The following is a 54779-nucleotide window of genomic DNA, read 5'->3' as shown; positions in this document are numbered from 1 at the left end:
AAAATTGATGCTATAAATTAAGATAGAAGGCTTTCTTATTCTGATAATTTGTAGCATCTATAAACAACACAAGAGAATTAAATTACTTTGTATTTATAGTATTTAAAGCTATAATGAAGATGAAATTTAATATTTCTAAACTACTTATTTATAAAGGAGATTATAAACATGCCAATTATTACAGATGTTTACGCTCGCGAAGTCTTAGACTCACGCGGTAACCCAACAGTTGAAGTAGAAGTATTAACTGAGAGTGGCGCTTTTGGTCGCGCATTAGTTCCATCAGGTGCCTCTACTGGTGAACACGAAGCAGTAGAATTACGTGACGGTGATAAAGACCGTTACTTAGGTAAAGGTGTTATTAAAGCAGTTGAAAATGTAAACGAAATTATTGCACCAGAATTAGTTGAAGGTGAATTTTCAGTTCTAGAACAAGTATCTATCGACAAAATGATGATCCAATTAGATGGTACTGAAAACAAAGGTAAATTAGGTGCTAACGCTATTCTTGGTGTATCACTAGCAGTAGCTCGTGCAGCAGCTGATTTATTAGGCCAACCACTTTACAAATATTTAGGTGGATTCAACGGTACACAATTACCAGTACCAATGATGAACATTGTTAATGGTGGTTCTCACTCTGATGCACCAATCGCATTCCAAGAGTTCATGGTATTACCAGTTGGAGCAGAAACATTTAAAGAATCATTACGTTGGGGCGCAGAAATTTTCCACAACTTAAAATCAATCCTTAAAAACCGTGGTTTAGAAACATCAGTTGGTGACGAAGGTGGATTCGCTCCTAAATTCGAAGGCACTGAAGACGCAGTAGAAACTATTTTAGAAGCAATTAAAGCAGTTGGTTTAGAACCAGGTAAAGATGTATTTTTAGGCTTTGACTGTGCATCTTCTGAGTTCTTTGAAGATGGCGTTTATAACTACGCTAAATTCGAAGGCGAAAATGGTAAAAAACGTAATGCTGAAGAACAAGTTGACTTCTTAGAAGAATTAGTTAACAAATATCCAATCATCTCTATTGAAGACGGTATGGACGAAAACGACTGGGACGGTTGGAAAGTATTAACTGAACGTATCGGTGATCGTGTACAATTAGTAGGTGACGATTTATTCGTTACAAACACTGTTAAATTAGAAGAAGGTATCGAAAAAGGTATCGGTAACTCAATTCTAATTAAAGTTAACCAAATCGGTACTTTAACTGAAACATTTGAAGCTATTGAAATGGCTCAAAAAGCTGGTTACACAGCAGTTATTTCTCACCGTTCAGGTGAAACAGAAGATACTTCAATTTCTGATATCGCTGTTGCAACAAATGCTGGTCAAATCAAAACAGGTTCATTATCAAGAACAGACCGTATTGCTAAATACAACCAGTTATTACGTATTGAAGATGAATTATACGAAACTGCTAAGTTTGACGGACTTAAATCTTTCTATAACTTATCTAAATAATACCGCTTAAAAATTAAAGAGTTCACGCGCTAACACGCAAGTCATTTATGGCTTGCGTGTTTTTTAAAGAAGACCTTACCACTTTAGTGGTTAGGTCTTCTTATGCAATAGCTAAAGCTATTGTAATCCTCAGGGTCCACTTTAGTGGTTAGGTCTTCTTATGCAATAACTTTAGCTATTGTAATCCTCCAGAAGTCCACTTGAGTGGTGCGAAGTTAATGAATACGTCTACTTAAATGGAAGTATGAAGGTAGATGAAATGCTAAACGAACAAGATTTATAGTACTACCTTACAATATGGCTATATAAATTATGTCACATAATTTATATAGTAAGACTTTCTTAAATTGTTCATCTTTCACTATGAAACTGATATAATTAAAGATGTAAATCATAGAAGGAGCCTTAATTTATATGGATGTAAAACCTAAATCAAAAGAAACAAAAACGGCTCATCTGATTGCTTATAGTTCATTAATCATCGCTATTCTTTATGCAATACATTTATTTGTTGTTTTAGATGATAGTGTAATTAAACAATTACTTTTAAATAGTGAACAAAAGCCATCGGAAAATGCTGTTGGAACAATTAAAAATAGTTTTCAATTTACAGGCGTAATGTACATATTTGCTAACTTAGCAGGTATCATCGCCATCTGGAATAGACATACTTATTTATGGTGGTTTATGTTTGCTGTATTCATCTCACAAATCTTGTATAATGTAGTTAATATCGGTCCGGTATATGGAGCAATATTAGATGTTAAAGTAGGAATTAATTTAATTCCATTAACGGTTGTATTGATTATGTCATTTGTATTAGCGATTTATATGTTAGCTGTTTCTATTAAACGTAAGAGTACGTTCAATAGATAGTAGTTTGCTAAAGAAGACGAACGTGTGGTATAATGCTATTCGTATATAATGAATGGAGGACAATTTTCATGCATACAGTAGTAATGATTATTTTAGTTTTAGTATGTATTGCATTAGTAACTGTTGTATTACTCCAAGAAGGTAAAAGTAATGGACTATCAGGTGCGATAAGTGGTGGCGCCGAACAGTTATTTGGTAAACAAAAGCAACGCGGTGTCGATTTATTCTTGCATAGATTAACAATTATATTGTCTGTCATTTTCTTCTTGTTAATGTTAGGCATAAGTTATTTTGGTTTATAAGGTCCGACAATGTTAAAGTCGGGCTTTTTTATTTATAATAGATATGTTGTACGCTAAAAAGAAATTTATAAAAATTAATTAACTCGAAATCAAGCATAAGCGAAAGGGTTGAATCACGATGCAAATCAAACTTCCAAAGCCATTCTTTTTTGAAGAAGGAAACCGAGCTGTGTTATTATTACATGGTTTCACTGGGAATTCATCAGATGTAAGACAATTAGGCCGATTCTTACAGAAAAAAGGGTACACATCTTATGCGCCTCACTATGAGGGACATGCTGCACCCCCTGAAGAAATATTAAAATCCAGTCCTTTTGTATGGTTTAAAGAAGCATTAGACGGTTACGACTTTTTAGTCGAAAAAGGATACGATGAAATTGTAGTCGCTGGTTTGTCACTTGGTGGCTGCTATGCATTAAAATTAAGCTTAAACAGAGATGTAAAGGGTATTATAACTATGTGTTCACCTATGTACATTAAGACAGAAGGGTCTATGTTTGATGGTGTGCTAGAATATGCCCGCAATTTTAAAAAGTATGAAGGTAAAGATGAAACCACAATTAATAAAGAAATGGACGTTTTTCAACCTTCAGAAACTTTAAAAGAGCTTCAAGGACAAATCCAAGATGTAAGAGATCATGTGGACGAAGTAATGGATCCATTATTGGTCGTTCAAGCAGAACAAGACCAAATGATCAATACAGATTCTGCAAACATTATATACAATGAGAGCGAATCTGATGAGAAAGATATTAAATGGTATGCGAATTCCGGACATGTCATTACAATTGATAAAGAAAAAGAATTAGTATTTGAAGATGTATACCAATTTTTAGAATCATTAGATTGGTCTGAATAAAAATTATAGAATTATTTAAAAAAAGAAAGGAGGGGCATAATGAATTTAAAACCAGCCATTGAAGAAATTATTAAACAACCAGATTATGAACCCATGTCTGTATCTGATTTTCAAGACGCATTAGGTTTAAATAGTGCCGACTCATTTAGAGACTTAATTAAGGTGCTTGTTGAATTAGAACAAACAGGTTTAATTCAACGTACAAAAACAGATAGATATCAACGCAAGGAATCTAACAAATCCCAACAATCAAAATTGGTGAAGGGTAAACTAAGCCAGAATAAAAAAGGCTTTGCATTCTTACGTCCAGAAGAAGGTGAAATGGATGATATCTTTATCCCACCTACAAAAATTAATAGAGCCATGGACGGTGACACGGTCCTAGTAGAAGTACAAAATTCAAAAGGTGAACATAAAGGTAAGCTAGAAGGCGAAGTGAAATCGATAGAAACGCATTCAGTCACACAAGTGGTTGGTACGTTTAGCGAAGCACGCCATTTCGGTTTTGTATTACCAGATGATAAACGTATTATGCAAGACATCTTTATCGCCAAAGGACATAACTTAGGCGCTGTAGACGGTCATAAAGTACTTGTACAGATCACGAAGTACGCAGATGGTACAAACAATCCAGAAGGACAAGTTTCGGCTATATTAGGCCATAAAAATGATCCAGGGGTAGATATATTGTCAATTATCTATCAACATGGCATTGAAATTGAATTTCCAGACAATGTTTTAGCAGAAGCTGAAGCAGTGCCGGATGAAATTGAACCATCACAAATTGAAGGCCGTCGCGATTTACGTGATGAACTTACAATTACAATTGATGGCGCGGATGCAAAAGATTTAGATGATGCAATTGGTATTAAAAAGCTAAGCAATGGTCATACGCAATTGACAGTCAGTATCGCTGACGTTAGTTATTATGTTACTGAAGGATCAGCCTTAGATGAAGAAGCATATAGTCGAGCTACAAGTGTCTATTTAGTTGACCGTGTAATTCCTATGATTCCACACCGCTTAAGTAACGGTATATGTTCTTTAAATCCAGACGTTGACCGCTTAACATTAAGCTGTCGTATGGAGTTTAATGAACGTGGAGAAGTCGTTAATCATGAGATTTTTGATAGTGTGATACATTCAAATTATCGTATGACATATGATGAAGTGAATGAAATCATTACAGATCAAAATGCAGACACACGTGAAAAATTCAGTGAAGTCACACCAATGTTAGACTTAGCACAAGATCTATCACAACGCTTAGTTAACATGAGAAGACGTCGTGGAGAAATCGACTTCGATATTAGTGAAGCAAAAGTAATCGTTAATGAAGAAGGTATCCCAACAGATGTAGAATTAAGAAAACGTGGTGAAGGAGAACGCTTAATCGAGTCATTTATGCTTGCAGCAAATGAAACGATAGCAGAACACTTCGATCACTTAGAAGTACCATTCATATACCGTGTTCACGAACAACCAAAATCAGAACGTTTACGCAAGTTCTTTGATTTTATTACGAATTTTGGACTAATGATTCAAGGTACAGGAGAAGAAATCCATCCTTCAACATTACAAAAGATTCAACAAGAAGTTGAAGGCCAACCAGAACAAATGGTTATCTCAACAATGATGTTACGTTCAATGCAACAAGCACGCTATGATGATGTAAACTTAGGACACTTTGGCTTATCAGCTGAATACTATACACATTTCACATCACCAATACGTAGATATCCTGATTTAATCGTACATAGATTAATACGTAAATATATTGTAGAACAATCTATGAACAATAAAGAGAAGTCAAAATGGGAAGCACTGTTACCAGAAATTGCTGATCATACATCTCAAAGAGAACGTAGAGCGATTGAAGCAGAACGTGATACAGATGAACTTAAAAAATCAGAATATATGGTACAACATGTTGGCGAAGAATTCGAAGGTATTATAAGTTCAGTTGCTAATTTTGGTATGTTTGTGGAATTACCAAATACGATTGAAGGCATGGTACACGTTTCGAATATGACAGACGATTTTTACCATTTCGATGAACGTCAAATGGCAATGATTGGTGAACGTCAGGCTAAAGTGTTCCGTATAGGCGACCCAGTTCAAATTAAAGTCATCAACGTGGACGTAGATGAGCGCATGATTGATTTCCAAATCGTTGGTATGCCGTTACCTAAAAATGAACGCAGTCAAAGACCTTCACGTGGTAAGACAATCCAAGCGAATCCTCGTGGCAAATCATCAGATAAATCTAAAGGTGATAGCAAGGATAAAACGAAACACAAACAACGCAGAGGTAAAAATCAGCGTAACAACGATAAATCAAATAGTGGTAATACAAAACACAAACCATTTTATAAAGATAAAAATGTGAAAAATAAAGCACGTAAGAAGAAAAAATAACTCAACAAAGAGGTGAAACTCAATGCCAAAGAAAAAATCACCAGGAACACTAGCTGAAAATCGTAAAGCCAGACATGATTACGTCATTGAAGATACGATTGAAGCGGGCATTGTGTTACAAGGGACTGAGATTAAGTCAATTCGTCGTGGCAGTGCCAATCTTAAAGATAGTTATGCGCAAGTTAATCGCGGTGAAATGTATCTTAATAATATGCATATTGCCCCATACGAAGAAGGCAATCGCTTTAACCATGATCCTCGCCGTTCACGTAAACTTTTATTGCACAAACGTCAAATTGAAAAATTAGGTGAGCGTACGAGAGAAGTAGGTTATTCGATTGTGCCATTGAAACTCTATTTAAAACATGGACACTGTAAAGTATTGCTAGGTGTTGCACGTGGTAAGAAAAATTACGATAAGCGACAAGCATTGAAAGATAAAGCAGTAAAACGTGATATGGATAGAGCAATGAAAGACCGTTATTAAGCGGATATATTGCCAAAGACCCTGATCTTTGGTAATATAATATGTGCTTTCTAAAAAGCTGAGCGATAAGCGTGAAGTGGACAGGAAGTGCATTTTATACTATTTAGGGGGCGTTTTTGGATTCGACAGGGGTACCATGAGCAGGTTAAGCGTGTCGGAGGGTTGTCTCCGTCACTAACACACACAGTTATAATAACTGGCAAAGAAAACAATAATTTCGCAGTAGCTGCGTAATAGCACTCTGCATCGCCTAACGACATCTCCTATGTGCCGTTAACCGCGATTCAACCTTTAGTAGGATACGCTAGGCACTGCCGTTTGAAGTCTGCCTAGAAGAGATTAATCAAACTAGCATAATGATGGCCGTCTATCACTTACCATTATGCGAAACTCAATGATAGACTACACACGTAGAAAGATCTGTATCAGGACCTCTGGACGCGGGTTCGAATCCCGCCGTCTCCACTATGTAGCCTTTAACCCTTGTGGTTAAGGGCTTTTTATTTTTGTTGCCCCAATATTGCCCCAGTTTTGCCCCAAGCAATAAAAAAACTTCGTCCAACAGTTGGACAAAGTCATAAATATTTTATTATTTCTTTTTGAGTGGAAGGGTACAAATGCCCATAGCGTGATGTTACTTCTTCTGTAGATGAATGACCTAATCGCTGCGCTATAATCATAGGACTAGCACCATGATTGACAAGCATTGAAGCATGGCTATGTCTTAGTTCGTGGATAACAATACGTGGGAAAGTTTCACCGTCAGGCAATGTTTCATCAAGCTTTTTAAGTGTACCAGTAAACCATCTATCAATAGCACTTTCACTAAATGCTTTAAAAAATGTGCCAAATAGTACATAATTAGATTTATAAATATTATTATCTTTATACCAAATTAAATATTCTTGTAAGTCGTCCATCATGTGAGCAGGTAAGTATATATCACGTGTGGACGCTTTCGTTTTAGGGGCTGTCACGATACCGTGATAGTCCGTTTTGTTTATATGGATATAATCATCGTCAAAGTTTACATCGTCCCATGTGAGCGCTCTAATCTCTCCCTTACGTGCGCCACTCATGAATAATAGCTTGAAAAATACTTTTTGTTGCAAATTAGGCAGCATATTGTGAAATTGATTGAATTGTTCTAACGTCCAGTAATTTAAGCGTTTCTGTGTCTCAATCTCAAAATTACCTACTAATGATGCAACGTTTTGTTTTAGATCATGATACTTCATAGCATGGTTAAGTATAGATACTAGAAACACGTGCATTTTCTTCAAATATTCTGCAGAACGTCCTTCTTTCATCTTCTTATTTTGAAACTTCATAATGTCTTGCGTTGTCATGTTGAATACGTCCATTGATTTAAAGAATGGTAATAAATGATTAATGGTATGTGTCTTAAGTGATTTTAAACTTGATGCTTTACGACGTGCAGAATACCACTCAACATACTCTTGTACCAATTCATCGAACGGTAATTGATTAATCTTACCAATACCCTCTAATTCGTCCATATAAGCGTTACATGCCTTCACAGCTTCTTTACGTTGCTTATATCCAGTACGTTTAATTTCTTTGCGTTCTCCCGTTTTCTCATAGTATTTGATACGGAAGTAATATGTACCACGTTTAGCATCTTTATAGATGTTGTGGGATAGTTTTAAGTCGTGTTGCAATTTTAATCACTCTTTTCAGGTTTTTCATATACAGCAATACCATAACGAGTTTGAAAAAGAACTTCAATTTGTTCTTTCATGTTTTCGATATCTTGAAGCAATGGTTCTTTATCTTCAGTGATGTAATAAATACGATTGTAATCATTATATTGTTTTAAAATTCCAGTTATTATGGCGAGGTCATTTCCTGTGGAGTTCCTTAGGAAATTTAACGCTGCTGATAAAAATATCTCTTCTGTATAACCTAATTCCATCGAGAGAATTTCCTTTAAATCGTTATCAATTTCTCCCCTGAATTTCTTTCTAGATTCTTTAAAACTATTCTGTGATTTTTCCCAACTCTTTTTGAGTTCATCCTCAGATAAATCAGTCAGTGTTTTCTTTCCTGTAGTTAAATATGTGTCGGAAACATCGAGACCATAAGTAATACTTTTCAAAAATTCACGGGAAGGTTTTTCTCTTTTTCCATTTTCAACTTGCGAAATGTAGCCAGCAGAAAAGCCGGTTTTCTTGCTCAATTCTTCTAAAGTTATCTTTTTTTCTTTCCTTATTTTTTTGATATTTTGTCCTATATCCATTGTTACACCTCATTTTTCTTTGCTTTAAGAGTACCATTAATTTTAACTGCAGTAAATTTTTATTTGACAATTTTTTTTAGCTATGGTTAAATTTAGCTATAGCAAATATTTGCTGCAGTTAAAAAGGAGGTTTTAAGTATGAGCAATATGAAAGATTTGAGAATTAATAAAAATCTAAAGCAGAAAGAATTAGCTAGGATTACAGGTTTAAGTACAGCGGCAATTTCATTGTTTGAAAATAATAAGACAACACCATCAATGAATAGTGCCTATAAAATTGCGAAGGCTTTAGATGTTTCACTAGAAAATCTTTTTCCGCTAAATGTAGAAATTTATTTAAAAGAGGAGGCAAAATAAAATGAAAAAACTAGCATATCCCCATCTTTATATTCAACGTAAGGAACATGGTCATAATCAGGCTTTCGTTGCTCATAAGTTAGGTATCTCAAAAGAAAGATATTCTTTGAAAGAGCTAAACAAAGCCAACTTCACGCTCCCAGAAGCTAAAATTTTATCTGAATTATATGAAATGCCTATAGACCAACTTTTCAGTAATTCAATAACAGTAGGATCATAAAAGGAGGAAAAGAAATGAATAAACAAATTTTTGGCAATGAAGAAATGAGGTTCATTGAGAAGGACGGGGAACATTGGGCAGTAGCAAGTGATGTTGCGAAGGTATTAGGATATTCACATGCACCGCATATGACTAGGCTATTAGATGAATCAGAGAAGGCTGTCCATAATGTGGACACCTTAAAAGGTAAACAAAAAGCTGTAATTATTTCTGAAGTAGGTATATACGAAGCGATATTTAATAGTCGTAAGCTCGAAGCAAAAGAATTCAAAAATTGGGTCAAACAGATATTGAAAGAATTAAGACATGCTAGTGGCTTAGAATCATATGAAGTATTCCGTATGTTAGATAAGGAACATCAAAAGAAAGCGATGCAGGTGTTACGTGGTGCATTAGAAAGTGATAAGCCTATTAATTTTATTAAAGCTAACACAATCGCAAATAAAGCCGTTTCTACAGCGTTTGGCTATGAAAAGATGATTGGTAAGGACGATATGACGCCAGCGATGTTAGAAGTACGTCAGGTCATCTTAGATGATGTTGTGAAATTAACCGAAGCTAAAAGCAATTTTAACTTAGACATTAAAGTAAGTAAAAGTATCTATGATAAGTACGGGGTGAAATCATGAAATTATTTGGAATTTTGATCACAGCAAGCTCATTGACTTCATTTGCAGTAGGTTATGTGACAGAAGATATATTTAATAGTTTGGCTTTATACACACCACTAGCGTTTACATCATGGGCTATAACAGAATGGTTTAACGATAGAAAAATTAAAAAACAATTATTGGAGGATTAGGGAAATGAATAATGATATTTTAAATGCTTTTGAAGAAATGGTGAGTGCTTCTAATAAAGTTTATTCCTTAAATGGAGAGATGAACAGACTTTCAGAGTTAGTAGGTGTATTAAGTGAAAAAGTAAAAGCCTATAGAGAAGAAGGAGATAATTTAGGAGCGAATGCAATAGCGAATATCGCATTAGATGATATTGAACCAGAAATTAATTGTTTGTATGAAGATTTTCATAAATCGATAAAAGGATTCGAGCAGAAAGCGAAACGACTTAAAAATGTTTGTGCCTTTTACGGTATAAATGTTCAGTTAGGCAAAGATAATAAAATTATTAATTTTTATAAGGAGAGTAAATAATATGTTATACACAGAAAAAGTACAAGAAAACCTTGAGTTTGCAGATTTGAGAAATAAGGTACAAGCCGTATTGGACTACCTTGGAATGGAATCATCAGAATTAGAAGATGAAAGAGAATATGCAGTCAAGAAGAATCAGCCTATATATCACCAAGCTATTAATAACAACATTAAGCAAATTTATATTGTTTCAAGCACTTTACAAGCGATTAGAACAGATATTGAGAACATGCACGATGATATTCAAGAGAATGTTAAGCAAGAAAAAAACGCATTATCTACTGCCGACCAAAGCGAAGATAACGCGTAAGTGAATTTTATAAAACAAGCGTGGAATGGGCTTATTTATATATTAATTATACCATTTCGCGCCTTGCTTTTATAGTAGGAGGGGCAAATTCAATGGGATTTAATCAAATAAAATTACAAAACGACTTTAAAATAAATGTAGTTAAATATAAAAATTTATCTGCTGAATCATTTGAAAGTGCAGACGAGCATTTTTGGAGTGATTGGCTCAATACATTACAGACTGTTAGAAATAACGACTATAAATATAAACGTGGTACCGTCATTTACGGTGATGTTAAAGATGGTGAAAAAGATGACCGTATCATTAAAAAGCAAAGGAACGATGCTAATATTTTGTACCGTTCAGTCCTAGCACTTGATTATGATGATATAACTGATTTCAAAGGATTAAACGATACCATTCATAAGCAATTAGAGGGCTATTCGTGGGCATTCCACACAACTTATAACCACACTACAGATAAACCACGTATACGCCTTATGGTGCCTGTAAATGAGCCTGTGAGTGCAGATGATTATAGGAAGTACACGCGAGCGCTCGCTCGTAAAATAGGTTACAAGATTGATGAAGGTAGTTATCAACCATCAAGAGCTATGGCATTACCAGTGAGGCCAGATAAGAATATACCATTTATTTTTAAATATAACGATGCACCTGCTATAACTAACGATGATTTAAATGAGTTGTCGACAGCTGTCGAAAACACTAAAAAAGACAAACCAATTACCGTTAATTACTCAAACCAATATAAAAAACGTGATTCATCTTATTGGAGTGATCTTGCGTTTGGTGTTGGCGAAGGTGAACGCAATCAAGCGCTAGCTTCAATAAGTGGCTACCTATTACGCAGATATGTAGATGCACACCTTGTATATGGACTTGTGACAGCGTGGGGCAAATCATGTAATCCACCGATGGACGATGGGGAAATTAATAAAACATTTAACTCAATACTCAAAAAGCATATGAACAACTAGAGGGGGACGGGATATGACAGTAGTAACACAAGAAGATGTATTTGAAAATATGAATAAATTACAAGAAATTAACCAACAAGAAAATTGGCAAAGTGAGTTAGTAACTAATAAAAGTGGTACTGGGTACGCTAAATACTTTCGTAATGGTGAGTTGATTCTTGAAAATGATGAAAATGTAAAGGATTTAATTCAATATGATTTGATGGAATATAGGATTAAATTGAAACGTTTTCCTTATTGGCGTAAAAAAAGCGATGAGCGTTATTATTGGTTAGATTATGATTCTAGTGAAATGCAACGTCATTTTGAGACAAATTACGGTATTGATTTTTCAGATGATAAAATTCTGAAAATGGTTATGCACGAAGCATATGCTAACAGTTATCACCCTATTCATTCGATGATTGAATCAAAAGAATGGGACGGCGTAAAAAGAGTCGATGAATTGTTAATAAAATATCTAGGTGCAGATGATACGAAATATGTGCGTTCGGTAACTCGTAAAACATTAGTGGGGGCTGTAGCACGTGTTTATAAACCTGGGTGTAAATTTGATACTGTATTAACGATGATGGGTGGTCAAGGGTTAGGAAAGTCAGAATTATGTAAGAGATTAGGAGGGGGTTATTACAATCCTTCCATTGGAAAGTTGAAAGATGATGAAGATAAGAAAAAGTTACAGGGTAGTTGGATTTGTGAACTTGAAGAACTAGAAGCATTGAAAAAATCTACTACAGGTGAAGCTAAGGCTTTTATTAGTACACCTATAGACTATTACCGTTCTTCTTATGGCCGATTAGTTGAACCGCACCCTAGACAATGTATTTTTATAGGAACAACTAACGATGCTGAATTTTTAAAAGATAGTACAGGAAATAGGAGGTTTTTACCAGTAGTCGTGGGCCAAAATAAAAATACTGGTGATTTATTTGAGGATATGACTTCTGAATTTGTACAACAGCTTTGGGCCGAATCTAAGTATTATTATGATAAAGGTGAAAGTTTAATTCTTGATGAAAAAGATTCTGAAACAGCCTTAATGCTACAAGAATCTCATACAGAGGCAGACCCTTATCAAGGGATTGTTGAGCAAATGATTAAGAAACCTATACCATCAGATTATTGGTATAGATCTTTAGATGAAAAGCGCTGGGTCATGGGGGAATATATAGAAACAGACTATATAAAAACTTATGCCGATGGTAAAACAATAGAATTAAAAAATAGTAGACCTGGATCTTACGAGTGGCGAGATAAAGTATCTGCTCATGAAATTTGGCATATAGCTTTAAAAAACGATAGAATCCCTAAACGCAGTGAGTTGAGACAAATAAATGAAACTTTAAGAAATAGTATATATACCACGCAAGAGCATGACAAATTAAGGTTTGGTGACGGTATAGGTAGAGTTAAAGGCTTCACAGTAAATTTAAAATCATATCATGAAGAATTACACGATGATAAAAAGTAACCGTCACTCTGTCACTGTATCAAAAAGTCTAGGGTGACACCTTGAGTGACAGGCAAAACATTGATATACCAACGTTTATAGGGTCACTGTCACTCTGTCACTGTAATAAGTAGGCTAAAAGTTTAAAAAAATAATACAAGAATGTATATATATTTGAAAGTCTGGGGTTTTTTAGGGTGACACGGTGACACTTGAGGCTAAACGCATGTGGCTCTAAGGGTTAACCCGTCACTCTACACAAATTTTAAAAGGGACTGTCACTTTACTAGGGTGACAGCATAAGATATTAGGAGGACAACAATGAATAAAAATAATATTAAACAAAAAGTATTTGAATATGTAGATGGTCATGAAGAAACATCGTTTGTAGAAATCGAAAGGATATTTGATGAACACGGTTTCGATTATGAAGGCGATCTATCTTTGACAGGTACGAATAATAAAACGCTCATATTCTGGATTGATTGGAATAAGGAAGCTATAGAAATCATTACAGAATTAATGGCCGAAGAAAAAATATATATGGACGCTTGTCAGCCTTTATATTACATCATTGATGGTAAGGGGATAGATTTACCAATACCGAAAAGAGCAGGTACGAAAAAACCACATTGGTTGCCTGTAGCATTTTCCACAAGTAAGCCAATATTAAATTAAATAACACTAAATTTAACCTCAAATGTAACACCGGTGAACCATATCACAGATATTCAAGATATTTTATATCTAAATAACGTATAAACCCTTGACAAACATGGAATTGTATACCCTGATGTGGTATAATATAGATGAATATAAGTATAAAAAGTATATCAAGTATAAAAATTAATAATAAGTAGGTGAGACAGTTTGCCAAAATGGATAGATAAAATGCTAGGACTAGAACAATATAAGGAACAACAAACGAAGAATTTTGAAATGTTAAGTGGTGGCTTTCAATCACTATCATCGTTTACAGGACAAGCATATGACAATGATATATACCGTTCAGCAGTAGATGCAATCGCACGACACGTTGCTAAGTTAAGTGGTAAGCATGTGATTGATAATTCTAAAAATGAAACGAAAAATTCTAAATTAAATAGATTATTACAAGATAGACCGAATCCATATATGAGTGGTTACGATTTCTTGTACAAGATTACAACACAATACTTTTTATACAATAACGCTTTTATATTAGTACAAAAGGATAATCGAGGTAACTTATCGGGGCTATACCCACTTACACCGAATAGTGTTGAGTTTGTGGTAGATGGTGCAGGCGAAGTATATATCAAATGTCTGTTCAAAGAAGGTAAGATTGTTCACTTCCATATATCAGAGGTGGCAATATTACGCCGACACTTTAACAGTAACGAGCTACTAGGCGATAGTAACGATGCGATTATGGGAGCCTTAGAATTGGCACATACGCAAAATCAAGGTCTGCAAGAAGCAATTAAAAACTCGGCTCAAATACGTGGCATTGTGAAATACAACCAAGCATTAAGTCCAAGTAAGTTAAAAGAAGCTAAAGAAGAATTTATGAATAATTATTTTTCAATGGCTAATAATGGCGGCGTGGTGCCAATAGATCAGTCAATGGATTACCAACCGTTAAATGTATCAGATGTGCAAATAGACACGTCACAGGTAGATGCAGTTAAACAAAAGATATACGACTATCTCGGTATTAATGAATCAATTGTGACTGGTAACTATAACGAAGACCAATGGCAAGCATTTTTCGAGTCTATCGTCGAACCTTTTGCGATACAAATATCATCAGAATTAACTGAAAAGATATTCAGTGAACGTGAGAAGGCGTTTGCGAATCGTATTGTATTTGAATCATCTAAATTACAGTATGCAAGTAATAAATCGAAAACGAATGTTATTAAAGAATTGTTACCGTTGGGCGTACTCACGATTAACCAAGCGTTGGATTTACTCAACTTACCTAATGTAGAAGATGGGGACGAACGTATACAGTCACTTAATTATATTGAAAAGACGCTAGCTAAGAATTACCAAATGGGAGATAAGGGGGATAACACCGATGAAGGAAATTAGATCAGCAGAAATACAAACTGATTCTCAAAATGGGGAGATGGTACTTGAGGGTACACCAATTGTCTTTGATAAACCAGCACTTATTAAGACACCTACAGGCACATATACAGAAGTAATTAAACGTAGTGCATTAGATGGCTTAAAGCTCAATGATACAAGGTTGTTAGTGTCACATGATATGAATCGAATACCATTAGCAAAGTCACCTAAGACAATGGAATTATGGACTGATGAGGTTGGTTTGCATATGAGGGCAACCTTACCAGATACAGAAGAAGCACGCTCTTGTTTTCAGGCAGTTAGCAGGGGCGATATGACAGGCATGTCTTTCGGATTTACATGTAGTAATCAAGGTAATGATTACGATGTGAATACTAGAACTAGAACAATTAATAAGATTGATAAAGTATTAGAGTTTTCCATTGTGAATTATCCAGCTTATCAAGAAGCTAGTGTGGAAGCTCGAAGTCAGATACAGAACGCAGAATTGCGTTTTGAACAATACCAAAAAGCTAAAATCAATTTAAATAAGTTATTTACAAAGGAGATTAAATAATATGTTCAATACAGTACAAGAAGCATTTAACCATTATAGAAACTCAAGTTTAGAAGAAATCGAAACACGTGCAGGCGAAATTAAAGGCACAATCGAGAATGACCCTGATGCAGATGTTACAAAATTAAATGTAGAAATCGAAGGCTTAAACCAAGCTAAAGCAAATATTCAAGATAAAGGAAATAATGAAGGTAAAGGAGATGGCAACGTGGAAAATCGTTCATACAACCCAATTACAGGTGGACAAATCAGAGGACAGCAAGAAATCAATAAGGATACTATTTTTGAATCTAACGAATATCGTTCAGCATTCTTTAAAACAATGTTAGGACAAGACTTATCAAATATCGAACAACGTGCATTTAATACAGCACAAGAGGTTGAAACACGTGCCGAAGGTTTTGCATCTTCAAGTAATTCAAGCGCAGTTTTACCAGAACAAACGTTAAATGAAGTAATTTCTAAAGCACGTAAACAAGGTGGATTAATTTCACATGTACGCAACTTTAATATTCCGACTAAGATTCGTATCCCAATTGGTACACCGTCATCAATGGCTAACTGGCACGTTGAGGGGCAAGAAGTACAAGCAGAACGCCCTGATACTGTGAATATTCAATTTGAAGGCAATGAGATTGTAAAAGTATTCTCAATCAGTGTGAAAGCTCAAACAATGAGTATTTCAGCATTTGAACAATATCTTGTTCAAGAATTAACGCAAGCAGTCGTGGAAACAATCGACTATGCACTTGTGAACGGTACAGGTACAGAACAAGGTCAAGGCATCTTAACTGGTATCACATGGGACACATCAAACACTGTAGAGCTTACAGGTGCATATACAGACTTCACAAAAGCATTAGCGTTAATGCAACGTGGATATAATGCAGGTGCTAAATTTGCTATGAGTAACGCAACTTTATATAACACTGTATACGGTGTGATGGACGCAAACCAACGCCCAATATTTATCCAAGATGCTCAAAATGAAAGTGTTGGCTATATCTTCGGCAAAGAGGTAATCCTAGATGACCATATCGAAGATGGCACGATTCTATTAGGTAACTTCCAATATGCAGGCTTTAACTTACCACAAGGCATTGCATTAGAGAAATCAACTGAATCATCATTCCGTAGTGGCTTGATTGACTTTAGAGCAATGGCTATTGCAGATTGTAAGCCATTAGTAGATGAAGCATTTGTTAAGTTAGCAGCAGCTACACCAGAAGTCTAATATATAACAGTTAGGGCATCAGTTAAAGCTGGTGTCCTTTCTTATAAGGAGTGAGTACATGATTATAACAATAGAAGAAGGGCGCAATGCTTTGCGTATAGATGGTGATTACAATGATGATATTATAACGCCATTGATAGAATCGATACCAGACTACTTATACTTAACGACTGGTAAAGATTGGGACGATGGAGAACTATCGAATCCATTAGCACAAACAACAGCTAAGTTTATATTGCAGTTATGGTTCGACCCACAGACACAGGACAGTATGAGGCTTAAACGTACAATAGATGGCTTATTGGTATCATTAACAGCATTAGGACGCTCATACGATGGCTAGGAGTATAAACGAATCCTTTTACAAGTCCAGTAAGTGGGAGAAGTGCAGATACGGTTATATGTCGTCACAGCATTTTATATGCGAACGATGTGGAGGACTTGCGACAATTTGCCATCATAAAGTTTGGTTGAATCAATCCAATGCGAATGATCCAATGGTAACTTTGAATTGGGATAATCTCGAAGCATTATGTCAAGACTGCCATAACAGAGAGCATTTCCAAGTGTCAGCAACTCGTGAAGATTTAAAGTTTGATAGTAATGGAAACTTAACAAAGAAATAATTTATAAAAATAAAAATTAATTTTATGAAAATATTTAGTCCCCCCACTTTTAATTTTTGAAAAAGGTAGCTCGGGGAACGAGGTGGGGAGTTAATTTCTCCTCCACACGATATTTAGAATATTTAAAGGTATAAAAAGTATACTAAAAGGAGAATTATATGAAAAAATTATATAAATCAATTAACTTAGAAGATTTTAAAGCACAAATTGACCAAGAAGAAAACATCAATAAACCAGTGGCATATGATCTACTGGAAGAATTAACATTCATGAAAGAAACAATGGACGAGCTTAAAGCTACCGTACAGCTTCATGGTGCCACGTATATATTCAAACAGGGAGAACAAGAGTATCTCAAAGAAAACCCTGCTATGAAGTCTTACAATGCCACTGTGACGAAGTACAACGCAACACTAAAACAACTCTTATCCTTACTACCTGAACAGTCTGATGAATCCGATAAATTTATGGACTTTGTAAGCAATGCCTAATGAAAATACACCGTTTGATTCAGCTGAACTAAACGGATCAAACAACTACATTGAACAGTATTACCAAGAAATAGAAAGTGGTAATATTACTGTTTCAAATAGAGTTAAGAAACAATATCAGAAACTCGTTCAGGATATGAAAGACCACCCGAAATACAAATTTGATGAAGCTAAATCGAATCGAGCAATACAATTTATAGAAATGTTTTGTAGGCACTCAAAAGGTGAGTTAGCTGGTAAGCCTTTGATATTAGACTTATTCCAGAAAGCCTACATTTCGGCTCTCTTTGGATTTGTGGATAAAGAAACAGGCTACAGGCGTTACACTGAATCATTTTTCTTTGTCGGTCGTAAGAATGGTAAGACAACTATGTTGAGCGCAATTGCATTGTACATGATGATTGCAGACGGTGAAAGTGGCGCAGAAGTGTATTCTGTGGCATCTAAGCGTGACCAAGCAAATATACTATTCGACCAAGCACATGAAATGATTAAGCAAAGCCCTGATTTAAATAAAAATATTCGTAAGCGTAAGAGTGATTTATATTTCGCTCACAATTTCAGTAAGATGCAATCGTTAGGTAAAAATTCTAACTCACTTGATGGGCTTAATGCTCATCTTGTGGTTATTGACGAATTGCACTCAATCCAAGATAGAAATTTATACGAAGTAATGAAACAGTCACAGTCAGCACGTACACAGCCTTTACTAATCATGATTACAACAGCAGGCACACATCGTGGCACAATATTTGATGACTTGTACGAGTACGCTTGTAATGTGGTAGATGGTAATTTTGAAGATGATAATTTCTTGCCTATTATGTATGAGTTAGATCATAAGGCAGAATATAAAATGCCTGATAGATGGCAAAAGTCCAATCCTGCATTAGGTGTATCTAAAAAAGTTGATGACTTAGAGCGCAAGGTGGCACGTGCCAAGAATAATCCTAATGACTTAACGGGTATCTTAACAAAAGATTTCAATATACGTGAAGTAACCAATAGTGCATGGCTTACGTTTGAAGCTATCAATAACGAAAGTACATTTGATATTAAAGACTTTGCAGGTACTTATGCGATTGGAGGAGCAGACCTTTCAATCACTACAGATTTAAGTTGTGCCACATTATTATTTATAGACCCTGAAACTGAAATAAGATACGTTCATCAAATGTATTGGTTGCCTGAGGACAACCTCAGAAAGCGTGTAGACGAGGATAAGATACCGTATGACAAATGGCATGAACAGGGATTATTAAGGCTATGTAGTGGCAATACAATCGACTACAGCGACATCACAGACTGGTTCCTAGAAATGTTAAATGACTTTGATATTACGCCACTGTGGATATATTACGATAACTATTCGGCTAGGTATTGGGTAGATGAAATGGAAGCATACGGTTTTAAATTGGTTCGTACACCACAAGGGGCTAAAACATTAAGTTTACCAATGCAGAATATGGGCGCAGATTTAGAGAAGCATAAAATCAATTATAATAATAATCCAATATTGAAGTGGTGCTTGACTAATACAGGTGTAGAAACAGATAGGAACGGAAACATCGTACCTATTAAGAATCAATCACCAAAACGTAGAATAGATGGCACAGCGTCCATGTTAGATGCTTATGTAGGATTGTTTGATAGTTACGAGCAATTCTTGAGGGCGATGTAGCGAAACACGACTTCAGAGTCCAAATTTGGGCTTTGATAGAGAATCTACATTTGGATTGTCTGAATTAACGAGTCCGTATTTGGCTCGGTTAAAATGTAGAAGCGCTTCGATATTCAGAGTCCTTAAAGTTAAGGAATCACACGGCTCAATTATTAGTTTTGGTCGGACAAAAAAGTTTAACCAATATGTAAAAGTACACGGTCAAAAAAGGGCGCGTACTATTGCTCAAAAAAGTAACGGCAAACGGACAAAAAAGTCCGTATGTAAAATTATGGTACGTATCAGAATTTCAAATTACTCGCATGCGAGTAAAATACGACGACGTCGTCGCAAATGTTTTGTCGACAAAACAAATTCATGTACGTACACGAATTTCAAATCTTTCGACGTCGAAAATATATAAGTGAGGTGAAACAAATGGCATATCATTTTAATAACAGGATTAAAGTATATAAAGAAGTAAGCAGTGGACCACTTCCCGGTGCAAATGGAGAAGAAATTATAGGTCGTCCGTGGGCAGACATTAAGACGTTAAAAGGTTCTGAATACAATTACGAAGGTGTGACTGCTAGTGAGCAACCTACACGCTTTATTATTCGTTACCGTGAAGGCATAGACACTACACAACGTATCAAGTGGGGAAATAAAGATTATAATATTCATTCAGTAACTAATGATGATGGAAGAAATCAAACGCTAACTATATTTGCTAAAGCATTTTCTTAGTATAGTAAAAGTGGTAAAATCAAAATAGAGATTTTCAATCTTTCGCCAACCTCTACCTTAATTCAGGGTAGGGGTATTTTTCCGTTCTGTGAGAGCGTCTGTATTGCATCGAGAAATGATAAAGTGGATATTGATACACAAAAAACCACTAGGTGATAAGCCTAGTGGTGGGAACTAATCAAAGGTCATTCTCCACAAATAAATGAAATCTCACAAATCACATTATTATAGGAAATATGCCAATTGAAATTCAAAGACAAGTTTATTATAACATATAACTATAGATAATGGTATTTTTTTACGTTGTGGTTCAGCTGAACTAAAACGAATACGTGTATGTTGCCCCAAAAATATGTTGTTTTTTCAATTTTAACATTTTACACTGATGTTATAAGACAATTTAAACATTGATATGACAATACTTATAGCGATATTTAAATGTATAGATGAACGGTATAATGAACTCCCGCCGTCTCCATATCAAAAGGCTTAGCCATTGTGGCTAAGCCTTTTTTGTATTTAAGTTGATATTTATTTCAAATCTCAATGTTGCACGTAATTGATATCGTTTATTTTAATCATAATTCGAGTTCCATCATGATTCCTTCGTTTGTTTTTATAAATCCATTTTTTGTATAAAAATTTGCTGCTAGTCCTCCACCTGTAATCAGAAAAATTTTATATATTCCACTAAGTTTGAGTGAATTAGAGACAGAATTTATTAATTTTTTACCTATACCATTGTTTTGGGATTCAGGGACGACATGGAATTCGCCGATGCAAAATTGGTTCATGCCACTAAAATAATAGTCTATTCTACCTATGCACATGGCTATTATTTTGTGATTTTCTTCAATGACATAACCTCTAGAATTAAAGCCGCTCATTGTAGCTTCAATTCTAAGTAACGCTTCTTTTTCAGTCCAATTATTATACCATGGAGGTCCCTTATAAGCTGAAACTAAATTTTTTGCACAATTATTGTAATCTTCATTTTGAATTTTTCTGAATTCCATGCGTATCCACCTTTTCATTTTAATTATAAATATATAATATTAACGAATAATTTATATGGGCTCATTAACATTTTTTAATAATACCAGTTAGTTCATACAAATTTTGAATAATATCAGTTACATTAGGAATATCATTTTCTCCATTAAATCTGTATATACTATGCATTCCTGCTAATTTAGATGCCTCATAATCGTTTTTAAAACTATCACCGATGAAAATACACTCACATAAACCTACATTTAATTCTTTAGCTGCTTTTTCAAAAATAAGAGGATTAGGCTTTTTGATGTTTTCCTTTTCCGAAACTAAAATGACATCCATGTAGTGTTCGATTTTTAATGCTTTAATATTATTGTATTGGAAAGGATATTTTCCGTTTGTGATGATACCTATTTTGTAATTCTTTGAGATGAGTATATCTAACAATTCTTTTAGATTTGGATATGGTAAACAATGTTTTCTGAAATTGTTGATATAGTCATTTAGTAAAATGTCAGCGGTTATATGATTAATATTAAAGATATCTATTAATTGTGTATAAACTTTATCCTTCCAAACATAACCATTTTGATCCAATTCAATAAATTTCCTTTTGAAAGTATTTTTATCAATATGGTTTAGATAGTTAATGAATTTGTCATATTGATAATCCATAAACTTATTTAACGAAGAAGGTCTATCTAAAATTGTTCCATCTAAATCAAATAAAATTGCTTTTATCATAATTTTAATACTCCCTAATTTTATTATTTGAATATTCAATCAATTTAAACAATGATATCATATAATTCAAAGTAGTTATTAGAATAAGGAGGGATTAAATATGAGTCTTTACTTAGAAAACATGAATCAGCGAACTTTCAAAGCATTTTATGAGAAAAGTATAATTGAATATGCTGCAGAACATGTTAAAAGTGGTGATTGGGAGAAAGATGGATCAATTGAAAGAGCGCGTACAGAATTTGAAAATTTACTGCCTGAGGGGTTAAATACAAGTAATCAATATTTACTATCTGTGATTTATAATAATGTAGATATAGGTTATTTATGGTTACATATATTTAAACTTCGTTTGTCAAAATAAGCTAGACAGTTTACCTACATCCATGTAACTCATAAATACTTCCAACGGGGTTTGATAATTCAATGACTTTCTGGGGATATGGTTCCTTCTGGTAGAGACGGAGGAAACAAACCGCTGGTCCACCTGATTGAAATCCATCCCCTTAGGCAATCCATCTGTCCGCAATAACCCATTGGAATGTTCATTCAACCCGCGCTGGGAAGGGGTGCCCGGATCAGCGAAATAGATGGAAAGATCATTCTGATTACTGATTGACCGCCAATTCGAGAATTCTTTGCCACAATCGAATGTAATGGATTTGAACAGGTTTCTGGGCACCTGATGACACCATGTGTTGAGCGTGGTTTCGATATCCTTCGCTGTTCTGCCTTCGGGTTTTAGCGTGATGATGGCTTTTGACAGGCGTTCAACCAATGTAATGATGGCACTTTTATGGTGGACACCGACAATCGTGTCGCCTTCAAGATGACCAAATTCTTCGTTGAATGCCGGATAATCCGTCTCTCTTTCAGAAATGTTCCGTTTGAATGTCTGTCTGCCCCGGCGTTCCTTATGACCGTTTGGTTTTCGCTTGCCTTTCATCGGCAGTGTAGAAATATCAAACTGCTGACGTTTGAATAGCCGGTACAGTGTCCGTCCCGAACAATTAATTGGGTGTTCCTCGCGACCAGTAATCACATCGGGGGTCCAGCCCTGAGCGACTTTTTCTTCAACATAGAGATGTTGATCGGCGGGTAGTACAGTCTGTTTTCTACCACAGCGTTTCTTGTTCTGCTTATAGCGCTTGTAATAATCCAGTGCCGTGTGCCCGTCTTTCAGAAAAGTCACCACATTGTGCACTGTTTGACGGGCCCGGCCCATCTGTCTTGAAATCTTTGTGACAGAGCTATTTTGATGGAAATAGGCTTCTATTATTATCAATTCATCCGTGCTAAGATGGGTGTAGGTCATTCGTGATCACTCCTATGATTTCTTTGGTTGGAAATTCATTTTGAGTGTATCACGAGTGGCTTTTCTTATGTGTCTAGCTTAATTTTACAATCGGCGAAAGTTAAAGAACAAAAGAAATGTTTTATTTATGATATTAAAATTAAAGATACATATAGAGGGCAAGGTTTAGGTACAAAAACGATGGAATGTATAGAAGAATACTGCAAAATAAAGAAGTAGAAAGTATTGGTTTGCATGTATTCGGACACAATAAGCGAGCTGTATCTTTATATAATAAAATGGGTTTCGAAACTACAAATTATCGTATGGAGAAAAAATTGAAGTGATTATAAATATGAAAGGATTTTTTTATGATTCAATCTATAAATCACGTGACTTATTCAGTATCGGATATTAAGACATCTATTGCTTTCTATAAAGATATATTAAAAGCTAAAATTTTAGTAGAGAGTGGCAAAACAGCGTATTTCACATTAGGTGGTCTGTGGCTAGCGTTAAATGAAGAAAAAAATATACCTAGAAATGAAATTCAATACTCATATACACACATGGCATTTACAATAGATGAAAGTGAACTTGGCGACTGGTATCAATGGTTAAAAGATAACAACGTTAATATATTAGAAGGACGTAATAGAGACGTAAGAGATAAACAGTCAATATACTTCACTGATCCAGACGGCCACAAGTTAGAATTGCATACAGGTACGTTGCAAGATAGATTAGAATATTATAAAGAAGAAAAGCCACATATGAAATTTTATATATAAGTAGGTTATATTATGACAATAGAAACAAGATTATTTGAAGAGAATGACATTAATCGGATAGATGAGTTGCTAGGTTTATATAAAGATTTAGGTTATCCAACAACAAAAGAATCATTAATCAGCCGTTTGAAAAAGATATATAATCATACAGATTATTATTTGTTACTTTTAATTAAGAATGATGTAATAATCGGCTTGAGTGGTATGTGTAAAATGCTTTTTTATGAAAAAGATGGTGAATATATGCGTTTACTAGCATTCGTAATTAATTCTAATTATAGAGAAGAAGGATATGGAACACTTTTATTAAAAGAGTCAGAAACGTTAGCAACTCAATTAGGATGCAAAGCAATCACTTTAAATAGTGGAAATAGAGAAGGAAGGGATATTGCTCATAGTTTTTATAAAAATAATGGTTTTGAGAACAAATCATCTGGATTTTCGAAAAGTATAGATAATATAAAATAAAGCCAACTAAAAATAGTTGACTTAATGTTTATTAAATTTATTCTGAGAATTCAATGTCATCATAAGCTTTAGTCCAATGGTAAGGCTGTAAATCATTTAAAAATTTGTATTGTGGTTGCTTATTATCAGTTGTTACACCGACTTTAATTTTATTTCCCCAATATAATAGTCTTTCTTGACATGTACCACAAGGTGTAAGTATTTTACAATCACTATATTCATCATCTCTTACAACGCAAATTGAATGAGTAATAATGTCTTGATATTTATGTGCATCTAATATTGCCCCTGTTTCAATACACAAAGCACTAGAGGCATTTATAATTTCTGGCGCAACAGATGTATAAGTGTTTCCATTTTTTGAATACATTGCAGCTGCACCACCCCATCCATTTGGATATCTTTCTTTTATCAAGTTTTTAGCATCTTCAAAAAGTTTCTGTTCAATATTCATAAACGTACCTCCGAAAAATATTTATATAAATCAATACTACTATAACTGGAAATGATTAGGGGATATTTCTTATGAAAGAAGGAAAGTTATTGAGTTATTAAAACTAACATTTGAGGTAATACTTTTAAGTTAAAACCTCATATATAAATATGCGGTTTTTATTATAGTGTGAGTGTGATAATATATTTTTAAATAAAAATATATTGGTTGGTATATAGAGGTGATTTTTTAATGAGTTTAAAAGAGATGTGGCATTATTTATTAAATAAAAAATGGGAATCTGATGATGTTTGGATGCTAGTTTTTTATATCATTATAGCAAGTATATTTGTAACACCATTATTAGGTGTACCAATAGGTGTTATAGCATTTTTAATCTTAAATGAGGATGTTTTAGAGAAATAATAACTCTATGAGAATGTCTGGATTACATTGGATAACATAAAAAAGTGTGCATTATTATTGCGAAGTATCTAACTTCTAATAAAGTAGTTATATATTTATTGGTTATATTAATTTTATAGCCAATTGTATTTAGTGTTTTTTGATTTAGATAGATTTATTTTATTGGAAATTATAAGTCATAGTGTATTCATAATGATTGGGCTAATGTTTATATTTTTAAATTTTTATTTCCGTAAAAAGCAAAATAAAAGCCACGATAAATAAATGTAATAATAACAATAAAGAAAAGTGAAAATACGATTATAAATTTTAATGAATTGATACATAAATGCTTTAATGAACTCCCGTATCTCCATATCAAAAGGCTTAGCCACAATGGCTAAGCCTTTTTTTGTTTGTGAGTATTAAGTATAAGTTGAATAAACTCATTGATTTTAAATAAAAAGAAGCATTTGATAGATGTATCGTAATTAATTCATTTCACTATTCATAATTGCAGATACTTGATCGTTGTACTCTTTTTGTGGTAAACCTTCAAAATCTTTTTGTCTAGTTAATTCTTCTATTTGCATTTGAGCATCTTTGGACATGCCTTCAGTAGAGAAATCGCCATTTGGTAATCTATTTAAATCAATTTCTCTTCTTTGTTGCTCTTGTGTCGGTTGTTCATTAGCCATAGGAGCTTGTTCTTGTGACTGAGCAGGAGTTTGTTGTGATTGTTCTTGAGACTGAACAGGCGCTTGTTGTGTTTGTTGTTGTGATTGGGTCGGCTGTTGTGTAGATTGTTGTTCTTGTGTATTCACTTGCTCTTGAGATTGAGGTTCTTCAGTACTTTCATCTTGTGTTGCTACTTCTTCAGATGATTTGTCGTCTGATTTTTGTTTTTCATCTGACTTATCTTTTTCTTCATCTGATCCTTTATCTTCAGATTTAGTTTCCTTTGTGTCGTCTAACTTACTTTCTTCTTCATTCCCACATGCAGCCAATACTAAAAAGCTTGCTAGAAATAAAAACAATAACTTCTTCATTTATACATCCCCCTAAAAAATAATTATATAACTTAATTGTACTATACTTAAAAATGAATAGTGAAACTAAATTGTTAAGATTAAGTTAAGTATCTTTATAAGTCTAGTGGGGCAACTTTAAATTATGTTGCAATTAGATACCCTTAATTACTATAAAAACCATTAATTGTTATACGATTATATAACAATTAAATTGTATAATTAATAATAAATTTTGATTATCAAGTAAAAAATTACATTTTGATGTATAATGAAGGTAATGAAGAAAAGGAGATTTATAAAATGAATATAAATATAGTAACTGATTTATTGAAAGAAGAAAACGTTGTAAGTATAGATTTATTATTGGTAACTGGTAAATTAGAACGTGCTAAAGAAATTGATGTTGAAAAATCATCCGAGAATTTATTGTTTGTGACAAAACCAAAAAATAAAGTAATTAATTTAAATCATGTTGTTAAAATAGAAACTGTACTTAAATTTGAAGGTAATGTCACTTTTTAATAATTACCTAACACAAGTATGAAAATGAATATGTACAAAGTGCAACGACTTACGTTGTTTTTGTGATTTTTATATTTTAGACTCAGCTAGAAATACAATGTGAGTTATGATTTAGCAACACCTATAGCGGTATTAAATGATATAATTAACTCCCGAAGACGTTAGATTATAAGGCTAAGCCATTGTGGCTTAGTCTTTTTAGTTTGTGTTGATTTAGTATTGTCGAATATAAGCTTGTTGAAATACGGTGCCGTATACAAAATAATCTTTTTGTTGTAAGAAGTGGTGTGTTTTTAAATTTAATGAAATGAAGTGTGACAATAATGTAAGTTGTATTAATACCCGCCTTTGTTAAAATTATCTTTGGCTTAATGAAAGTCAACTTTAAAAAAGATATTTAATTTAGGAGGATAATATGAACGAGAGCGTAAAATACAATAGAATTTCAGAATTAGATTATATGAGAGGCTTTGCCTTACTAGGAATAATTCTAACTAATATAATTTCAATATTTGTCTTGCCAGCACCAAGTAACTACGATCAGGCTAGTTATTTAAAGTTCATTGATTTTTTTGTTGAAAGTAAATTTTTTACAATATTTACATTTTTATTTGGAGTCGGATTTTATATATTTATTCGCAATGTTAAAGCAAAACAATTAAATAGTAATATCGTATTTATAAGAAGGTTAGTAATCTTAGCGTGTTTCGGTATATTGCATCAAATGCTTCAACCAGGAGAAGCGTTACTATTATATTCAATCATTGGCTTGATCTTATTACCTTGTTTTTATTTTAAAAGGTCTATCAATTTAGTCATTGGCTTAATATTATTGGCTATTTGTTTATATATAGGTAGTAAAACAATATTACCGATACCATATTTCATATTAGGACTGGCAGCTGGTCAATTTAATATTTTTGAGAATATTAAGACTAAAGTGTTAATTGTAATAGTAAGTGCTTCAGGTGTGATGTCTGCATTAAGTTGGATTTTGCTAAATAAGTCATATGTATTTCCTACATATAAATTTTTAGAAGATAGTTCGAACAATGAATTGATTAATAAATATATTCAAAATAAAGATTTGTATGATCAATTAATCGTTGTTACTAGTCCATTTATAGCGTTATTTTATGTCTCTCTATTATTATTAATTATAAAAGTACGAAGCTTTGCTAAAATCTTAAGTCCATTACGATTATATGGAAGAATGGCGCTTACAAATTATGTAGGACAAACTTTATTAATTTGGCTGGTTATATTATGTGTGGATAGTGATCAAGTAGATTATATGGATACTTTATGTATCTGTATTGCAATCTATATTTTACAATTGTTATTCACAAGTATTTGGCTGAAATACTTTAAATATGGACCATTGGAATATATATGGAGAATGGGAACTTATTGGAAATGGTTTAGCTTGATAAAAAAATAGGTTGAGTTTTTAAAATTACACTAATGAGAGAGTGGAATAAGATGAAAAATAAAAGAAAGAAAGCTTTACTTTTTGTATTGATTATTACGTTAATTATGGCATTAGCTATGTCAACAATGCATTATATTTTTGGCTATAATTATGAGAAATCGGAAATGGTTAAAGTATTGATTTACTTTGAAATTATTATGAGTATGCTTTCCATATTTATGTATAAAAAACTTTTCTCAACACAAAAATTATTTAACATACGGTTGTCTTTTTGGTTTTTACCTCTTATTATTCTAATCATAATTACATTGGTTGTAATTTTTATAAATGGAGATTTTACCGGCAAAATACCAATGGTTTCTTTAATATTAGTAACAACACTTTTAGTTGGTGTTAGTGAAGAAGTAGTATTTAGAGGTATAGTGTTGGAAACATTTTTACAAAAGGCGGAATAGTAACAGCTATTTTAGTTAGTGCGATATTATTTTCCTTATTTCACGCAGTTAATATTTTTGGCGGATCATCAATAGGTGAAGTGATAAACCAAATGATTGGGGTATTTTTAGGTGGAATAGTGTATGCTTGCCTCTCAATAAATTTAAAGAGCTTTATACCACTTATTATATATTACTGTTTATGGGATTTTCTAATCTTAAGTAATGAAATAGTTAGTGCTAATATTGAAGTGTTCATTTTCATTATTGGAACATTAGAATTTATTATTTTAATTCCAATATTTCTTTACACAGTCATTAAATTTAATAAAGGGGCCTAAATAAAGTTAATAGGGAATGAACATTTCGCAAAGAGGCTGAGACATGTGATATGTCCCAGCCTCTACTACTTATTATGATATTTTAAAAAAAAGAAATAGAATAATGTTAATTTATACTAGTGAAAGATGGAAATATACAGGGGTTACGAGGTTAACCTGTGATTGTTTAATCAAACTCTATTTCGTATAATGATTCGTTTATTTGTTCGTACAGCTCATATTTTTCTAAATAATCAATCCATACATCATTCGGTTTCTTTTCTCTTTCTTCAACTAAAGATTTAATTTTTTCATATATACCTTTCATCAAATCTTTATACATCGCATTTGCTGCTCTTTCTATTTTTGCCTCTGACCAGCGCTTTTTCGGTGGACGTCTTTTATCCTTTTCTAGTTGATAGTTGATAGCTTTGTCGTAAAAGCTATCTAACGCTGGTAATTTATCTTCTATATGTGCTTGAAATTCGTTTAAATTCATAAATATTCTCCTCTTTTAAAAAAAAACATTCTACATAATTCTAACAATAATAGGGTAAATTAAATACCTGATGAATAATTCATTTATTTTATAATGGACTGAATTGTTATTGAATAACCCAGTATCTGGACTAATTGATTATTAGAATAATATTTGTCAGTTGATAGTGCTATCACTATTAAGTATACCAGTCTATTCATGCTATTTAGTTACTTTTCTATAAGTTTCTATTTTTTTCTTGGTCAATAGGTTCATTTTTAAATGTATGAATCTAAACATTGATATTCGTTATTCCTACTGAACATGTAGTATGTTATTAACTGAATCTATTTTAATATTATTTTCTTAAGTATCAGTGGTAATGTTAAATATAAAGAGTTGAGCGTTTTACATATGATTTAATCAATAAACTACATGAATTATACTGTAATGAATATAAGTAACTGCTAAGAATGAAAGCAATCAAATTATTGTATAGGAATGAAACTCATTTAATTAGATTGGTGGTAAATATATGGAGAAAATAATGGTTATCGGGTCTTCGGGTTCTGGAAAATCAACGTTATCAAGACAACTAGGTCATGCTTTAGATATACCTGTTTTTCATTTAGACGTATTATTTTGGAAACCTAATTGGGTTATGACAAGTTCTGATGAACAAAAAGAAATTCAAAAAACATTATTGCAAAAAAGAAATGGATTATTGATGGAAGTTATACTGGTATCTTAGATGAAAGATTAGATGCTGCAGATAGTGTGATACTTTTAGATTTGCCAAGAAAAATTTGTTTTTATAGAGTTTTTATAGAGTTTTTAAGAGATTGTTTAAAAATATTGGTAAGACTAGAATTGATATGGGCAAAGATTGTAAAGAAAGGATCAATCTCACATTTTTAAAATATATATGGAATTTTCCTAAGCACAGAAAACCATATTTATTACAAAAAATTAAGGCAAATAAAAACGATAAAAAAGTATTTGTTTTAACCAACATTAAAGAAATTGAACAATTTAGAATGAATGTGGAAAAGAACGACTTTTAAATCTAAAAATTACTATGGATTGTTTTTAAACTGTTACAGAAATCGTATAGGTTTGGTCTGACGCCTTCCTAGTTGATGAAGTATTAGCCGAAGACTACAGGCAGTTTCTGTGATTGCTCAAAGCATGTAAAAAAACGTTGGCAAATTTGGATTCTTTGAGACGCCTTAATTAAGGTGTCTTTTTTTGATTATTGAGATAACTTTATAATGAAATTAATTTGAATATTACAGATTAACCAAAAAAATTAAAATGGAATTAATATTAGTGTAATCGACAATTAAAAACCACATGATATATTATTCTAAGATTGAATTATTTTACACTTTAGCTTACAAGTCAATGACAATATTGCTTGTATAGTTTATTCAGTAAAATAACACTTAGAAGGGACGATTTATAATTAAACGATACATATATATTTTTACATTTTTTATTATAGGGGTTTTAAGCATATTAGGATTTACACATTTAAACACTGTATCTGCTGCGACGGCTGCAACTCAAGAGGAATCCATAAGTCATATGAACACGTTAGAAGGTAAGGGATGGGATTATGATGATGAATATGGCTGGCAATGTTTTGATTTAGTGAATGAGCAATGGGATTATTTGTATGGTCACGGATTAGAAGGTGACTATGCAAAAGAAATTCCAACTAAAAATAACTTTGAGGGTGAAGCCACGGTATATAAAAATTATGAGGGCTTCCAAGCACAAGCTGGAGATATCGTTGTATTCAATGATGAATTTGGCAGTGGTGCAGGTCACACAGCAATCGTTACGGAAGGTAATTATAATGGCGCTAGTGATAAATTTGAATCATTAGATCAAAATTGGGATGGCGGTGGCGCTGAAAAAACAGAAGTAGCTCACAGAGTAGTACATGATTATGAAACTGAAATGTGGTTTATACGTCCTCATTATGTTCAATAAATTAATTCATGATTAATACGTTTGTTTATCATTGGAACGGTTAATCAAAATTATGCACAAGAGTATCTTGATATAAATAACTCCACATTATGTTGCAACCCTAACTTATTAGGTGGATAATAGAGTTAACGTATGAGAACCATAAAATATTAATTAGGGTGACAACACATGAGTGATGTATATGTATTCATAATAGAATGTAGCGATGGTAATGTTTATCGTGAGTATGTGGAGAATATATGGAAAATTGATAAGGCATTAGCACTTAAAAGATTTGAAAAAGGAATTCATAGATATAATTACTTTTATCTAAAAGATTGTGATAGCTATGTAAATGTAGCGAAGATTACTTCTATAAAGATTGATGATGCACACAACACTTGATCAATTACTCATTCTTATTTAATTAATAAAAAGTTAACAGATTATAATTTAAGGCGAGCGCAACGTTGCGTTAGCCTTATTTTTATATCTGAAAAGTGTAAAAAGGCGGTTTACGATACTAAATATAAATAATAGAATGGTCTAGTGTAGTATTTTGGGGATTTAGTGAGGGATTATAAATGTTATTATATGTTAAGGCTCTTGGGATGAGCATCTTAATTGGGATTTTAATCTTCTTATTAATGTTTATAGGCACAGGAAAAGATCAACTGCTTGGTAGTGTGATTATGCCACTATTAGGCTTTTTTGGAAGTTTTATTTCTTTCTTGTATGAAAAAAAGCATAATAGGGAGTCTAAATAGATTAATAAAAAAATAAATAGAAGGTAATCTAGTTGTTTAAACAAGTTTGGCTCGACTTCACGTATCCACGCTTGAAATTGATACTCTATTTATTTTCTTCTAATCTAAGTGTGACATTTGAGAAGTTAACTGTTTTAACAGTTGCTTCTTTTTTTGTTTACAAACAAGAACAAGTGTTCTATTATATCTTTGAGGTGATAAATATGGAGCCAAATTTAAATTGGAAAAAAGATTTTCAAGAATTCCAAGAAATACTAAATTCTGGCATTAATCCTGAATGGTTATATAGTGCTAAAGCGAATATGATATTGAACCCTGCATATACTGGAGAAGGTAGACAATTCTTTTTTACAAAAGATATTATGAAAGCGAGTAAAACAATTCCATTCTTTTAATGTGGTTAATGCTATTAATATCTAAAAATGATTAAAAAAATATTGCTTTAAGTAATATTAATATAGATATAAAGTTAAACGCTAGGTAGACATAGATACCTAGTGTTTTTTCATTTTCTGATTTTCAGTTTTTTGGATGCATGATACGCTTATAAAAACTATTAAGTTACAGAAAAATGGAGGATTATAGATGAAATCAATAAAAGTGTATCATTATGATGCTTTTAGTAAAAAGCCAAATAAAGGTAATCCTGCTGGAGTTGTTTTAAATGGAGATGACCTAACAGAAACGGAGATGCAAGACGTTGCTTTTAAAGTAGGGTTTAATGAAACAGCTTTTCCAATAGCATCTGATAGAGCAGACCTTAGAATACGCTATTTTTCACCAAAACAAGAGATGGAACTTTGTGGCCACGCAACAATGGCAACCATTTATGCGTTAAAGACAAACGGATGGTTAGAAAATAAAACAGAGCTAACTATTGAAACCAATGCAGGGGTCTTACCGATACGTATTACAAAGAATGAGCAAAAGGAAATACATATAACAATGAAACAAGCATTACCACAATTTAAAAAATTTGAAGGATCTAGATATGATTTAGCAAAAGCAATTGGCATTGAAGAAGTGGATTTTGACGATGAGCTACCCATAATGTACGGTAGCACTGGGGCATGGACACTTTTAATACCTATAAAGTCACTTGATATTTTTAATAAAATGGAACCAAATAATAAGGTGTTTTCTTCAATTTTAAATGAAATACCAAACGCATCGGTACATCCATTTTGCCTTGAAAGTTATTATGAAGAAGCGGATATGCATGGTCGTCATTTTTCTTCAACTTTTTCAGGAACAATAGAAGATCCGGTGACTGGCACTGCTTCAGGTGTAATGGGGGCATATTTTGCCAAGTATATAAAAAAAGAGTCTGATATGCCTATCAATCTTATTGTAGAACAAGGACAAGAAATGAATAAGGATGGCCAGGTGATAGTGAATGTTGCAGAAAATAACGAAATCGAAATAACTGGCAATACTGTTTACGTAGATGAAATTGATATATCATTTTAGAAATTAAGCGTTTTTTTAAAAGTATGTGCAGAACTTTATGCTTTATAACAATAGTGAACAGATACTTTTGTATTTGCTATATGGGTATAGTAAAGTTAGTTTAAATGAGATATTTAGAGAGGTTGGATAACTATGGATTTAAATAATGTCATAAATACCTATAAAGTAATACTCTCGAATGCTTCTACAACAAGTAAAAATGATAAACGAAGAAACGGTGTAGATAAAATAATTGGACTGTTTATTAAAAACCCTGAAACGAAAAGTGAAGGGTTAAATTTTCTGGAAAGTTTAGATACAGAAACATTCTATAATTTACTTAGTGCTTGGGATATAGGTCGAAGTGTCCTCACAGCGCCAGACTGTTTGAATGATGATATCAGGATTAATGGAGGCAAGACAAATTTAATGAAAGAAAATGTTAAAACATTAAAAAATAATTTGCCTATCCAATATGAAGCAGCCATCTATTTTAAAGATAAAGACTGTATTTTTGTAAAACAATGTCTCATAGCATTTCAGAAAGAGTTTATATAATAATATAAACACCACTTAAAAGACGAGGAATAACTCTTTTAAGTGGTGTTCTACTATAAGTAGTAAACTTTAGAAATATTTGTGTTTGTAGCACTTGTAGAGGTGCAAAATAATTGTAGAAAAAATGACTACTAAAATGATGACAAATTGAAATATACCTATATCAATATTTCCGCCAGTAGCGTTATATACGTCTTTAATACCCATGAAAGATAGAAGCGTGGATAACTCGAAATTTAATATAGTAATGAATCTTCTATTGAAATTTATAGCGTCTTTGGATATTGTTTTATTCTCAAAAGTGGATTTAAAATTTTCGAATTTTACGTAATACTTAAATAAGAGATACATGAAAATCCATAAAGCTAAAATTATTATTGGAAGAAGGAATATTTCTTTTTTGTATCCCCACGCATCTGGGTTACTATATAAATCAAAGTGCACAGGTACTTTCTCTGGCAAACTATTGTAATTAATAGAAGTATATAAAAAAAGTAAAATAATAAAAATTAAACCAGTGAAATTCAAGGTTTTGTTGATCATGATATGTCCTTTCAAAATTGGAAGATTCGGTACTAACGTCGTATTATGAAGAAATTGCTTATAAAAAAGAACCAAATGCTTTTATAACAAATGGTTTGTTTAGGTTCTAAAATAAACACTTGGAATGTTTATTATCTTTTATATTTTATAATAAAATTATAGAAATTGCAAAAAATACGGCTGATAAAATAAATAAGATAGCACCAAAAAACACGAGTTTTCTAGATTGTTTTTGAATACCTAACTCATGATTATTGTCTAAGTTTTTTTCGTTGATGATTTTGCGCTCATTATTAAATTCATAAAATGAAAACAAACTAATGATCAATAGAATCAAACTAATTATGAAAGTAATAATGATTAATATGCCCATTTATGAGTTAGCTCCATCTACATTATTTGATAAAATTTCTAAGTAGCGATATATATTATTTGAAGTGGTATCTTTCGGTAAACTGTGAGTGAATACATGCCCGTTTTTAGTTTCAACAGTATAAGTGACGTGGTCAAGATTGATATTATAATTAATGATTTGCATAAATTTCTCCTCGGAAATTGAATTTATTATACAATGAATGAGTTCGTAATTTTTCGTGACTTTTTAATTGTTTTGAACGATGTATAACTAATTATATCTAATTGTACTACATATAAAGTTAATTTGTTGTAAAAAAGGTAATAAAAGGTAATTTAATTTTATATTTACTGAAATCTGATAGTTTAATTAAAATGTAGAATCACAAACTTTTATAGAAGATGTTGACAAAGCGTTATAACCATAGTATATTTGTATTCAAGTAATTTTTAATTCGGAAATTTTAAAAGTAGTCTTATTCATTGAATTTTACTCCTTTGGATTTTTTAATAACAAGTTACAAATATATGTGCTAAAGCACACGGAGGTTTTCATATGAATAAAGGTACAGTAAAATGGTTCAATGCAGATAAAGGTTTCGGTTTCATCGAAGTAGAAAATAACGACGACGTATTCGTACATTTCTCAGCTATCAATTCTGAAGGTTACAAATCATTAGAAGAAGGGGAAACAGTTGAATTCGACATCGTTGATGGCGACCGTGGTAAACAAGCTGCTAACGTTAACAAAGCATAATTTAAAATAATAAATTATCTTTAACACTCACCCTACGGGGTGGGTGTTTTTTTGTGTTAAAAATTAAAAGAAAAGATAGCAATAAATTATAATGAACATTTAGAAAAGTATAAGAGGATTACTTTGTAAGCGTTTAATTTAGCTAGTATACTTAATATATAGTTAAAGGAACGGATATTATGCAAATTATAAAGGATTCGATAAAGATTTTAATATTACAGATAAAGTAGCTATTATTACTGGGGGTAACAGTGGTATAGGTAAAGCAATTTCCGATTTTTACATAGAAAAAGGGGATAAAGTTGCAGTATTAGATATAAAAGATAGTGTAAAAGAATTGAAAGGTGATCACATTCTAGGTATTCAATGTGATATAACAAATGAACAAGATATAGATAATGCGATTGAGTTAACAAAGCGGACTTTTGACCGTATTGATATATTGGTGAATTTTGCAGGTGTTGCGCTTTTAGATAAAGCGGAAACAATGTCTAGCGAGATTTGGCAAAACAAATTGATTTAAATTTAACTGCTTCGTTTAAAATGGCTCAAAAAGTTGGGAATGAATTTATTGAACAAGGTGAAGGTGGGAAAATTATTAATATGGCAAGCCAAAATGCTTTAATAGCATTAGATAAACATACTGCTTATGGAGTAACAAAAGCTGGAATTGTTAATTTAACTAAGAGCTTGGCATTTGAGTGGGCAAAATTTAATATTAATGTTAACGCTATTGCGCCAACAATTGTTGCAACAGAATTGTCTGATAAAGCATGGGTAGGTAAGGTAAGAGAAGACGCTTTAGCTGGTATCCCTTTAGGAAGATTTGGTGAACCTGAGGAAGTAGCAGCAATCGCTTTATTTTTAGCAAGTGACGCGACCAATTTTATGACCGGAGAAACCATTGTATTAGATGGTGGAAATACGATTAAATAAGTGATGTTAATATATATTTAGATGAAGATATTTTATAACTAATGAATAATAATAAGTAAATCCTATAAATTAGTATTTATAGGATTTACTTATTTTGTGTATATAACTGAGATAATAACGATTTTATAAAGTGCTGACGTCTAGGGGAATAATATGAGCGAGAGACTACAGGATCGAGCCATATCCCAGGCAAGTAGGCACTTTAAAATCGTATTAATATGATTTACTAGCAAGAATTATTCCATAAAATTTATGTAAATAAAAAACACATCAGTAATTTTGGATGTGTTTAATCATTAAGTATTTGCAAGATTTCATCGTATTTTTGTTCGCTCAACATACCTAATGGACTTTCTTCAAATTTAAATATTAAAAAATCATCGTTTGAATTAAAAGAATTTTTAATACTTTCGTATATTTCGTTTCTTTCTAAATCACTTTTTAAAAGCCATAACCCTCTATAAATATACAAAGCATTACCCAAGGTATTTAATTTAGCAGGCAATTTTTCATAACCATATGAAATAGAATTCAAATTATACGACAATATGTATTTTGACATTAATATCAGCCTCCTATATAAGCATATCATTAACTGTAAAATAAAAGTTGGGCAAAGGTTGATATTAAGCGAATTTAGAGTAAGCTTTTACAAGAATTATAAAAAGTATTTAATTTAGTGTTCTATTTACTGAAGCTTAATTCATTTTAGAGGTAATTTAAATTGAGAGAAATAGCTCTCATTTGCATATAAATATTTAAAAGTGAATACTGTATGTAGGGATTTAAAAAATGACTTTGTTAGAGAATTCATAATCTATATAAGTAAGGGAAGATGCATATGCAAATTTTCAGAATAAGCTCAGACCATAAGAAAAGTGCACGTTTTTTAGATAATAGAAGGCTATCGAAGCAAGTATTAGAATTATATCAAATTATTAGAGTATGTTTAGCAAAGTTAAACCTTGTTGATGTAAACAGTAATTATATTAAACATCCAATTGTTGCTCATGTTTATAACAATGGTGAACCATATATTATAGATACTTTCAAAATTTTAGAATGTATGAACGAAGAGCATATTCGACGAGGAGGAAAACGGTCTGTAGATTTTAAAAATGATATAGCACGTTTGAGAGAAATTGTTTATAAAAAAGAATATCAAAAATATTTTTCACATGAAAAACTACCTCCATTTTATGTTTTTTGTGATTATAAAGTACACGGTGAAGATGCATTTGAGTTATATCAAACATTATTATTCAATAAATGGAAAAAAGATAAAATACCGCCACGATGTGGTATTAAAAAAGGTACGGATAAATATGACACAACGTTATCAAATTGAACAGTTATGGCGTCAATATAAATATGAAGTGTTGTGGCACGACCAAAATAGTTACAATAAAATTAGAGAAAGAATGAAACAAAATCCGACATATGGAGATATAGCATCTTTGATTTCATATGCGTTAACATTAAAGCCAACTGAAGGTTCTATTATCAATGCTTATGATCATATGTGGGGGTATTTTAAAAAAATACGTAGTTCATCAGAAAATGAATTCCAGAAAAGTTTAAAATATCAATTTCAGCAACATAAAATAGATGAAACTTATCTTTTAGAATTTCTCAAAAGTATGGCTTATTTTTACAACGTTGATTATATAAAACAATCTTCAATTATAAAAAATTTGAAATAGGAGGAATTATAATGGGAATGATAAAAATGTTAACGAGAACATTATTACCTTTTGTGGGTGGAAATATCATAGGCAAAATCACTGCAAAAGAAGCACCAAACGATTATGGCAAATTTGAAAAACCACCGTATTCTCCACCACGATATGCGTTTCCTATTGTTTGGCCAATATTATATTTATGCATGGGTATAGCTTATAATTTGGTTAAAGGCAATGGAACAAATACCAAAGCAGCAACTGTTACGCATTATACTCAGCTTAGTTTGAATTTTCTATGGTCATTATTGTATTTTAAAAAGAAAGTAAGGGGCATCGCATTGATTGAGAGTTTTATTTTATTAATAGCAGTAAAAACCAACGTTGTTGTATTTTTTAAAAACAAGCCTATTTCAGGTATCTTGCTTTTCCCTTATGTTCTTTGGTCTAGTTATGCCAGCTATTTAAATACTGGCAATTGGTTGTTAAATAAAGATAACCCAGAGTATTCAAATGGTCTCTGTAAATAAGATTTTAATTTAGAGTGCCAACAAAGTTTCTGACTTTGTTGGCTTTTTTTAATTAAACCATTTCTATATACTACGGAAAATAAAATATATTAGAAATTTAGGGGTATAGATATAATATGTTATTACTCATACGTGCATGAATAATCATACAGTCATGTTGTTTTAAAGAGCCGTTAGAATAAAATTGTTGAGGCGCAATAATTTAAATGAAAGGGTGGATTTTATGAATTATATAAAATATTTAAATTCTCAAGATAGTACCCGAATTTATACGAAGATTAATGATGTTAAAGAAGCACAAGCAAATATCATCGTAGTGCATGGATTAGGAGAACATTTAGATCGCTATGATGAATTAACAAGGCATTTAAATTTAAATAAATTCAATGTCATTCGATATGATCAACGAGGACATGGACGCTCAGAAGGACGTCAAACGTATTATAGTAATATGAATGAAATAGTAGAAGATTTATCAGCAGTAATTAATTATGTGGAATCGAATTTTGAGGGTAAAGTATACTTGATTGGCCATAGTATGGGAGGCTATACAGTGACATTATTTGGTACGCAATATCCCAATGCAGTAGATGGCATAATCACTTCGGGGGGATTAACACGTTATAATATTAAATTATTTGGTGAGCTAGATAGAAGTATGTCTCCATATGAATATGTAGAAAATGAATTAAGTGATGGATTATGTTCTGACCAAACAGTTGTTGAAAAGTATAAATTAGATGATTTAAATGCGAAACAAATATCCATGGGGCTCATTTATACATTACTTGATGGTGTTGAGTATTTAAAAAATAACGCAAAGCAGTTCAAGGATAATATATTAATGTTACATGGTAAAGAAGACGGTTTAGTTAGTTATAAGGACTCAATTCAATTATATAATGAAATAGGCTCAGAGCATAAATCTATTCATATTTATGACGGCTTGCAACACGAAATATTTAACGAATCTTCTTATAACAAAAGTATATTTAATGAAATTGTAGATTGGCTAAATTATGAACTAAAATAGCTTTGGAATTTTAAAGTATACATCATTATTATTGCTCAATAATTTATTAACTATCAGGAAATGTTTGTTTTGAACTATTGAACATTTTACAATAAGTGTAGAAGTCATGTTTAAGGAGAGAAATTATTTATGATGATAAAAACATTGCATATGCAATATGAAGAGGGTTTTGAAGCTTTCGATGAACGAGTGAACGAATTCCTACAAGAAGTTAGTGAAAAGCAACATTGGGATCTTGTGAGCGTTACACCATCTGTTACAAATAGTTTGGAAGGCGTAGATTATTTTATTACCGTCGTATTTAAAAAATAAAAGTGGAAAACGATTGTTGTTTCCCACTTTATTATAACTAAGAACGTTATTCGAATTTCTGTCCCTTAATGCGTACTTAGCTTAATATAACAATAGCATTATGCATTAAATGTCTGCTTAGAAACATTAAAATAATCTGCGAGAATGGCAATATCGTTTTCTGAAACACGACGGTATCCATTTTCCCAATCCCAAACCTGACAAATTCTAAAATCTTTGCCATAGTTATTATTTAAATTAACAACTAATCTAGAGATACTTAAATTATATTTTTCACGTAAATCATTTAGTACTTTCACAATTAATCACTCCCAAACGAGTTGTAATAAAATCCGTATTTAATTGTAGTATACACACTATTTATTTTCAAATCAGTGAACCTATAAAGGCGTTATCATATACTGGTATTATGCAATTTAGCTTGGTAAATAAGAGAAGGATTAGAATGTATTAATAATAAAAAATTCGAAAAAGAGAGATAAGGTGGATTCATATGAAAATTATTGCTATGAGTATTTTTGTTGATAATCAAGATAAAGCGAAACAATTCTATACTGAAAAATTAGGATTCGAACTGAAACATGATATTGAAATGGGCGGGGAATTTAAATGGTTGACCGTAAAAGAAAATAATTCTAATAATCCAGTTGAAATAGTGTTAGAACCTAATGTGAGTGAGATTGCCAAAAATTATCAAGAAGGTTTATATAGTGCTGGTATACCCGTAACTATGTTTGGTGTTGAAAATATGGAAGCATCACATGAGCGTTTAGTTAATTTAGGTGTCGAGTTTTATACTAAACCTAAGGTAGTTGATGGCACCAAACTTGCGGTTATAAAAGATACTTGTGGTAATTTAATTCAGCTTATAGAACAATAATATATGATGAAAGACACTGTAACCGACTACTGAACTATTACCATTAATATTAATTTAGTTTATTTTCTAAGAATTATAGGAGGTGTTTTATGGAATTAGTAGTTAAACGGACAAAAGATTTATCAAATATTGAACTATTACATATTTTAGAAGAAAGAATAAAAGTATTCGTAGTAGAGCAAAAATGTGCATACCAAGAAATAGATAAAGACGACGAGGAAGCTTTGCATATTATATTGAAGGATGAAAACCATATTGCTGCATACACGCGTATTGTTGATCGACAGTCGCATATTAGCTTCGGAAGGGTGCTAGTGGCACAAAACTATAGAATGCGAGGCTTTGGGCGTAACATTGTACAGAAAACAATAGATATTATAAATGAAAAATATAGTGGATCACTCATCAGTATTTCGGGGCAAGCCTATTTAAAATCATTTTATGAATCATTTGGTTTTAAAGGTGTTTCTGATATTTATTTAGAAGACGATATTCCACATATTAAATTTGAAATGATGGTAAGATAATAAGAAGGTTTAATAAACGAAATGTGTTTGAACTGTTTAAATTTAATACAAAACGGATTAGATAGATTTAAAAAAAGTAGCTTCCGAAATGGAAACTACTCTTTTAAATTTAACTAGGGTTTACCTAGATGTAATTTCGGTCTTTTTGAACTCATCGTCTTTAGAAAAATCATTTAGAAAGACTTTTTTTCAAACAAATGTGATAGCCCCTTAATGTTTGTTTGAATACCTCCGGTTGATACACCAACTTAAATGCATATCCTTTAGCTTCTGATTTATTGTTTTTTCATTTTATCAATATCTTGAGAAACTAACATTAATAATTCTTCAGTTTCAGAGTCCGTTAAATCATCAGAACCTTTAATTCTTATAACAGAACCTTTATCTGTTTTAACATGATAGATAGGCTCGTCATCTTTATAAACTTTGCGTAGTACTTCCATTTCATCACCCTTTTTTATCTGAAACAATTCAATATAATTAGTAACACATAATGGTTAAAAGTAAAGAATTGAGTTGTTATCGTAACAAGCAATCATTTTTATAAAATAAATTGCTAGTTATTAATACTTTAACTATAGGATAACTTTTTGTTGGATTCATTTCCAACAGTATGATTAATTTTATTTAAATTTATTAATATTTACATTTATTGCTATATTCTTCATTGATAAATCAATTATAAGTTCAAATAAATAATTTGAGAACGATTTACAAAATTTAGTTATTTAGGTTTTTATTATATAAAAACGGGTAAATATAACTAAGCACAAGAAGTCCTCCAAACTTTAGTGTGGAATATATTTTCGATTCGAGATTTCACGCCACTTTTCGAAGTGGCGTATTTCTTTTATAATAGCGATAAGTTATATTAATAGTATCATTTAAATTAAAAGGATGTAAAAGATGAAATTACTCAATATACTATCATTGGTTTGTAGCATATTTATAGCATTGATCATTGTTTATGGTGTGATTATGATGGTTGGTGATGCCATGGGTATTACAACTTTTAATGGTCAATTACTCATTGTAGGGCTATCATTAGTCTTACTTAGTGGATTAGTCGGAAAGCAAAAACCTAGATTATCTATGCTTATATTATTTGTAGGTTTTATTATAGTTGTTATGAATTAATGTATATAAAGATACAGTCCAATAAGTTGAATTTAATTCAATTTATTGGACTGTATTTTATTTGAATAAACACGAGTGGTGTATAGCTTTTCCGTTATTCAATATTATTTTTTAATTTTTCGTCCATGTCTTTAGCAACGGCAGTTAATAAGTGAGTTATTTCAGTTTTATTCGATTTGTCATCAGTTTTGACTTTAATTAATAAACCTAAGTTTGTCTTTATATGATAAATAGGTGCCTTGTTTTCATATACTTTTCTTAGAATTTGCATCTTTATCACCTCATCAAATAGAAATACGAAAGTGCAAGAAAGAGGAAATCAAAAACTTTTGAGTATAAAATGTTACCTAACGATTATATTAAAGCATTTTTGATCAAATAGGAAATAATTGGATTTTAAAAAGGGTGATTAAACGATATAAAAAGACTGAGAAATGTATATATGAACTCAGCCTCGGTTTATCTATTTCTATAATGATTTGATAGAATTGCAATGTAAAAAATGATTAAAATTGATCGTTTGTTCTATCTTCTTCAACAATATATTCATCTGTGCCGTAATCAGTAGATGTACTTAATATAGATTTTACTAATAGTGAAAATGAAACAATACCTAATGAGACTAAGGCAATTTTTTTCATAACATCAAGCTCCTCTTTGTTAGATAGTTTACCATACAGCCATACTGACAAACGAATATATATATGATGAGTTTGTTAGTATTTTTATTAATTATACTAAAAAATGAGTTGTTAAATATCTAAATATAGGATTAGCGACACCAATATTCAATTTTAATTGTTTATTTTATAAGCTTAGGAATAACTTTAATGTAAACAAGCTCACCAATGAGTTCGGTTAATGTTTGAGTAATAATGACTGTTGTAGTGATGGTTATCCAATGGTTTGGTAAGGAAAGGGCAAGAGGTAACACAACCAATGCGTTTCTCGTACTAGTACTGAAAGCTAATGTTCTTAAATTCGGAATATCTAAACGGAATAACTTTCCACAAAATAAGCCTATTATAGGTGCAATAATCATAAAACAGATATAAATAGGCACAACAGTTAATACAATATTTAAATCATTCGTAATCTTGTTTATTTGTGAACCGACGACTGAAAAAAGTACGAGTGACATAAAGAGTTCCGGTAACCATGCAGTAAGATTTAAGACACGATTCATAGAGTTAGATTTTTTACTGAGCAGTTGTAATAATAATGCGAGCATCAAAGGAATAATAATGAATGTGAAAAAAGCATTAATAAATGGTGCTACATCAATGATTGATAAGATTTCATTATGTAAAAAAATAGTAAAATAAACGGGCAGTAGAATAATTTGTAATACAAATAATATAGGTGTAGAAATAAGCATACGCTGTGCATTTCCTTTTCCTAATGCGGTGAAGACGATAACGTAATCAATACACGGTGTTAACAGTACGAGATATAGCCCAATTAATATTGGAGCAGAACTAACTTCAAATAATTGTATTAAAGCAAAAACAAAAATAGGTATGATTATAAAGTTAGATAAAATTAATGCAATTATATATTTCGTGGTAAAAAGATTTTGGCGAATATTGAAAAAAGGAATTTGTGAAAACATGCTAAACATTAAAATACCAATAAAATTTGAAACCACAGACTCTAGAAAAACAGAAAATATTTGTGAGGATAAACCAGCTAATATACCCAGCACAAGTGCTACAAAATATATATAAATTTGATAGTGTTCAATTTTACTTTTAAAGTGTTGCATAATGACCTCGCTTTTAGATGATGTATACAAATTAATTATAACTTAATGTGATACTCTATGAAATTTAATATACGCATTTGACGATATAATAAGTTTTTGATTGTATAGGCAACTTTTATTTTGATATAATAACCAAGGCATGTCTTAGGGCATGATAGAATTTAACGGAGATGGGTTTTCTACGTGTCCTTTGACATGTGAAGATTCATAACTCCCGTTATAGTCAAAAGCCCCTTTAATTAGGGGTTTTTTAAGTGATCAGCAAAGCCTTGTGGGTTTTGTTGTTTTTTAATTTTTAATCCTCAATTTATAAATTCGAAGTGGCTGATTGAATTGAAAATGGGCTTATAGCAAACCTTTAAAGAACTACTACTTCAATTATGAAGACAAGTAGCTCTTGCATTCCATTTTACAGTCAGCATAGCCAGGCTAGGTTCATACGACGAAATCTTGTTGAAAAATTAGATTTCTGTCCCACTCTAAAATACAATTGTGATTTTAAAGTAAAAAGTTTAAGTTTTAACACAAAACTCATAATCGCTAAGCTATATTAATAGCGATTATGAGTACAGTTAATTTCCATATTAAGATTTTTGTTTATCTTGTATGCTAACTTTATTTTCGACTTTTTCGTCAGTTGAGTTGTCTACACTTAATAATAATGCTCGTACTATAAGTGCACCAGTTAATAGTAAAAGTAAATTTTTGAATAATTTCATAATTATCACTCACCCGTCTTTATTAAAACGACTTAAATATAGCAACATATTTTTAATACATAATTGCCTTATTAATATAATACCCTTTCTACAATATTGTAATTGGCATTTTACACAAATTGTAGAAAGGGCTTAGTCTAAAAAATTAAACGTCAATGATTTTAAGTTGTGATTGTGTTTCATTAATTTCTATTTTTAGATTTTTACTATTATTTTCTACAGTAGTGCTAATTACTTCACCATTTTGTATAGAAAAATGAACTTGGCTTAAGATACCCATTGCATAGTCATTAATTGGGCTGACCAATGAAATAGAATTGGCATCTTCCTGTATTACAAATTGTTTCTGACTTTGATTAATAATCTCCCATTGAGGTAAGTATGTTAACTTCAAAATTAACCCTCCTAATTGTTGTTGTTCAAAAATTATTATTTAATTTTCATTATAAACTATATTGCTGAAAATGGTATTAAACACAACTGAAAGTAAATGCGACTCATTTAGTTAAAATGTTAATTACAGGGAATAACAATATTGAAGAAATTGTTTAATAGAGGTGATGTTATGAATATTCTGATAGCAATAATATTAAGTCTTGTATTCGCATTTTTAGGAACAATGCCATTTTTATTTGTAAATACGAGATTGCACGAAAATGTTAACCATTCAAGTGAAGAGGTTCGTCATGAGAAAAGGAGAGCGTATAAACGCTTTATATACTTTTTTATTTTAGGAATTGCTATGTTAACAATTTATCATTTTCTGACTGATTAATTACGATTCCACCAGATTTATATCGAAAATTTAGTTTTATAATTGTACATGTAAATTAGTTTTATAATTTTATGAGAAATTAAAAAAGTCCTGGTCACGATATATAATAATCTTTAAGAGATTATTCGCGTTGTGATCAGGACTTAATTCGATTAACTGAATATAATTGAGCATAAAATACCAGCGACACCTATAATAATTAACATAAATGTTGCTCCAAGTAATGATTCTTTAGCTTGCTGAGACTTTTTGTTTTTGTAAGTGATAAGTAACGCGATACCACATACTAGAAAAACTAATGATAACCAGAATATAATCATGAAATGTAGACTCAAAGCACTAGACCTCCTTTAATATAAAAGTTGAATTGCCAATGATTTAAGACATAATATTATTGCTTTTTGTAATTTTAAATGTAGTAAATATAATTTTTATTATAACATTATCAGTTTATCACTAAATACTTAACAGCAATAGTGTAAATATTTATATAGAATATATTGAGTCACAATCAAATGGATGAGTACTGTTTGATTAATTAAAAGTTTCAAAAGATAAAATTAGGAAAGATAATACTATACAATTTAAATAACGATTTTCTGGAAGGGGTGGTTATATATTGGAAAATATGAATGTGAACTTAGAAGAAACTAAAGAAGCAGTTAATAATTTAAAGTCCAAGGATTACTCTGATAATAAACAACAATATGATGAAACTGAAACCAAAATTATAAAACAAAAAGACTATATACGAAATAAGCTCATGCCTGATAACAAACAAGAAGATGAACGTATCAAAGAAATAGCGAGTAAACTTAGTTCGCATATAAAAGTAGCCTTTGATGAATTTGACAATGTGGATGAAGTTATTGGATATTTAACACCGACGTTTCAAAGGGGAAAAGTTGATAAAGCATATGGACGTGCATTATTACTTATGGAAGAAAATACATTGATTGAGCAAGTGAAAGTCCATTTTGATGACCACAAAATAAATGCTAAATTGATGGATTATATTTTGACTGAATTAATAGAGTTAAGTAATGAAATTATGCCAAATGAATATAGTGAAATTTTGACAATTGAGAGGTCGTATTTTGAACTATTATATAGCGATAATTAATATTATTTAATTAATTAAGTAGTTTGATGTATAATGAAAGTAAATTAATTATGCGAGGAGATTTAGCTATGAATGAAGTAAATAAAGTGATTTATATTGTATTAGCAGTGTTTCTAGGTAGCTTTGGTATTCATAAATTCTACGCTAGGAAAACTGGCGTAGGGATTTTATATCTAGTATTTTGTTGGACAGGTATTCCTCAAATATTAGCGATTATTGGTGCTATCCTTACATTATTGAAACCAGCTGATCAGAACGGTAATGTATTAGTATAAGTAATATGAATATAAATAAGTCTAGGCTAGCAATCCTAGACTTATTAAATGGCTGTTAGAATTCTACGGAAATCTAACAGTCATTTTTTCGTTCAAAATATATGAGTATAATGGACGCAAAAGGGTGTTAATTCTAATTCTTGGCATATCATAAAAAGTAATCATTTATTTTTTAAATTAAAAAACTGCTTACAAAACACGCAATTTTGCAGGCAGTTTATAATGTTTACTTTAAATTAAAAAAACTTTATAAAGTTTACATTTCCGAATTAAATATAGCCATAACAACAATTCTTTTTAATTTTTTAAATAATAAAAAGAATTGTGGTAGACAAATAACTTATATTTGATATGATTAGACAAAAGTACGATATGGTAAATCATGTAACGATTTAAAAATATATAAAATCGAGGTAATGCTTATGACATTTTATGATTTTGTAATTAGTTTTATAGAAGACGATACACCTCTTGGACAACTCGCTCACAAAATTAAAAGGGATAATAATTTCCCTAAAGATGCAACTAGCTATAATGAATTAAACTCGTATTTTTGTAGTAATTATATAGATCATGAAATGTTAGCTTCTGCTAAACGGGCGCTGAGTTTATATCTTAATAATATAAGCATAGCTTAATATATTTAGTAATCTATGTTTCGTAATACCAGTTTTGTTTGTTTAAAGCATCTTTAATATCTTTTGTTTTAAAATTAATTTCATTATTTCTAATAGAGAATGGTTCAAGTATACTTTGAGCCATCCATGAATTAATAAGCTCTCTAGGTAATCCATCTAATTCCATATCAGTCTTACTGACGACAAAACATTCCCAATCAAGTGAAACTTTCGAAGGATTAATATAATTACACTCTTTGAGCTGATTCATAAATAACACTCCTTAATATTGTAAATCCGACATTAAGTTTTACCCATGTATGATATGGGTAAAACGATAATTGTGAAATAAATGAAATTTAATCGTATTTTTTAGCTATATAATTTTAAAGTTAATAAACAAGTAATTCAAATAAATAATACTTGATGACGTGTAACGCAATGGGTTATGCGTTTTCTTTTTATATACCCGCTTTTTAGTATGTGTTAATCAAAAAATATGAATATTACTAAATAAAAAACTGGAAGCACTCAAAAGAGTGTTTCCAGTCATAGCGTTGAAAAAACTTACGACTTTATGAGCAGCTTTTAGTACATGCTTTTCGCGTGCACGGCCTCATCCTGTAGTCTTCGGCTAGTGCTTTTCCCGCAGGAGGCAGCCCAAATCACTGCCATTTTTAAACAAAAACAAAACGTTAGATTATTCATTGATTGAACTTATATAAAGGCCAATATAGATACTAATGAAGATAACTAAATTAATTAACAAATATTTTAACATAGAAAAGCAGCAATCCATTAGAAACTAATAGATTGCTGCTTTTAATTTGAGAATGGGATATTTATGTCCCAGGCTCTTAATTTCAAACGTTGTTATACACGTCAAAAAAATAATTCTACCAAGGTATAATACCGAGAATACAAGCGACTAGAATCATAAATAAACTTGATCCTATTGCCCATTTGATAACAATACGTTGGTTTTGTCCATATTCAATATCTAGCATACCGACTAGTAAATAACCGGCAGCATACAGTGGACTTAATACGTGAAGCGGTTGTCCTAATACTGAAGCTCTGGCCATATCTACTTTAGATATACCAAATTGTTGTGCTGATTCAGCAAGAATTGGTAATACGCCATAATAGAATGGATCGTTAGCCATAAAGTAAGTGAAAGGCCCACTTAGTATGGCAGTAATTAAAGCAAAATGATTACCTAAAGCATCAGGAATAATTTGCACTAATGTATTTGCCATTTCATCAACCATATGTGTACCATCCATAACACCCGTAAAGATACCAGATGCAAAAACAAGGCTTATTACTGATAGTACATCGCCAGCATGCTTTTTAATTACTGAATTTTGAATACTTAGGTTTGGATAATTGAGTACAACTGCAACACCGAACCAAAGCATGAACATAACTGGAATAGGCAACAGACCAATCACAAGACAAACAATTAATGAAATTGTTAAAATTGCGTTTGGTATGAGCATTTTAGGTCTTTTTAATAATGACTCTTCTTTCGTATCTGTAGGTCTTACATCATCTAAATCAATATGTGTATTAGAAGTAATGTATTTTTTTGCACGTTTACCTAATATGTATGCTACGGCAAAAGCAAAAACGATACCTGCAATCATTGCAGGAATAATAGGTATGAAAACTTCCTCAGTGGTAACCTGTAAAGATGAAATTGCTCGTGCTGTCGGGCCACCCCAAGGTAACATGTTCATAACCCCAATTGATAGTAGTGCTAAGGTTGAAAGTGTATATAAGCTCATGCCAATTTTTTTATATAGTGGCATCATTGCAGTTACAGTTATAATGAATGTAGTAGTGCCATCGCCGTCTAATGCGACCATAGAAGCTAGGACAACAGTACCCATTGCAATTTTAACTGGATCCCCTTTAACTACTTTAATAATTTGATTGATGACAGGTTCGAATAACCCGGCATCGATCATGACACCAAAATATAAAATGGCGAACGTGAGCATAATACCTGTTGGTGCAACTGTTTCAATGCCTTTAAGCATGTATTCGCCAAGACCAGAGTAGAAACCGCCAATCAAAGCAAAAACAGTTGGTACAACAATCAATGCTGTTAATGCTGACATTTTACGTGACATGATTAATATCAAGAAAACGATAATCATAATGAAACCTAATAAAGCTAAATTCATATGTTTGACTCCCCCCATCTGTCTAATTATAGCGCTTTCATTTGATTTGTAAAATGAAAAATAAAAACTTATATAAAAACTTTCTAAAGAATTAATTTTAAAATAAAAGTGCATCTATTGATAAATTTGAATTTAACAATAGATGCACTTGATAGTAAATAGATGAAGTTATGTATAAAAAGAAAGCTAACCTAAAAAACCCATTACATATGTTTTCCATATTGGATAACTCATTAGAATAAATGCGAAGATGGATACGAACATAGCAAAGATATTAGCTACACGATCGCCACGTATACAAGCGTATAGGTTAAATAATAAAACACCTAAGATAAACAAAGCGCCTGCTAATATTTCCATATCGCCTTCTATCACTTTGTTAACAGCTAGTAAAGGTGTAGCTAAAGTGATTAATGATAAGAACAAAGATAGTAATGTAGTAGCATATTTCAATTTGTTCAGTCCTTTCTATAATTGGAAAGATGATATTTTAATGTGCATATGTAGATTGTAAGTACGACTTATTAAAATAATATTTCTAAATGCTTTTGATTGCAAGCCATTATAGGAAAACTTTTGAAATTTAACTCGATGATTTTGCTACATAAAGCGAGCTATTGTGATTATAAAATAAATATAACATTATTTTATATACAGGTATCAACTATTTAATTAAATAGTTCTAAATCATTGCCTTTAAAGTAATATATTAACCAATGTTCATCGACGTAATAGTCCTCATATTTTCTAGCATGTTCCTCTAAAAAGAGCGTGTCAAAGTTGAGATTACTGAAAAATACTTTTCCACTAATATTATTAGAAATGAGTGAAGTTAATAAGATTTCTATTTCTTTGTCATGGCATATTTGGAAAATATGGCGCATTAACAATTTAGAGATATAATCTCTTGAATGATCATCATGACCTTGGACACACATGTTTTCCATTATTGCTTTATGAGATAAGCTATATTTTTGTTTGTGAATTAAAGTAGCCGCACCAACTAATTCATCTTGTTTAAAGGCACCAAGCACTGCATAATCTGATGTTTGTGAAGAAAGTAATTTTTGTATATTTAATTCAACTAAGCATTTGTCATTTTGCAATTTCCATGCAAATACTTCAAGTTCTTTGTGGATGCCCTTTAATAAAAAAGCGCGATAAATAGATGAATCTTCACTTGTTAAGTAACGTATATCTGTCATTGAATGCCTCCTAAACTGTACAAAGTATATATAATAAAATAATTAATATTCTGATATTTTATTTATAATACTATAGTAAAAGAAGTGATTGGGCAACTTTTCCATTTGCTTATGTCAAAAATATAATTAACTTAAAATTCCTTGGATTAATAAATTCATCGCTTTAAATTTATTTTTAATTAAATTTAAAATTTAAAGAATTGAAATTCATTTGATGGATTATGATATAATATAGTGGTATATACTAAAGTGGAGGCAAGACTTTTGGAGGCATTAATTATAATTATTGTTTCTCTGACATCACTTATCCTGGTTTCTTTTGCAATTTTAGTTGTTTATTTTTTCACTCAATTTAGTGATGATGACAATTAAATACCTAGACAGAGAATACTAAAGACATCAAGAAATAAGAGGGCAGAAACATCAAAACACAAAATAACCCCCAGGCTCGAAATAGAGTCTAGGGGTTAAATATTATATTAAATACTAGTCAACAACTTCTACGTTTAAATCAACGTCAATGTTGCCACGTGTAGCTTTTGAATATGGACAAAATTCGTGTGCGTCTTGTAAATATTTTTCAGCGTCTTCTTGAGATAATACGCTTTTAACTTTAGCATCAATTGAAACGCTCAATTTAGGGCTTTCAGCATCTGGATCATCTTCTAAACGCACAGTTAGAGTTACTTCTGGTTCAGCATCTCTCACTTTGTTTTGTTTTAAGATTAAATCGAATGCACCGTTAAAGCATGAGGCATAACCTGCTGCGAATAATTGCTCAGGGTTTGTACCTTTTTCAGCGTCAGCTTGTGCTGGTGGAATAACCGCTACATCGATTGCTTTATCATCTGTTTGAACGTGTCCGTTACGGCCACCTGTATTTGTTGCTTTAGTTTCATAATTTACTGCCATTTTATTACCTCCTTAATGACTTACTATTACTGTATACCCGAAGAATTATTTTTAAATCATATAAAATTCATTCTTTGATTAATACTGCCATTTTATAAGTTAATGTATATTGATTGTTTTATTTTTGAAAATTGTTATACAATTATTTTAATCATATTAGATAAAGGAAGTAATAAAAATGACTGAAGTTGATATAGCTGTTACGATAGCGCCAGAAAACGAACTTTCACAATCTACTATAAAAGACTTAATTAAATTTCAAGATTCAATAGAAATCATTGAACTTAGAATAGATCAGTGGGTGGATTTTGATGTGAAGCATGTGTCTAAAGTAGTAGACAATATCTATAGTTTAAATTTAGGGAAAAAAATACTCGTTACTTATCGTACTTCTTCACAAGGTGGAAGCGGCACGTTATCACAAGAAGCATATTTGAATGCATTAGCTGAAATGATCAATTTAGCACATATTGATTTAGTTGATATTGAATTTGAACCCGGGAAATCAACACAACCTTTAATAGATTTAATTGAACAATTTAAAAGCAAACAAATCCAAGTGGTATTGTCCTATCATGATTTTAAAAAAACACCGGCATTAGAAGCTTTAAAACATCTTTATTTTAAAATGCATCAACTTGAACCAGATTATTTAAAAGTTGCAGTAATGCCTCATGAAAAACAAGATGTGCTTAATTTATTAAGTGCGATGTCAGAAACGTCTGATTCAGTCACTCAACAAGTAATAGGCATTGCAATGTCAAAATTGGGTGTTATATCAAGGACTGCGCAGGGATTATTTGGAGGCACTGTAACGTATGGCTGTCTTGATAGTCCTAAAGCACCAGGTCAAATTCATGTTGAAGCGTTAAAACAACAATTAAAGTTATATGAGTAGTTTGAAAATAATCTCGACCTGTCTTATAATTGAAAATAATTATCAATAGTGAAAGGGCGATATTATATGGAATTGCAGGAAGCAATAGCACAACGTCGTAGTATTAAAGTGTTCAAAAGAGATATGAATATAGACGATGCTGCTTTATATCAAGCTATTCAACAAGCTACTGATGCACCTAATCATGGTATGAGAGAGCCATGGAGAGTTGTTCATATTGCTAAAGATAGATTAGGAGATATGAGTAAACAGCTTACCAAAATCGCGTTTCCTAATCTGAAGAAAAAACAAGAAGATCATTATAATGTAGCAACAAATCTTGGGGGCATGCTAGCTTTAGTCTTAAAAGAAGACCCAAGACAAAAACAAAATTTAGAAAATTATATGGCATTTGGAGCTTTCACTCAAAATTTAATGCTTCTTCTACATGAAGTTGGCATTGGTACGTGTTGGAAAACGCCAGCATATATTTTTGAACCTGAAATGCGTGCGTTATTTGGAGTGAAAGACGATGAGAGCTTAGTCGGATTTTTATATTTAACTGATTTAGAAGACGAAGTACCACATAGAGAACGTCATCTAAATAATATAATTGATAAATTTTAACTGTCATATAATAATTGTAAAGTGGGTAAGCAGTCATTTGAATGATTGTTGAGATAAATATATAAAGGCCGCATTGAAATTAAAATTCAATGCGGCCTTTATACTTAAGTGTATGCCTTAGATTTTCATCTGCAATATTTTATAATTTATTTAAATGTTTCTGCTAAAAATGATTCAACTTGTTCTGGAGATTTTGCATTTGCTGAATGTAAATGAGCTAGTTTTTCTCCATTTTTGAAAACTAACAAGCTAGGAATACCCATTACATCATTGTCAGACGCTACGTCTTCTAATTCATCACGATTTACAGTGAACCATTGGTAATCATTATATTTTTCAGTGATTGGATCAATCCACATGTCCATCGCTTTA

The 54779-nt window shown here is 31.7% G+C and carries 78 protein-coding genes, 1 other RNA gene and 2 pseudogenes (1 of these 81 running past the window's edge); 56 read left to right on the top strand and 25 right to left on the bottom strand.

The genetic code is table 11. The annotated features are described in order from the left end of the window. Positions 1 to 168 precede the first annotated feature (168 nt). The 7 genes from eno (at position 169) to ssrA (ending at position 6883) form a co-directional block, all read left to right on the top strand. Positions 169 to 1473, top strand: coding sequence for a surface-displayed alpha-enolase (eno, locus tag NSR03_RS08690; RefSeq protein WP_021339867.1), 1305 nt, complete (start codon positions 169 to 171; stop codon positions 1471 to 1473). A 414-nt stretch (positions 1474 to 1887) separates the two neighbouring features. Next, positions 1888 to 2349: a hypothetical protein gene (locus NSR03_RS08685; RefSeq protein WP_069820709.1), complete on the top strand. Its 462-nt coding sequence runs from the start codon at positions 1888 to 1890 to the stop codon at positions 2347 to 2349. 68 nt (positions 2350 to 2417) lie between these two features. After that, positions 2418 to 2651 carry a preprotein translocase subunit SecG gene (gene secG, locus NSR03_RS08680; RefSeq protein WP_002508249.1) on the top strand — a complete coding sequence of 78 codons (234 nt, stop codon included), beginning with the start codon at positions 2418 to 2420 and terminating at the stop codon, positions 2649 to 2651. 118 nt (positions 2652 to 2769) lie between these two features. Next, on the top strand, positions 2770 to 3510 hold the full coding sequence (locus NSR03_RS08675; protein ID WP_002508248.1) for an alpha/beta hydrolase: 741 nt from the start codon (positions 2770 to 2772) through the stop codon (positions 3508 to 3510). Between the two features lie 39 nt (positions 3511 to 3549). Further along, positions 3550 to 5928, top strand: a complete 2379-nt coding sequence (gene rnr / locus NSR03_RS08670) for a ribonuclease R (RefSeq protein ID WP_069820710.1) — start codon at positions 3550 to 3552, stop codon at positions 5926 to 5928. Positions 5929 to 5950: 22 nt separating this feature from the next. Continuing rightward, the gene (gene smpB / locus NSR03_RS08665) at positions 5951 to 6415 is read left to right on the top strand and encodes an SsrA-binding protein SmpB (protein ID WP_002508246.1); all 465 of its coding nucleotides are present in this window, start codon (positions 5951 to 5953) and stop codon (positions 6413 to 6415) included. A gap of 106 nt (positions 6416 to 6521) precedes the next feature. Continuing rightward, positions 6522 to 6883, top strand: a transfer-messenger RNA (tmRNA) gene (gene ssrA, locus NSR03_RS08660). Positions 6884 to 6990: 107 nt separating this feature from the next. Here ssrA and NSR03_RS08655 read toward each other — a convergent pair. Beyond that, positions 6991 to 8097 carry a tyrosine-type recombinase/integrase gene (locus NSR03_RS08655; protein ID WP_340719214.1) on the bottom strand — a complete coding sequence of 369 codons (1107 nt, stop codon included), beginning with the start codon at positions 8095 to 8097 and terminating at the stop codon, positions 6991 to 6993. A gap of 2 nt (positions 8098 to 8099) precedes the next feature. After that, positions 8100 to 8675: a helix-turn-helix domain-containing protein gene (locus tag NSR03_RS08650; RefSeq protein WP_002512180.1), complete on the bottom strand. Its 576-nt coding sequence runs from the start codon at positions 8673 to 8675 to the stop codon at positions 8100 to 8102. A 138-nt stretch (positions 8676 to 8813) separates the two neighbouring features. On the opposite strand from NSR03_RS08650, the gene NSR03_RS08645 reads away from it, so the two are divergent. The 17 genes from NSR03_RS08645 (at position 8814) to NSR03_RS08565 (ending at position 20536) form a co-directional block, all read left to right on the top strand. Then, on the top strand, positions 8814 to 9032 hold the full coding sequence (locus tag NSR03_RS08645) for a helix-turn-helix transcriptional regulator (protein ID WP_340719213.1): 219 nt from the start codon (positions 8814 to 8816) through the stop codon (positions 9030 to 9032). Position 9033: 1 nt separating this feature from the next. Further along, a complete protein-coding gene (locus NSR03_RS08640; RefSeq protein WP_340719212.1) occupies positions 9034 to 9252 on the top strand; it encodes a helix-turn-helix transcriptional regulator in 219 nt (72 codons plus the stop codon). Positions 9253 to 9266: 14 nt separating this feature from the next. Continuing rightward, positions 9267 to 9881: a BRO-N domain-containing protein gene (locus NSR03_RS08635; protein WP_340719211.1), complete on the top strand. Its 615-nt coding sequence runs from the start codon at positions 9267 to 9269 to the stop codon at positions 9879 to 9881. Continuing rightward, the gene (locus tag NSR03_RS08630; RefSeq protein WP_340719210.1) at positions 9878 to 10054 is read left to right on the top strand and encodes a hypothetical protein; all 177 of its coding nucleotides are present in this window, start codon (positions 9878 to 9880) and stop codon (positions 10052 to 10054) included. The genes NSR03_RS08635 and NSR03_RS08630 overlap by 4 nt, the downstream gene beginning before the upstream one ends. A 4-nt stretch (positions 10055 to 10058) precedes the next feature. After that, a complete protein-coding gene (locus NSR03_RS08625) occupies positions 10059 to 10406 on the top strand; it encodes a hypothetical protein (RefSeq protein ID WP_103301596.1) in 348 nt (115 codons plus the stop codon). Between the two features lies 1 nt (position 10407). Continuing rightward, positions 10408 to 10716 carry a hypothetical protein gene (locus NSR03_RS08620; protein WP_340719209.1) on the top strand — a complete coding sequence of 103 codons (309 nt, stop codon included), beginning with the start codon at positions 10408 to 10410 and terminating at the stop codon, positions 10714 to 10716. Positions 10717 to 10808: 92 nt separating this feature from the next. Continuing rightward, positions 10809 to 11696 carry a primase alpha helix C-terminal domain-containing protein gene (locus NSR03_RS08615; protein ID WP_340719208.1) on the top strand — a complete coding sequence of 296 codons (888 nt, stop codon included), beginning with the start codon at positions 10809 to 10811 and terminating at the stop codon, positions 11694 to 11696. Positions 11697 to 11709: 13 nt separating this feature from the next. Further along, positions 11710 to 13167, top strand: a complete 1458-nt coding sequence (locus tag NSR03_RS08610) for a virulence-associated E family protein (protein ID WP_340719207.1) — start codon at positions 11710 to 11712, stop codon at positions 13165 to 13167. A 300-nt stretch (positions 13168 to 13467) separates the two neighbouring features. Continuing rightward, positions 13468 to 13824, top strand: a complete 357-nt coding sequence (locus NSR03_RS08605; protein ID WP_340719206.1) for a pathogenicity island protein — start codon at positions 13468 to 13470, stop codon at positions 13822 to 13824. A 192-nt stretch (positions 13825 to 14016) separates the two neighbouring features. Further along, positions 14017 to 15222: a phage portal protein gene (locus NSR03_RS08600; protein WP_340719205.1), complete on the top strand. Its 1206-nt coding sequence runs from the start codon at positions 14017 to 14019 to the stop codon at positions 15220 to 15222. Beyond that, entirely contained in the window at positions 15209 to 15778 is a 570-nt protein-coding gene (locus tag NSR03_RS08595) for an HK97 family phage prohead protease (RefSeq protein ID WP_285322576.1), read from the top strand. The genes NSR03_RS08600 and NSR03_RS08595 overlap by 14 nt, the downstream gene beginning before the upstream one ends. A gap of 1 nt (position 15779) precedes the next feature. Beyond that, the gene (locus NSR03_RS08590; protein ID WP_340719204.1) at positions 15780 to 17012 is read left to right on the top strand and encodes a phage major capsid protein; all 1233 of its coding nucleotides are present in this window, start codon (positions 15780 to 15782) and stop codon (positions 17010 to 17012) included. Positions 17013 to 17070: 58 nt separating this feature from the next. Then, on the top strand, positions 17071 to 17355 hold the full coding sequence (locus NSR03_RS08585; RefSeq protein WP_340719203.1) for a head-tail connector protein: 285 nt from the start codon (positions 17071 to 17073) through the stop codon (positions 17353 to 17355). Positions 17356 to 17413: 58 nt separating this feature from the next. Next, entirely contained in the window at positions 17414 to 17638 is a 225-nt protein-coding gene (locus NSR03_RS08580; protein ID WP_261701502.1) for an HNH endonuclease, read from the top strand. 158 nt (positions 17639 to 17796) lie between these two features. Continuing rightward, on the top strand, positions 17797 to 18129 hold the full coding sequence (locus NSR03_RS08575) for a hypothetical protein (RefSeq protein ID WP_340719202.1): 333 nt from the start codon (positions 17797 to 17799) through the stop codon (positions 18127 to 18129). Beyond that, positions 18122 to 19810: a terminase large subunit gene (locus tag NSR03_RS08570; RefSeq protein WP_340719201.1), complete on the top strand. Its 1689-nt coding sequence runs from the start codon at positions 18122 to 18124 to the stop codon at positions 19808 to 19810. The genes NSR03_RS08575 and NSR03_RS08570 overlap by 8 nt, the downstream gene beginning before the upstream one ends. A 417-nt stretch (positions 19811 to 20227) precedes the next feature. Then, positions 20228 to 20536, top strand: a complete 309-nt coding sequence (locus tag NSR03_RS08565) for a phage head closure protein (protein ID WP_340719200.1) — start codon at positions 20228 to 20230, stop codon at positions 20534 to 20536. A gap of 578 nt (positions 20537 to 21114) precedes the next feature. Here the strand turns inward: NSR03_RS08565 and NSR03_RS08560 are convergent. Together NSR03_RS08560 and NSR03_RS08555 are read right to left on the bottom strand one after the other, a co-directional pair. Next, positions 21115 to 21552 carry a GNAT family N-acetyltransferase gene (locus tag NSR03_RS08560; RefSeq protein ID WP_069820729.1) on the bottom strand — a complete coding sequence of 146 codons (438 nt, stop codon included), beginning with the start codon at positions 21550 to 21552 and terminating at the stop codon, positions 21115 to 21117. 64 nt (positions 21553 to 21616) lie between these two features. After that, positions 21617 to 22276, bottom strand: a complete 660-nt coding sequence (locus NSR03_RS08555; protein WP_069820730.1) for an HAD family hydrolase — start codon at positions 22274 to 22276, stop codon at positions 21617 to 21619. A gap of 100 nt (positions 22277 to 22376) precedes the next feature. Here NSR03_RS08555 and NSR03_RS08550 point away from each other — a divergent pair, with 100 nt between their 5' ends. Next, positions 22377 to 22637 (top strand): hypothetical protein, encoded by a 261-nt coding sequence (locus NSR03_RS08550; RefSeq protein WP_256092602.1) that lies wholly within the window; start codon positions 22377 to 22379, stop codon positions 22635 to 22637. Here NSR03_RS08550 and NSR03_RS08545 read toward each other — a convergent pair. After that, positions 22629 to 23588: an IS30 family transposase gene (locus NSR03_RS08545; RefSeq protein ID WP_040762886.1), complete on the bottom strand. Its 960-nt coding sequence runs from the start codon at positions 23586 to 23588 to the stop codon at positions 22629 to 22631. The two genes, NSR03_RS08550 and NSR03_RS08545, sit on opposite strands and share 9 nt — an antisense overlap. A 69-nt stretch (positions 23589 to 23657) precedes the next feature. Here NSR03_RS08545 and NSR03_RS08540 point away from each other — a divergent pair, with 69 nt between their 5' ends. The 3 genes from NSR03_RS08540 to NSR03_RS08530 all read left to right on the top strand — a co-directional run bounded on the left by NSR03_RS08540 (position 23658) and on the right by NSR03_RS08530 (position 24826). Continuing rightward, complete coding sequence (locus NSR03_RS08540) at positions 23658 to 23807, top strand: GNAT family N-acetyltransferase (RefSeq protein WP_340719199.1); 150 nt, start codon at positions 23658 to 23660, stop codon at positions 23805 to 23807. 131 nt (positions 23808 to 23938) lie between these two features. Next, complete coding sequence (gene fosB, locus NSR03_RS08535; RefSeq protein WP_031266123.1) at positions 23939 to 24358, top strand: FosB/FosD family fosfomycin resistance bacillithiol transferase; 420 nt, start codon at positions 23939 to 23941, stop codon at positions 24356 to 24358. 12 nt (positions 24359 to 24370) lie between these two features. Next, positions 24371 to 24826 carry a GNAT family N-acetyltransferase gene (locus NSR03_RS08530; protein WP_021339881.1) on the top strand — a complete coding sequence of 152 codons (456 nt, stop codon included), beginning with the start codon at positions 24371 to 24373 and terminating at the stop codon, positions 24824 to 24826. A gap of 37 nt (positions 24827 to 24863) precedes the next feature. Here NSR03_RS08530 and NSR03_RS08525 read toward each other — a convergent pair whose 3' ends face one another. Beyond that, positions 24864 to 25280, bottom strand: coding sequence for a cytidine deaminase (locus NSR03_RS08525; RefSeq protein ID WP_069820976.1), 417 nt, complete (start codon positions 25278 to 25280; stop codon positions 24864 to 24866). Between the two features lie 231 nt (positions 25281 to 25511). On the opposite strand from NSR03_RS08525, the gene NSR03_RS08520 reads away from it, so the two are divergent. Further along, a complete protein-coding gene (locus NSR03_RS08520; RefSeq protein WP_002512200.1) occupies positions 25512 to 25685 on the top strand; it encodes a VraH family peptide resistance protein in 174 nt (57 codons plus the stop codon). A gap of 470 nt (positions 25686 to 26155) precedes the next feature. Here NSR03_RS08520 and NSR03_RS08515 read toward each other — a convergent pair whose 3' ends face one another. After that, the gene (locus NSR03_RS08515; RefSeq protein ID WP_069820977.1) at positions 26156 to 26713 is read right to left on the bottom strand and encodes a hypothetical protein; all 558 of its coding nucleotides are present in this window, start codon (positions 26711 to 26713) and stop codon (positions 26156 to 26158) included. 282 nt (positions 26714 to 26995) lie between these two features. Between NSR03_RS08515 and NSR03_RS08510 the strand changes: the two genes are divergently transcribed. The 4 genes from NSR03_RS08510 (at position 26996) to NSR03_RS08495 (ending at position 29424) form a co-directional block, all read left to right on the top strand. Then, positions 26996 to 27217, top strand: coding sequence for a hypothetical protein (locus tag NSR03_RS08510; RefSeq protein WP_069820978.1), 222 nt, complete (start codon positions 26996 to 26998; stop codon positions 27215 to 27217). Between the two features lie 415 nt (positions 27218 to 27632). Continuing rightward, positions 27633 to 28658 (top strand): DUF418 domain-containing protein, encoded by a 1026-nt coding sequence (locus NSR03_RS08505; protein ID WP_069820979.1) that lies wholly within the window; start codon positions 27633 to 27635, stop codon positions 28656 to 28658. A 23-nt stretch (positions 28659 to 28681) separates the two neighbouring features. Further along, the gene (locus NSR03_RS08500) at positions 28682 to 29104 is read left to right on the top strand and encodes a hypothetical protein (RefSeq protein WP_285336322.1); all 423 of its coding nucleotides are present in this window, start codon (positions 28682 to 28684) and stop codon (positions 29102 to 29104) included. Beyond that, entirely contained in the window at positions 29083 to 29424 is a 342-nt protein-coding gene (locus NSR03_RS08495; RefSeq protein WP_317134755.1) for a CPBP family glutamic-type intramembrane protease, read from the top strand. Before NSR03_RS08500 ends, NSR03_RS08495 begins: the two co-directional genes overlap by 22 nt. 166 nt (positions 29425 to 29590) lie before the next feature. On the opposite strand, the gene NSR03_RS08490 is transcribed toward NSR03_RS08495, so the two are convergent. After that, positions 29591 to 29902 (bottom strand): hypothetical protein, encoded by a 312-nt coding sequence (locus tag NSR03_RS08490; RefSeq protein WP_002508233.1) that lies wholly within the window; start codon positions 29900 to 29902, stop codon positions 29591 to 29593. A 514-nt stretch (positions 29903 to 30416) separates the two neighbouring features. Between NSR03_RS08490 and NSR03_RS08485 the strand changes: the two are divergent. From NSR03_RS08485 to NSR03_RS08455, 7 genes and pseudogenes are all read left to right on the top strand, one after another. Then, positions 30417 to 30945, top strand: a pseudogene (locus NSR03_RS08485) (DNA topology modulation protein). Positions 30946 to 31468: 523 nt separating this feature from the next. Continuing rightward, positions 31469 to 31879: a CHAP domain-containing protein gene (locus tag NSR03_RS08480; protein ID WP_021339889.1), complete on the top strand. Its 411-nt coding sequence runs from the start codon at positions 31469 to 31471 to the stop codon at positions 31877 to 31879. Positions 31880 to 32047: 168 nt separating this feature from the next. Then, positions 32048 to 32263 (top strand): hypothetical protein, encoded by a 216-nt coding sequence (locus NSR03_RS08475; RefSeq protein ID WP_002508230.1) that lies wholly within the window; start codon positions 32048 to 32050, stop codon positions 32261 to 32263. A gap of 179 nt (positions 32264 to 32442) precedes the next feature. Next, positions 32443 to 32625 carry a hypothetical protein gene (locus NSR03_RS08470; protein ID WP_069820981.1) on the top strand — a complete coding sequence of 61 codons (183 nt, stop codon included), beginning with the start codon at positions 32443 to 32445 and terminating at the stop codon, positions 32623 to 32625. 203 nt (positions 32626 to 32828) lie between these two features. Beyond that, positions 32829 to 33020, top strand: coding sequence for a hypothetical protein (locus NSR03_RS08465; RefSeq protein WP_031266130.1), 192 nt, complete (start codon positions 32829 to 32831; stop codon positions 33018 to 33020). A gap of 190 nt (positions 33021 to 33210) precedes the next feature. Next, positions 33211 to 34095 carry a PhzF family phenazine biosynthesis isomerase gene (locus NSR03_RS08460; protein WP_069820982.1) on the top strand — a complete coding sequence of 295 codons (885 nt, stop codon included), beginning with the start codon at positions 33211 to 33213 and terminating at the stop codon, positions 34093 to 34095. A gap of 132 nt (positions 34096 to 34227) precedes the next feature. Beyond that, on the top strand, positions 34228 to 34632 hold the full coding sequence (locus NSR03_RS08455) for a hypothetical protein (RefSeq protein ID WP_021339893.1): 405 nt from the start codon (positions 34228 to 34230) through the stop codon (positions 34630 to 34632). A 69-nt stretch (positions 34633 to 34701) separates the two neighbouring features. On the opposite strand, the gene NSR03_RS14465 is transcribed toward NSR03_RS08455, so the two are convergent. Next, positions 34702 to 35175, bottom strand: coding sequence for a DUF1648 domain-containing protein (locus NSR03_RS14465; RefSeq protein ID WP_021339894.1), 474 nt, complete (start codon positions 35173 to 35175; stop codon positions 34702 to 34704). Between the two features lie 145 nt (positions 35176 to 35320). After that, entirely contained in the window at positions 35321 to 35548 is a 228-nt protein-coding gene (locus NSR03_RS08450) for a hypothetical protein (protein ID WP_046465105.1), read from the bottom strand. 537 nt (positions 35549 to 36085) lie between these two features. Between NSR03_RS08450 and NSR03_RS08445 the strand changes: the two genes are divergently transcribed. Together NSR03_RS08445 and NSR03_RS08440 are read left to right on the top strand one after the other, a co-directional pair. Further along, positions 36086 to 36286, top strand: coding sequence for a cold-shock protein (locus NSR03_RS08445; RefSeq protein WP_002508223.1), 201 nt, complete (start codon positions 36086 to 36088; stop codon positions 36284 to 36286). 214 nt (positions 36287 to 36500) lie between these two features. Continuing rightward, positions 36501 to 37222 (top strand): annotated as a pseudogene (locus tag NSR03_RS08440) (GolD/DthD family dehydrogenase). Positions 37223 to 37511: 289 nt separating this feature from the next. On the opposite strand, the gene NSR03_RS08435 reads toward NSR03_RS08440, so the two are convergent. Next, on the bottom strand, positions 37512 to 37784 hold the full coding sequence (locus NSR03_RS08435) for a hypothetical protein (RefSeq protein WP_002508221.1): 273 nt from the start codon (positions 37782 to 37784) through the stop codon (positions 37512 to 37514). A 279-nt stretch (positions 37785 to 38063) separates the two neighbouring features. On the opposite strand from NSR03_RS08435, the gene NSR03_RS08430 reads away from it, so the two are divergent. From NSR03_RS08430 to NSR03_RS08410, 5 genes are all read left to right on the top strand, one after another. Further along, the gene (locus tag NSR03_RS08430; protein ID WP_069820983.1) at positions 38064 to 38570 is read left to right on the top strand and encodes a pyrimidine dimer DNA glycosylase/endonuclease V; all 507 of its coding nucleotides are present in this window, start codon (positions 38064 to 38066) and stop codon (positions 38568 to 38570) included. Then, complete coding sequence (locus tag NSR03_RS08425) at positions 38548 to 38925, top strand: DUF1722 domain-containing protein (RefSeq protein ID WP_069819075.1); 378 nt, start codon at positions 38548 to 38550, stop codon at positions 38923 to 38925. Before NSR03_RS08430 ends, NSR03_RS08425 begins: the two co-directional genes overlap by 23 nt. 11 nt (positions 38926 to 38936) lie before the next feature. Beyond that, positions 38937 to 39431, top strand: coding sequence for a TspO/MBR family protein (locus tag NSR03_RS08420; protein WP_069820984.1), 495 nt, complete (start codon positions 38937 to 38939; stop codon positions 39429 to 39431). Between the two features lie 223 nt (positions 39432 to 39654). Then, entirely contained in the window at positions 39655 to 40464 is an 810-nt protein-coding gene (locus NSR03_RS08415; RefSeq protein WP_002508217.1) for an alpha/beta hydrolase, read from the top strand. Between the two features lie 129 nt (positions 40465 to 40593). After that, positions 40594 to 40776, top strand: coding sequence for a hypothetical protein (locus NSR03_RS08410; protein WP_002508216.1), 183 nt, complete (start codon positions 40594 to 40596; stop codon positions 40774 to 40776). A 98-nt stretch (positions 40777 to 40874) separates the two neighbouring features. Here NSR03_RS08410 and NSR03_RS08405 read toward each other — a convergent pair whose 3' ends face one another. Beyond that, a complete protein-coding gene (locus tag NSR03_RS08405; protein WP_002508215.1) occupies positions 40875 to 41075 on the bottom strand; it encodes a helix-turn-helix domain-containing protein in 201 nt (66 codons plus the stop codon). Positions 41076 to 41269: 194 nt separating this feature from the next. Here NSR03_RS08405 and NSR03_RS08400 point away from each other — a divergent pair, with 194 nt between their 5' ends. Both NSR03_RS08400 and NSR03_RS08395 read left to right on the top strand, forming a co-directional pair. Further along, positions 41270 to 41656, top strand: coding sequence for a VOC family protein (locus NSR03_RS08400; protein WP_069820985.1), 387 nt, complete (start codon positions 41270 to 41272; stop codon positions 41654 to 41656). An 89-nt stretch (positions 41657 to 41745) separates the two neighbouring features. Continuing rightward, positions 41746 to 42183: a GNAT family N-acetyltransferase gene (locus NSR03_RS08395; RefSeq protein WP_021339901.1), complete on the top strand. Its 438-nt coding sequence runs from the start codon at positions 41746 to 41748 to the stop codon at positions 42181 to 42183. Between the two features lie 275 nt (positions 42184 to 42458). On the opposite strand, the gene vraX (NSR03_RS08390) is transcribed toward NSR03_RS08395, so the two are convergent. Beyond that, complete coding sequence (gene vraX, locus NSR03_RS08390; RefSeq protein ID WP_002508212.1) at positions 42459 to 42626, bottom strand: C1q-binding complement inhibitor VraX; 168 nt, start codon at positions 42624 to 42626, stop codon at positions 42459 to 42461. A gap of 463 nt (positions 42627 to 43089) precedes the next feature. Between vraX (NSR03_RS08390) and NSR03_RS08385 the strand changes: the two genes are divergently transcribed. Continuing rightward, entirely contained in the window at positions 43090 to 43320 is a 231-nt protein-coding gene (locus tag NSR03_RS08385) for a hypothetical protein (protein ID WP_021339902.1), read from the top strand. Between the two features lie 94 nt (positions 43321 to 43414). Here the strand turns inward: NSR03_RS08385 and vraX (NSR03_RS08380) are convergent, their stop codons facing one another. The 5 genes from vraX (NSR03_RS08380) to NSR03_RS08360 all read right to left on the bottom strand — a co-directional run bounded on the left by vraX (NSR03_RS08380) (position 43415) and on the right by NSR03_RS08360 (position 46198). Continuing rightward, positions 43415 to 43591: a C1q-binding complement inhibitor VraX gene (vraX, locus tag NSR03_RS08380; RefSeq protein ID WP_002508210.1), complete on the bottom strand. Its 177-nt coding sequence runs from the start codon at positions 43589 to 43591 to the stop codon at positions 43415 to 43417. 235 nt (positions 43592 to 43826) lie between these two features. Continuing rightward, a complete protein-coding gene (locus NSR03_RS08375; RefSeq protein ID WP_002508209.1) occupies positions 43827 to 43961 on the bottom strand; it encodes a hypothetical protein in 135 nt (44 codons plus the stop codon). A 161-nt stretch (positions 43962 to 44122) separates the two neighbouring features. Then, positions 44123 to 45085, bottom strand: coding sequence for an arsenic resistance protein (locus tag NSR03_RS08370; protein ID WP_069820986.1), 963 nt, complete (start codon positions 45083 to 45085; stop codon positions 44123 to 44125). Between the two features lie 584 nt (positions 45086 to 45669). Continuing rightward, a complete protein-coding gene (locus tag NSR03_RS08365) occupies positions 45670 to 45804 on the bottom strand; it encodes a hypothetical protein (RefSeq protein ID WP_002508207.1) in 135 nt (44 codons plus the stop codon). A gap of 145 nt (positions 45805 to 45949) precedes the next feature. Then, the gene (locus tag NSR03_RS08360; protein WP_021339904.1) at positions 45950 to 46198 is read right to left on the bottom strand and encodes a hypothetical protein; all 249 of its coding nucleotides are present in this window, start codon (positions 46196 to 46198) and stop codon (positions 45950 to 45952) included. Positions 46199 to 46369: 171 nt separating this feature from the next. On the opposite strand from NSR03_RS08360, the gene NSR03_RS08355 reads away from it, so the two are divergent. Further along, positions 46370 to 46579: a hypothetical protein gene (locus NSR03_RS08355; protein ID WP_002508205.1), complete on the top strand. Its 210-nt coding sequence runs from the start codon at positions 46370 to 46372 to the stop codon at positions 46577 to 46579. A 152-nt stretch (positions 46580 to 46731) separates the two neighbouring features. Here NSR03_RS08355 and tsaT read toward each other — a convergent pair whose 3' ends face one another. Continuing rightward, on the bottom strand, positions 46732 to 46914 hold the full coding sequence (tsaT, locus tag NSR03_RS08350) for a type II toxin-antitoxin system toxin TsaT (RefSeq protein ID WP_021339863.1): 183 nt from the start codon (positions 46912 to 46914) through the stop codon (positions 46732 to 46734). Positions 46915 to 47207: 293 nt separating this feature from the next. Between tsaT and NSR03_RS08345 the strand changes: the two genes are divergently transcribed. The 3 genes from NSR03_RS08345 (at position 47208) to NSR03_RS08335 (ending at position 48615) form a co-directional block, all read left to right on the top strand. Beyond that, on the top strand, positions 47208 to 47702 hold the full coding sequence (locus NSR03_RS08345; protein WP_226956860.1) for a hypothetical protein: 495 nt from the start codon (positions 47208 to 47210) through the stop codon (positions 47700 to 47702). 68 nt (positions 47703 to 47770) lie between these two features. Continuing rightward, complete coding sequence (locus NSR03_RS08340) at positions 47771 to 47977, top strand: TM2 domain-containing protein (protein ID WP_002508202.1); 207 nt, start codon at positions 47771 to 47773, stop codon at positions 47975 to 47977. A gap of 422 nt (positions 47978 to 48399) precedes the next feature. Beyond that, complete coding sequence (locus NSR03_RS08335; RefSeq protein WP_069820987.1) at positions 48400 to 48615, top strand: sterile alpha motif-like domain-containing protein; 216 nt, start codon at positions 48400 to 48402, stop codon at positions 48613 to 48615. Positions 48616 to 48628: 13 nt separating this feature from the next. Here the strand turns inward: NSR03_RS08335 and NSR03_RS08330 are convergent, their stop codons facing one another. The 5 genes from NSR03_RS08330 to NSR03_RS08310 all read right to left on the bottom strand — a co-directional run bounded on the left by NSR03_RS08330 (position 48629) and on the right by NSR03_RS08310 (position 52903). Further along, positions 48629 to 48865 carry a hypothetical protein gene (locus NSR03_RS08330; protein WP_002508200.1) on the bottom strand — a complete coding sequence of 79 codons (237 nt, stop codon included), beginning with the start codon at positions 48863 to 48865 and terminating at the stop codon, positions 48629 to 48631. A 625-nt stretch (positions 48866 to 49490) separates the two neighbouring features. Then, positions 49491 to 50786: a CitMHS family transporter gene (locus NSR03_RS08325; RefSeq protein ID WP_002508198.1), complete on the bottom strand. Its 1296-nt coding sequence runs from the start codon at positions 50784 to 50786 to the stop codon at positions 49491 to 49493. Positions 50787 to 50972: 186 nt separating this feature from the next. Beyond that, on the bottom strand, positions 50973 to 51239 hold the full coding sequence (locus NSR03_RS08320) for a hypothetical protein (RefSeq protein WP_069820988.1): 267 nt from the start codon (positions 51237 to 51239) through the stop codon (positions 50973 to 50975). Between the two features lie 215 nt (positions 51240 to 51454). Continuing rightward, on the bottom strand, positions 51455 to 51991 hold the full coding sequence (locus tag NSR03_RS08315; RefSeq protein ID WP_069820989.1) for a GNAT family N-acetyltransferase: 537 nt from the start codon (positions 51989 to 51991) through the stop codon (positions 51455 to 51457). A 486-nt stretch (positions 51992 to 52477) separates the two neighbouring features. Further along, a complete protein-coding gene (locus NSR03_RS08310; RefSeq protein ID WP_002508195.1) occupies positions 52478 to 52903 on the bottom strand; it encodes an organic hydroperoxide resistance protein in 426 nt (141 codons plus the stop codon). Positions 52904 to 53081: 178 nt separating this feature from the next. Here NSR03_RS08310 and aroD point away from each other — a divergent pair, with 178 nt between their 5' ends. Continuing rightward, on the top strand, positions 53082 to 53801 hold the full coding sequence (aroD, locus tag NSR03_RS08305; RefSeq protein ID WP_021339859.1) for a type I 3-dehydroquinate dehydratase: 720 nt from the start codon (positions 53082 to 53084) through the stop codon (positions 53799 to 53801). A 66-nt stretch (positions 53802 to 53867) separates the two neighbouring features. Continuing rightward, complete coding sequence (locus NSR03_RS08300) at positions 53868 to 54407, top strand: nitroreductase family protein (RefSeq protein WP_021339858.1); 540 nt, start codon at positions 53868 to 53870, stop codon at positions 54405 to 54407. A 146-nt stretch (positions 54408 to 54553) separates the two neighbouring features. On the opposite strand, the gene NSR03_RS08295 is transcribed toward NSR03_RS08300, so the two are convergent. Further along, positions 54554 to 54779, bottom strand: partial view of a thioredoxin family protein gene (locus NSR03_RS08295; protein WP_002508192.1) — the 3' portion only. It continues 95 nt past the right edge of the window; only the last 226 of its 321 coding nucleotides appear in the window; its start codon lies off the right edge, out of view — the gene reads right to left on this strand; the stop codon is at positions 54554 to 54556.

This window comes from Staphylococcus sp. FSL W8-1207, from assembly GCF_038003745.1.
GTDB classification, from domain to species: Bacteria; Bacillota; Bacilli; order Staphylococcales; family Staphylococcaceae; genus Staphylococcus; species Staphylococcus equorum.
This window is presented reverse-complemented; position numbering and strand designations above follow the sequence as displayed.

Coding starts and splice junctions, on each gene's coding strand:
- eno (WP_021339867.1), top strand. CDS start 169: ATGCCAATTATTACAGATGTTTACGCTCGCGAAGTCTTAGACTCACGC.
- NSR03_RS08685 (WP_069820709.1), top strand. CDS start 1,888: ATGGATGTAAAACCTAAATCAAAAGAAACAAAAACGGCTCATCTGATT.
- secG (WP_002508249.1), top strand. CDS start 2,418: ATGCATACAGTAGTAATGATTATTTTAGTTTTAGTATGTATTGCATTA.
- NSR03_RS08675 (WP_002508248.1), top strand. CDS start 2,770: ATGCAAATCAAACTTCCAAAGCCATTCTTTTTTGAAGAAGGAAACCGA.
- rnr (WP_069820710.1), top strand. CDS start 3,550: ATGAATTTAAAACCAGCCATTGAAGAAATTATTAAACAACCAGATTAT.
- smpB (WP_002508246.1), top strand. CDS start 5,951: ATGCCAAAGAAAAAATCACCAGGAACACTAGCTGAAAATCGTAAAGCC.
- NSR03_RS08650 (WP_002512180.1), bottom strand. CDS start 8,675: ATGGATATAGGACAAAATATCAAAAAAATAAGGAAAGAAAAAAAGATA.
- NSR03_RS08645 (WP_340719213.1), top strand. CDS start 8,814: ATGAGCAATATGAAAGATTTGAGAATTAATAAAAATCTAAAGCAGAAA.
- NSR03_RS08640 (WP_340719212.1), top strand. CDS start 9,034: ATGAAAAAACTAGCATATCCCCATCTTTATATTCAACGTAAGGAACAT.
- NSR03_RS08635 (WP_340719211.1), top strand. CDS start 9,267: ATGAATAAACAAATTTTTGGCAATGAAGAAATGAGGTTCATTGAGAAG.
- NSR03_RS08630 (WP_340719210.1), top strand. CDS start 9,878: ATGAAATTATTTGGAATTTTGATCACAGCAAGCTCATTGACTTCATTT.
- NSR03_RS08625 (WP_103301596.1), top strand. CDS start 10,059: ATGAATAATGATATTTTAAATGCTTTTGAAGAAATGGTGAGTGCTTCT.
- NSR03_RS08620 (WP_340719209.1), top strand. CDS start 10,408: ATGTTATACACAGAAAAAGTACAAGAAAACCTTGAGTTTGCAGATTTG.
- NSR03_RS08615 (WP_340719208.1), top strand. CDS start 10,809: ATGGGATTTAATCAAATAAAATTACAAAACGACTTTAAAATAAATGTA.
- NSR03_RS08610 (WP_340719207.1), top strand. CDS start 11,710: ATGACAGTAGTAACACAAGAAGATGTATTTGAAAATATGAATAAATTA.
- NSR03_RS08605 (WP_340719206.1), top strand. CDS start 13,468: ATGAATAAAAATAATATTAAACAAAAAGTATTTGAATATGTAGATGGT.
- NSR03_RS08595 (WP_285322576.1), top strand. CDS start 15,209: ATGAAGGAAATTAGATCAGCAGAAATACAAACTGATTCTCAAAATGGG.
- NSR03_RS08590 (WP_340719204.1), top strand. CDS start 15,780: ATGTTCAATACAGTACAAGAAGCATTTAACCATTATAGAAACTCAAGT.
- NSR03_RS08585 (WP_340719203.1), top strand. CDS start 17,071: ATGATTATAACAATAGAAGAAGGGCGCAATGCTTTGCGTATAGATGGT.
- NSR03_RS08580 (WP_261701502.1), top strand. CDS start 17,414: ATGTCGTCACAGCATTTTATATGCGAACGATGTGGAGGACTTGCGACA.
- NSR03_RS08575 (WP_340719202.1), top strand. CDS start 17,797: ATGAAAAAATTATATAAATCAATTAACTTAGAAGATTTTAAAGCACAA.
- NSR03_RS08570 (WP_340719201.1), top strand. CDS start 18,122: ATGCCTAATGAAAATACACCGTTTGATTCAGCTGAACTAAACGGATCA.
- NSR03_RS08565 (WP_340719200.1), top strand. CDS start 20,228: ATGGCATATCATTTTAATAACAGGATTAAAGTATATAAAGAAGTAAGC.
- NSR03_RS08560 (WP_069820729.1), bottom strand. CDS start 21,552: ATGGAATTCAGAAAAATTCAAAATGAAGATTACAATAATTGTGCAAAA.
- NSR03_RS08555 (WP_069820730.1), bottom strand. CDS start 22,276: ATGATAAAAGCAATTTTATTTGATTTAGATGGAACAATTTTAGATAGA.
- NSR03_RS08550 (WP_256092602.1), top strand. CDS start 22,377: ATGAGTCTTTACTTAGAAAACATGAATCAGCGAACTTTCAAAGCATTT.
- NSR03_RS08545 (WP_040762886.1), bottom strand. CDS start 23,588: ATGACCTACACCCATCTTAGCACGGATGAATTGATAATAATAGAAGCC.
- fosB (WP_031266123.1), top strand. CDS start 23,939: ATGATTCAATCTATAAATCACGTGACTTATTCAGTATCGGATATTAAG.
- NSR03_RS08530 (WP_021339881.1), top strand. CDS start 24,371: ATGACAATAGAAACAAGATTATTTGAAGAGAATGACATTAATCGGATA.
- NSR03_RS08525 (WP_069820976.1), bottom strand. CDS start 25,280: ATGAATATTGAACAGAAACTTTTTGAAGATGCTAAAAACTTGATAAAA.
- NSR03_RS08520 (WP_002512200.1), top strand. CDS start 25,512: ATGAGTTTAAAAGAGATGTGGCATTATTTATTAAATAAAAAATGGGAA.
- NSR03_RS08515 (WP_069820977.1), bottom strand. CDS start 26,713: ATGAAGAAGTTATTGTTTTTATTTCTAGCAAGCTTTTTAGTATTGGCT.
- NSR03_RS08510 (WP_069820978.1), top strand. CDS start 26,996: ATGAATATAAATATAGTAACTGATTTATTGAAAGAAGAAAACGTTGTA.
- NSR03_RS08505 (WP_069820979.1), top strand. CDS start 27,633: ATGAACGAGAGCGTAAAATACAATAGAATTTCAGAATTAGATTATATG.
- NSR03_RS08500 (WP_285336322.1), top strand. CDS start 28,682: ATGAGAGAGTGGAATAAGATGAAAAATAAAAGAAAGAAAGCTTTACTT.
- NSR03_RS08490 (WP_002508233.1), bottom strand. CDS start 29,902: ATGAATTTAAACGAATTTCAAGCACATATAGAAGATAAATTACCAGCG.
- NSR03_RS08480 (WP_021339889.1), top strand. CDS start 31,469: ATGAACACGTTAGAAGGTAAGGGATGGGATTATGATGATGAATATGGC.
- NSR03_RS08475 (WP_002508230.1), top strand. CDS start 32,048: ATGAGTGATGTATATGTATTCATAATAGAATGTAGCGATGGTAATGTT.
- NSR03_RS08470 (WP_069820981.1), top strand. CDS start 32,443: ATGTTATTATATGTTAAGGCTCTTGGGATGAGCATCTTAATTGGGATT.
- NSR03_RS08465 (WP_031266130.1), top strand. CDS start 32,829: ATGGAGCCAAATTTAAATTGGAAAAAAGATTTTCAAGAATTCCAAGAA.
- NSR03_RS08460 (WP_069820982.1), top strand. CDS start 33,211: ATGAAATCAATAAAAGTGTATCATTATGATGCTTTTAGTAAAAAGCCA.
- NSR03_RS08455 (WP_021339893.1), top strand. CDS start 34,228: ATGGATTTAAATAATGTCATAAATACCTATAAAGTAATACTCTCGAAT.
- NSR03_RS14465 (WP_021339894.1), bottom strand. CDS start 35,175: ATGATCAACAAAACCTTGAATTTCACTGGTTTAATTTTTATTATTTTA.
- NSR03_RS08450 (WP_046465105.1), bottom strand. CDS start 35,548: ATGGGCATATTAATCATTATTACTTTCATAATTAGTTTGATTCTATTG.
- NSR03_RS08445 (WP_002508223.1), top strand. CDS start 36,086: ATGAATAAAGGTACAGTAAAATGGTTCAATGCAGATAAAGGTTTCGGT.
- NSR03_RS08435 (WP_002508221.1), bottom strand. CDS start 37,784: ATGTCAAAATACATATTGTCGTATAATTTGAATTCTATTTCATATGGT.
- NSR03_RS08430 (WP_069820983.1), top strand. CDS start 38,064: ATGCAAATTTTCAGAATAAGCTCAGACCATAAGAAAAGTGCACGTTTT.
- NSR03_RS08425 (WP_069819075.1), top strand. CDS start 38,548: ATGACACAACGTTATCAAATTGAACAGTTATGGCGTCAATATAAATAT.
- NSR03_RS08420 (WP_069820984.1), top strand. CDS start 38,937: ATGGGAATGATAAAAATGTTAACGAGAACATTATTACCTTTTGTGGGT.
- NSR03_RS08415 (WP_002508217.1), top strand. CDS start 39,655: ATGAATTATATAAAATATTTAAATTCTCAAGATAGTACCCGAATTTAT.
- NSR03_RS08410 (WP_002508216.1), top strand. CDS start 40,594: ATGATGATAAAAACATTGCATATGCAATATGAAGAGGGTTTTGAAGCT.
- NSR03_RS08400 (WP_069820985.1), top strand. CDS start 41,270: ATGAAAATTATTGCTATGAGTATTTTTGTTGATAATCAAGATAAAGCG.
- NSR03_RS08395 (WP_021339901.1), top strand. CDS start 41,746: ATGGAATTAGTAGTTAAACGGACAAAAGATTTATCAAATATTGAACTA.
- vraX (WP_002508212.1), bottom strand. CDS start 42,626: ATGGAAGTACTACGCAAAGTTTATAAAGATGACGAGCCTATCTATCAT.
- NSR03_RS08385 (WP_021339902.1), top strand. CDS start 43,090: ATGAAATTACTCAATATACTATCATTGGTTTGTAGCATATTTATAGCA.
- vraX (WP_002508210.1), bottom strand. CDS start 43,591: ATGCAAATTCTAAGAAAAGTATATGAAAACAAGGCACCTATTTATCAT.
- NSR03_RS08375 (WP_002508209.1), bottom strand. CDS start 43,961: ATGAAAAAAATTGCCTTAGTCTCATTAGGTATTGTTTCATTTTCACTA.
- NSR03_RS08370 (WP_069820986.1), bottom strand. CDS start 45,085: ATGCAACACTTTAAAAGTAAAATTGAACACTATCAAATTTATATATAT.
- NSR03_RS08365 (WP_002508207.1), bottom strand. CDS start 45,804: ATGAAATTATTCAAAAATTTACTTTTACTATTAACTGGTGCACTTATA.
- NSR03_RS08355 (WP_002508205.1), top strand. CDS start 46,370: ATGAATATTCTGATAGCAATAATATTAAGTCTTGTATTCGCATTTTTA.
- NSR03_RS08345 (WP_226956860.1), top strand. CDS start 47,208: ATGAATGTGAACTTAGAAGAAACTAAAGAAGCAGTTAATAATTTAAAG.
- NSR03_RS08340 (WP_002508202.1), top strand. CDS start 47,771: ATGAATGAAGTAAATAAAGTGATTTATATTGTATTAGCAGTGTTTCTA.
- NSR03_RS08335 (WP_069820987.1), top strand. CDS start 48,400: ATGACATTTTATGATTTTGTAATTAGTTTTATAGAAGACGATACACCT.
- NSR03_RS08330 (WP_002508200.1), bottom strand. CDS start 48,865: ATGAATCAGCTCAAAGAGTGTAATTATATTAATCCTTCGAAAGTTTCA.
- NSR03_RS08325 (WP_002508198.1), bottom strand. CDS start 50,786: ATGAATTTAGCTTTATTAGGTTTCATTATGATTATCGTTTTCTTGATA.
- NSR03_RS08315 (WP_069820989.1), bottom strand. CDS start 51,991: ATGACAGATATACGTTACTTAACAAGTGAAGATTCATCTATTTATCGC.
- NSR03_RS08310 (WP_002508195.1), bottom strand. CDS start 52,903: ATGGCAGTAAATTATGAAACTAAAGCAACAAATACAGGTGGCCGTAAC.
- aroD (WP_021339859.1), top strand. CDS start 53,082: ATGACTGAAGTTGATATAGCTGTTACGATAGCGCCAGAAAACGAACTT.
- NSR03_RS08300 (WP_021339858.1), top strand. CDS start 53,868: ATGGAATTGCAGGAAGCAATAGCACAACGTCGTAGTATTAAAGTGTTC.